The 57671-nt window shown below is 42.0% G+C and carries 45 protein-coding genes and 2 pseudogenes (2 of these 47 running past the window's edge); 18 read left to right on the top strand and 29 right to left on the bottom strand.

Annotated elements, in window-relative coordinates; translation table 11 throughout:
- From metH to hxlB, 4 genes are all read left to right on the top strand, one after another.
- Window positions 1-3364 carry the 3' portion of a methionine synthase gene (gene metH, locus HNR31_RS08075; RefSeq protein WP_181555742.1) on the top strand. The gene continues 47 nt to the left of window position 1, outside the view, so only the last 3364 of its 3411 coding nucleotides appear in the window; its start codon lies off the left edge, out of view; the stop codon is at window positions 3362-3364.
- 188 nt (window positions 3365-3552) lie between these two features.
- Entirely contained in the window at window positions 3553-4416 is an 864-nt protein-coding gene (locus HNR31_RS08070; protein WP_181555741.1) for an SDR family oxidoreductase, read from the top strand.
- A gap of 1033 nt (window positions 4417-5449) precedes the next feature.
- Window positions 5450-6082 carry a 3-hexulose-6-phosphate synthase gene (gene hxlA, locus HNR31_RS08065; RefSeq protein WP_181555740.1) on the top strand — a complete coding sequence of 211 codons (633 nt, stop codon included), beginning with the start codon at window positions 5450-5452 and terminating at the stop codon, window positions 6080-6082.
- Window positions 6083-6091: 9 nt separating this feature from the next.
- A complete protein-coding gene (gene hxlB, locus HNR31_RS08060; RefSeq protein WP_181555739.1) occupies window positions 6092-6649 on the top strand; it encodes a 6-phospho-3-hexuloisomerase in 558 nt (185 codons plus the stop codon).
- Between the two features lie 475 nt (window positions 6650-7124).
- Here hxlB and HNR31_RS08055 read toward each other — a convergent pair whose 3' ends face one another.
- From HNR31_RS08055 to HNR31_RS08035, 5 genes are all read right to left on the bottom strand, one after another.
- Window positions 7125-7676 (bottom strand): DJ-1/PfpI family protein, encoded by a 552-nt coding sequence (locus tag HNR31_RS08055; protein ID WP_181555738.1) that lies wholly within the window; start codon window positions 7674-7676, stop codon window positions 7125-7127.
- A gap of 137 nt (window positions 7677-7813) precedes the next feature.
- Window positions 7814-8485 (bottom strand): GNAT family N-acetyltransferase, encoded by a 672-nt coding sequence (locus tag HNR31_RS08050; RefSeq protein ID WP_181555737.1) that lies wholly within the window; start codon window positions 8483-8485, stop codon window positions 7814-7816.
- Window positions 8486-8502: 17 nt separating this feature from the next.
- On the bottom strand, window positions 8503-9177 hold the full coding sequence (locus tag HNR31_RS08045) for a GNAT family N-acetyltransferase (RefSeq protein WP_181555736.1): 675 nt from the start codon (window positions 9175-9177) through the stop codon (window positions 8503-8505).
- 34 nt (window positions 9178-9211) lie between these two features.
- Entirely contained in the window at window positions 9212-10069 is an 858-nt protein-coding gene (locus HNR31_RS08040; protein ID WP_181555735.1) for a carbon-nitrogen hydrolase family protein, read from the bottom strand.
- 461 nt (window positions 10070-10530) lie between these two features.
- Window positions 10531-10896, bottom strand: coding sequence for a winged helix-turn-helix transcriptional regulator (locus tag HNR31_RS08035; RefSeq protein ID WP_181555734.1), 366 nt, complete (start codon window positions 10894-10896; stop codon window positions 10531-10533).
- A gap of 593 nt (window positions 10897-11489) precedes the next feature.
- Here HNR31_RS08035 and zwf point away from each other — a divergent pair.
- Both zwf and gnd read left to right on the top strand, forming a co-directional pair.
- A complete protein-coding gene (gene zwf, locus HNR31_RS08030; protein ID WP_181555733.1) occupies window positions 11490-12947 on the top strand; it encodes a glucose-6-phosphate dehydrogenase in 1458 nt (485 codons plus the stop codon).
- A gap of 103 nt (window positions 12948-13050) precedes the next feature.
- Window positions 13051-13953 (top strand): phosphogluconate dehydrogenase (NAD(+)-dependent, decarboxylating), encoded by a 903-nt coding sequence (gnd, locus tag HNR31_RS08025; RefSeq protein ID WP_181555732.1) that lies wholly within the window; start codon window positions 13051-13053, stop codon window positions 13951-13953.
- A gap of 172 nt (window positions 13954-14125) precedes the next feature.
- On the opposite strand, the gene HNR31_RS08020 is transcribed toward gnd, so the two are convergent.
- The 6 genes from HNR31_RS08020 to HNR31_RS07995 form a co-directional block, all read right to left on the bottom strand.
- Complete coding sequence (locus tag HNR31_RS08020; protein WP_181555731.1) at window positions 14126-15151, bottom strand: LacI family DNA-binding transcriptional regulator; 1026 nt, start codon at window positions 15149-15151, stop codon at window positions 14126-14128.
- Window positions 15152-15173: 22 nt separating this feature from the next.
- Window positions 15174-17537, bottom strand: coding sequence for a glycoside hydrolase family 31 protein (locus tag HNR31_RS08015; RefSeq protein WP_181555730.1), 2364 nt, complete (start codon window positions 17535-17537; stop codon window positions 15174-15176).
- Window positions 17538-17549: 12 nt separating this feature from the next.
- The gene (locus HNR31_RS08010) at window positions 17550-19082 is read right to left on the bottom strand and encodes an alpha-amylase family glycosyl hydrolase (RefSeq protein WP_181555729.1); all 1533 of its coding nucleotides are present in this window, start codon (window positions 19080-19082) and stop codon (window positions 17550-17552) included.
- A gap of 76 nt (window positions 19083-19158) precedes the next feature.
- Window positions 19159-20001 carry a sugar ABC transporter permease gene (locus HNR31_RS08005; RefSeq protein ID WP_181555728.1) on the bottom strand — a complete coding sequence of 281 codons (843 nt, stop codon included), beginning with the start codon at window positions 19999-20001 and terminating at the stop codon, window positions 19159-19161.
- Window positions 20001-21281 (bottom strand): carbohydrate ABC transporter permease, encoded by a 1281-nt coding sequence (locus HNR31_RS08000; RefSeq protein WP_181555727.1) that lies wholly within the window; start codon window positions 21279-21281, stop codon window positions 20001-20003. Before HNR31_RS08000 ends, HNR31_RS08005 begins: the two co-directional genes overlap by 1 nt.
- 64 nt (window positions 21282-21345) lie before the next feature.
- Complete coding sequence (locus HNR31_RS07995) at window positions 21346-22620, bottom strand: sugar ABC transporter substrate-binding protein (protein WP_181555726.1); 1275 nt, start codon at window positions 22618-22620, stop codon at window positions 21346-21348.
- A gap of 260 nt (window positions 22621-22880) precedes the next feature.
- Between HNR31_RS07995 and HNR31_RS07990 the strand changes: the two genes are divergently transcribed.
- Window positions 22881-24653: an alpha-glycosidase gene (locus tag HNR31_RS07990; protein WP_181555725.1), complete on the top strand. Its 1773-nt coding sequence runs from the start codon at window positions 22881-22883 to the stop codon at window positions 24651-24653.
- Between the two features lie 25 nt (window positions 24654-24678).
- Here HNR31_RS07990 and HNR31_RS19085 read toward each other — a convergent pair whose 3' ends face one another.
- Window positions 24679-24891 (bottom strand): helix-turn-helix domain-containing protein, encoded by a 213-nt coding sequence (locus HNR31_RS19085; protein WP_306465171.1) that lies wholly within the window; start codon window positions 24889-24891, stop codon window positions 24679-24681.
- A 913-nt stretch (window positions 24892-25804) separates the two neighbouring features.
- Between HNR31_RS19085 and HNR31_RS07980 the strand changes: the two are divergent.
- A pseudogene (locus HNR31_RS07980) lies at window positions 25805-26181 on the top strand (MATE family efflux transporter); the annotation flags it as partial.
- Window positions 26182-26223: 42 nt separating this feature from the next.
- Here the strand turns inward: HNR31_RS07980 and asnB are convergent.
- Entirely contained in the window at window positions 26224-28071 is a 1848-nt protein-coding gene (gene asnB, locus HNR31_RS07975) for an asparagine synthase (glutamine-hydrolyzing) (protein WP_181555724.1), read from the bottom strand.
- Between the two features lie 315 nt (window positions 28072-28386).
- Here asnB and HNR31_RS07970 point away from each other — a divergent pair, with 315 nt between their 5' ends.
- Window positions 28387-28935, top strand: coding sequence for a DUF2777 domain-containing protein (locus HNR31_RS07970; RefSeq protein ID WP_181555723.1), 549 nt, complete (start codon window positions 28387-28389; stop codon window positions 28933-28935).
- Between the two features lie 48 nt (window positions 28936-28983).
- Here the strand turns inward: HNR31_RS07970 and HNR31_RS07965 are convergent, their stop codons facing one another.
- Window positions 28984-31854 (bottom strand): EAL domain-containing protein, encoded by a 2871-nt coding sequence (locus tag HNR31_RS07965; RefSeq protein WP_181555722.1) that lies wholly within the window; start codon window positions 31852-31854, stop codon window positions 28984-28986.
- Window positions 31855-31996: 142 nt separating this feature from the next.
- Complete coding sequence (locus tag HNR31_RS07960) at window positions 31997-32350, bottom strand: YisL family protein (RefSeq protein WP_181555721.1); 354 nt, start codon at window positions 32348-32350, stop codon at window positions 31997-31999.
- 220 nt (window positions 32351-32570) lie between these two features.
- Here HNR31_RS07960 and HNR31_RS07955 point away from each other — a divergent pair, with 220 nt between their 5' ends.
- Complete coding sequence (locus HNR31_RS07955; RefSeq protein WP_181555720.1) at window positions 32571-33767, top strand: ornithine--oxo-acid transaminase; 1197 nt, start codon at window positions 32571-32573, stop codon at window positions 33765-33767.
- A 392-nt stretch (window positions 33768-34159) separates the two neighbouring features.
- Here HNR31_RS07955 and HNR31_RS07950 read toward each other — a convergent pair whose 3' ends face one another.
- On the bottom strand, window positions 34160-35062 hold the full coding sequence (locus HNR31_RS07950) for a fumarylacetoacetate hydrolase family protein (RefSeq protein ID WP_181555719.1): 903 nt from the start codon (window positions 35060-35062) through the stop codon (window positions 34160-34162).
- A gap of 218 nt (window positions 35063-35280) precedes the next feature.
- Here HNR31_RS07950 and HNR31_RS07945 point away from each other — a divergent pair, with 218 nt between their 5' ends.
- Entirely contained in the window at window positions 35281-35460 is a 180-nt protein-coding gene (locus HNR31_RS07945) for an aspartyl-phosphate phosphatase Spo0E family protein (RefSeq protein WP_373367387.1), read from the top strand.
- Window positions 35461-35467: 7 nt separating this feature from the next.
- On the opposite strand, the gene HNR31_RS07940 is transcribed toward HNR31_RS07945, so the two are convergent.
- The 3 genes from HNR31_RS07940 to HNR31_RS07930 form a co-directional block, all read right to left on the bottom strand.
- Entirely contained in the window at window positions 35468-36667 is a 1200-nt protein-coding gene (locus HNR31_RS07940) for a DUF418 domain-containing protein (protein WP_181555717.1), read from the bottom strand.
- 102 nt (window positions 36668-36769) lie between these two features.
- Window positions 36770-38362: a long-chain-fatty-acid--CoA ligase gene (locus HNR31_RS07935; RefSeq protein ID WP_181555716.1), complete on the bottom strand. Its 1593-nt coding sequence runs from the start codon at window positions 38360-38362 to the stop codon at window positions 36770-36772.
- A 94-nt stretch (window positions 38363-38456) separates the two neighbouring features.
- A complete protein-coding gene (locus HNR31_RS07930; RefSeq protein ID WP_181555854.1) occupies window positions 38457-38681 on the bottom strand; it encodes a spore germination protein in 225 nt (74 codons plus the stop codon).
- A gap of 157 nt (window positions 38682-38838) precedes the next feature.
- Here HNR31_RS07930 and HNR31_RS07925 point away from each other — a divergent pair, with 157 nt between their 5' ends.
- The 7 genes from HNR31_RS07925 (at window position 38839) to HNR31_RS07895 (ending at window position 41143) form a co-directional block, all read left to right on the top strand.
- On the top strand, window positions 38839-39063 hold the full coding sequence (locus HNR31_RS07925; protein ID WP_181555715.1) for a spore germination protein: 225 nt from the start codon (window positions 38839-38841) through the stop codon (window positions 39061-39063).
- Between the two features lie 66 nt (window positions 39064-39129).
- Window positions 39130-39351 carry a spore germination protein gene (locus HNR31_RS07920; RefSeq protein ID WP_181555853.1) on the top strand — a complete coding sequence of 74 codons (222 nt, stop codon included), beginning with the start codon at window positions 39130-39132 and terminating at the stop codon, window positions 39349-39351.
- Between the two features lie 12 nt (window positions 39352-39363).
- Window positions 39364-39576 carry a spore germination protein GerPB gene (locus HNR31_RS07915; RefSeq protein WP_181555714.1) on the top strand — a complete coding sequence of 71 codons (213 nt, stop codon included), beginning with the start codon at window positions 39364-39366 and terminating at the stop codon, window positions 39574-39576.
- Between the two features lie 83 nt (window positions 39577-39659).
- Window positions 39660-40268 (top strand): spore germination protein GerPC, encoded by a 609-nt coding sequence (gene gerPC, locus HNR31_RS07910; RefSeq protein ID WP_181555713.1) that lies wholly within the window; start codon window positions 39660-39662, stop codon window positions 40266-40268.
- A complete protein-coding gene (locus HNR31_RS07905) occupies window positions 40265-40441 on the top strand; it encodes a spore gernimation protein GerPD (RefSeq protein ID WP_181555712.1) in 177 nt (58 codons plus the stop codon). Before gerPC ends, HNR31_RS07905 begins: the two co-directional genes overlap by 4 nt.
- Window positions 40442-40490: 49 nt before the next feature.
- Window positions 40491-40919 carry a spore germination protein GerPE gene (locus tag HNR31_RS07900; RefSeq protein ID WP_181555711.1) on the top strand — a complete coding sequence of 143 codons (429 nt, stop codon included), beginning with the start codon at window positions 40491-40493 and terminating at the stop codon, window positions 40917-40919.
- A gap of 2 nt (window positions 40920-40921) precedes the next feature.
- Window positions 40922-41143 carry a spore germination protein gene (locus HNR31_RS07895; protein ID WP_181555710.1) on the top strand — a complete coding sequence of 74 codons (222 nt, stop codon included), beginning with the start codon at window positions 40922-40924 and terminating at the stop codon, window positions 41141-41143.
- Window positions 41144-41193: 50 nt separating this feature from the next.
- Here the strand turns inward: HNR31_RS07895 and HNR31_RS07890 are convergent, their stop codons facing one another.
- From HNR31_RS07890 to HNR31_RS07845, 10 genes and pseudogenes are all read right to left on the bottom strand, one after another.
- The gene (locus HNR31_RS07890; protein WP_181555709.1) at window positions 41194-44556 is read right to left on the bottom strand and encodes an AAA family ATPase; all 3363 of its coding nucleotides are present in this window, start codon (window positions 44554-44556) and stop codon (window positions 41194-41196) included.
- Complete coding sequence (locus HNR31_RS07885; protein ID WP_181555708.1) at window positions 44556-45731, bottom strand: exonuclease SbcCD subunit D; 1176 nt, start codon at window positions 45729-45731, stop codon at window positions 44556-44558. Before HNR31_RS07885 ends, HNR31_RS07890 begins: the two co-directional genes overlap by 1 nt.
- A 38-nt stretch (window positions 45732-45769) precedes the next feature.
- Window positions 45770-49522 (bottom strand): helicase-exonuclease AddAB subunit AddA, encoded by a 3753-nt coding sequence (gene addA, locus HNR31_RS07880; RefSeq protein WP_181555707.1) that lies wholly within the window; start codon window positions 49520-49522, stop codon window positions 45770-45772.
- Complete coding sequence (gene addB / locus HNR31_RS07875; protein WP_181555706.1) at window positions 49515-53024, bottom strand: helicase-exonuclease AddAB subunit AddB; 3510 nt, start codon at window positions 53022-53024, stop codon at window positions 49515-49517. Before addB ends, addA begins: the two co-directional genes overlap by 8 nt.
- A 211-nt stretch (window positions 53025-53235) precedes the next feature.
- The gene (lepB, locus tag HNR31_RS07870) at window positions 53236-53784 is read right to left on the bottom strand and encodes a signal peptidase I (RefSeq protein WP_181555705.1); all 549 of its coding nucleotides are present in this window, start codon (window positions 53782-53784) and stop codon (window positions 53236-53238) included.
- 18 nt (window positions 53785-53802) lie between these two features.
- Window positions 53803-54423, bottom strand: coding sequence for a TVP38/TMEM64 family protein (locus HNR31_RS07865; RefSeq protein WP_181555704.1), 621 nt, complete (start codon window positions 54421-54423; stop codon window positions 53803-53805).
- Between the two features lie 90 nt (window positions 54424-54513).
- On the bottom strand, window positions 54514-55056 hold the full coding sequence (locus HNR31_RS07860; RefSeq protein WP_181555703.1) for a competence protein ComK: 543 nt from the start codon (window positions 55054-55056) through the stop codon (window positions 54514-54516).
- A gap of 108 nt (window positions 55057-55164) precedes the next feature.
- Entirely contained in the window at window positions 55165-55371 is a 207-nt protein-coding gene (locus HNR31_RS07855; protein WP_181555702.1) for a hypothetical protein, read from the bottom strand.
- 506 nt (window positions 55372-55877) lie between these two features.
- Window positions 55878-57161, bottom strand: coding sequence for an isocitrate lyase (aceA, locus tag HNR31_RS07850; protein WP_181555701.1), 1284 nt, complete (start codon window positions 57159-57161; stop codon window positions 55878-55880).
- 148 nt (window positions 57162-57309) lie between these two features.
- Window positions 57310-57671 (bottom strand): annotated as a pseudogene (locus HNR31_RS07845) (malate synthase A) (its annotated part continues 324 nt past the right edge of the window); the annotation flags it as partial.

Raw genomic sequence — 57671 nt, 5'->3', positions numbered from 1 at the left:
TATCGACGGCGCGATGGGAACGATGATTCAAAGCGCCCAATTAACGGCGGAGGATTTCGGCGGAGAACAATACGAAGGATGTAACGAATATTTGTCGCTGACCGCCCCTCACGTCATCGAACACATTCATGAAGCGTATTTGCAGGCGGGAGCAGACATTATCGAAACAAACACGTTCGGTGCTACAAGCATCGTATTAGACGAATACGGACTAAGTCATCTGGCATTAGAACTCAACATTCAATCAGCCAAACTCGCTAAAAAAGCGGCCGAAGCCTATTCCACTTCCGAATGGCCTCGCTTTGTCGCTGGTTCGATGGGACCGACGACAAAAACGTTGTCGGTCACCGGAGGAATTACGTTTGACGAATTAGTTGCAGCCTATGAAGAACAAGCGCGCGGACTGCTCATCGGCGGCGTCGATCTTCTTCTTTTAGAGACATGTCAAGATACGCTTAATGTAAAAGCAGGATTTATCGGCATTTCACAAGCATTTGAAAAACTAGGAAAAAAAGTGCCCTTAATGATTTCCGGAACAATTGAACCGATGGGAACGACGTTGGCTGGGCAAAACATCGAATCATTTTTTATCTCGATTCAACATATGAAACCATTTGCTGTGGGACTAAACTGCGCGACCGGTCCAGAATTTATGACCGACCATTTACGCTCACTTGCCTCCCTTGCGAACACAGCGGTTAGCTGTTATCCGAACGCCGGTCTTCCTGACGAAGAAGGTCATTACCACGAAACGCCGGAAATGCTAGCGAAAAAAATTCAACGTTTCGCTGAAAAAGGATGGATTAACATTGTTGGTGGTTGTTGTGGTACAACACCGGATCATATTCGCGCCGTCGCTGAAGCGGTAAAGCATATTCCACCGCGTCCGATTCCGTCATCATTTGAAGCCCATGCGGTATCCGGCATTGAACCGCTCATTTATGAAGAAACGATGCGTCCTCTCTTTGTCGGGGAGCGAACGAACGTGATCGGCTCCCGAAAATTTAAGCGGCTCATTGCTGAAGGAAAATACGAAGAAGCTGCGGAAATTGCACGTGCCCAAGTCAAAAATGGAGCGCATGTCATCGACATTTGTTTAGCCGACCCGGATCGAGACGAAAAAGAGGATATGGAGCGCTTTATCCAACATGTCGTGAAAAAAGTAAAAGTGCCGCTCGTCATCGATTCAACCGACGAAAATGTCATCGAACGCGCCCTTTCCTATTCCCAAGGAAAAGCGATTATTAACTCGATTAACTTAGAAGACGGCGAAGAACGATTTGAAAAAATTGTTCCTCTTATTCACAAATACGGTGCAGCTGTCGTTGTCGGAACGATCGATGAACAGGGAATGGCAATTCATGCAGAGCGAAAGCTGGAGATTGCCTTGCGCTCCTATGATTTACTCGTCAACAAATACGGGATTTCCCCGCACGATATTATTTTTGATCCGCTTGTCTTTCCGGTCGGTACCGGCGATGAACAATATATTGGCGCCGCCAAAGAAACCATTGAAGGCATTCGCCTTATTAAAGAACGATTGCCGCACTGTTTGACGATTCTCGGCATCAGCAATGTTTCGTTCGGCTTACCGCCGGTTGGCCGTGAAATTTTAAATTCTGTCTTTCTTTACCATTGCACACAAGCGGGATTAGATTATGCGATTGTCAATACAGAAAAGCTCGAACGGTTTGCCTCCATTCCGGAAGAGGAAGTAAAATTAGCGGAAGCGTTGTTGTTTGACACAAACGATGAAACATTGAACGCCTTTATTCAATTTTATCGTGACAAAACGAAAGAAACGAAAAAACCGAATACAACGCTCACCTTGGAAGAACGGCTGGCAAACTATGTTGTCGAAGGAACGAAAGAAGGATTATTCGCCGATCTGGAACTTGCCTTGCAAACGTATTCCGACCCGCTGCAAATTATTAACGGACCGTTAATGGCGGGCATGGATGAAGTCGGTCGATTGTTCAATGACAACCAGCTCATTGTCGCTGAAGTATTGCAAAGCGCAGAAGTGATGAAAGCAGCCGTCGCCTTTTTAGAACCGTATATGGAAAAAACAGAAAGCAGCACAAAAGGAAAAGTGTTGCTCGCCACAGTCAAAGGCGACGTTCATGATATCGGAAAAAACTTAGTGGACATCATTTTAAGCAATAACGGCTTTCATGTTGTCGATTTAGGAATTAAAGTGACGCCGCAACAGCTCATTGAAGCGGTTTATGCAGAGAAGCCTGACATTATCGGCCTTTCCGGGCTGCTTGTCAAATCGGCGCAGCAAATGGTCCTCACCGCCCAAGATTTGCAGCAAGCGGGAATTTCGATCCCGATTTTAGTAGGCGGCGCGGCATTATCACGAAAATTTACGGAAAATAAAATTGCCCCGGAATACGATGGCATTGTATTATACGCCAAAGACGCGATGGACGGGCTGGCGCTTGCGAACCGCTTACAACAAGACGAGATTTCTTATACAAAAACGGAAAAGCACTTCGTTACATCCAACACGACTGCACCAACCGTGACAGTTACAAAATCAAATGTAGCTACTGATGTGCCTGTCTTTGAACCAACCGATTTAGAACGTCACGTACTGAAGGAATTTTCTCTTTCGCATATTGAACCTTACATTAACTGGCAAATGCTTTTAGGTCATCATCTTGGATTAAAAGGAAAAGTGAAAAAGCTTTTGGCTGAACAAGATGAAAAGGCACTTATGCTGAAACAGCTTATCGATGAACTGCTCGATAAAGCAAAACAACAACAATGGATTGTGCCAGCGGCTGTGTATCAATTTTTTCCAGCGCAAAGTGAAGGAAATAAAATCTATATTTACTCTCCAGAAGATCAAAAAACTGTTATCGAAACGTTTGAGTTTCCGCGGCAAGCGAAAGCTCCTTATCTCTGTTTAGCCGATTACGTCAAATCAGTCGAAAGCGGACAAATTGATTATGTAGGCTTTTTTGCCGTCACCGCCGGAAAAGGCATTCGCGAATTAGCACAACAATGGAAAGAAAGCGGCGAATTTTTGCGCAGCCATGCAATTCAAGCATTGGCGCTAGAAGTCGCTGAAGGGCTGGCGGAGCGCATTCACCAAGTGATGCGCGACCGTTGGGGTTTCCCAGACGACCCTGATTTCACGATGGAAGAGCGATTTGCCGCTAAATATCAAGGCCAGCGGTTCTCATTTGGCTATCCAGCTTGCCCGAACCTTGAAGACCAAGAAAAACTATTCCGCTTACTGCATCCCGAAGAAATCGGCATTCAATTGACCGATGGGTTTATGATGGAACCGGAAGCCTCCGTTTCCGCCATCGTCTTCGCCCATCCGGAAGCGAAATATTTTAACGTATTATAAAAGGAAAAACAAAGGCGACCTACCCGCGCTTGAAGGCCTGCCGAAGCGTCGTGGGGGATGGTCGCCGCAGCTAGACAAAGCCGAGGTCCTTACCTAACTTCGGCTTTCCTTTTTCCAGACAGATCAAATATTTTTCTGCCATTGTCCCATACTAACGATAAAACAATGATTCATGAGGAGGAATGACAATGGCAACAAAACAGCAGACAACGCTGCCCCCGCAACATCAAAACCGCCAACCTGGATTGCAGACGGACATGAACCCCCAACCAATTTCGATAGGCAATCATTATCACGGAAATGGAAAACTAAACAATAAAGTCGCCATCATTAGCGGCGGTGACAGCGGGATTGGAAGAGCGGTCGCCATCCATTTTGCGAAAGAAGGAGCTGATGTGGCGATCATTTATTTAAACGAACATAAGGATGCCGAAGAAACAAAGCGCCAAGTCGAACAGGAAGGACGAAAATGCTTACTGTTTGCCGGTGATATTGGCGATGAACAGTTTTGTAAAGAAGCGGTGAAACAAACGATCAATCAATTCGGCAAACTCGACATTATTGTCAACAACGCAGCAGAACAACACCCGCAAAACAGTCTGCTTAATATTACATCACATCAACTTGAAAAAACGTTTCGCACGAACGTCTTTGGCTATTTTTATTTAACGAAAGCCGCGCTCCCGTACTTGCAACAAGGAAGCGTAATTATTAACACCGCCTCGATTACAGCGTATGAAGGAAATGAACAATTGCTTGACTACTCGGCCACAAAAGGAGCAATTGTCGCTTTTACACGTTCGTTAGCAAAATCGCTCGTACAACAAGGCATACGCGTCAACGGGGTCGCTCCCGGACCGATTTGGACACCGCTCATCCCATCGACATTTCCAAGCGACCAAGTGGCGACATTCGGAGGAAACACCCCGATGAAACGACCGGGACAACCGGGCGAAGTCGCTCCAAGCTACGTCTTTTTAGCCAGCGACGATTCTTCCTATATCACCGGGCAAATGATTCATGTCAACGGCGGGAAAATTGTGAATGGATAAAAAAGCAGAAATGCAGTGATTAAGCAAATGTTCTTCCCTCACAGAAGTGCGAGCACTTCTGTGAGGGAAAATTTATCCTAAAAGAGCTATACACCATTTGTCTTTCAGAAAAAGAGCTCATATATCATAAAAACTGTTCCGTATCAGTGGGACAGTTTTCTCTTTATTTGGTCATATACGCAGGGACAAGAAGAAAACCTTGAAAGAAACGGCTACATGTCACATCCTTTCCGCCACGAATGGCTGAAAAAGGAAGAATTTTTAACAAAAATCCCAGTTAGATATTTTTTATGTAATATTTTCTAACATCTTTATTGATTTTCTCTTAACATGCCAGCTACTATAAAGATGTGTACTGTTATAGGCTACGTTTCATCGACCTTTTGGACGTACAACAAAAGGTACCCCTCTCTTCTCTTGGCTTGCAACGATATGTTGCAAGTTTTTTCTTTTACCATGCCTATTCTCCCTTATTCCTAATGAAGGGTGCATTTCTACTGTGCTATCCACCATTGCCTCTTTTTCCCCGTCTTTCGTCGATTCTTCTCACTGGATACTTACTATTAGCGCAATGACAGACACTCAATTAACGATTTTTTCTGAGAAGCAGCGCAGTTTGTCACATTGGCTTCACTTCCTCGCTTAGTATAGGTATCTATCAGCCCTATTTTCACTTCTCCTATACTCAAAATCCCTCAACTGATACTCAATGAATTCATTCTAATACACCATAATAAGAAAAATTTGTAACCAAGTATTTTTCCTTCTCTCATATCATCTAGCTACTCATGCTTTATTCCCAGCTTTTAATGTTCTTTCACCGCTCACAGTTTGAATTCCCTTGAATGGTTTCCCCGTTCCATGTATTCCCCCATTATCTGAGCACTACAATGATAATTTACAGCTATATAACCAATAGTATATTTTTTAGCACTATGTAAAAATAAAGTGCGTACTTTTTAAAAAAAATCGTACATAGTATACTCATCGTTGTGTAACACACAATAAACTTTTATGAGGGGTGAAGAATTTTATGGAATTACAATTAGCATTGGATCTTGTAAACATTCCAGAAGCGAAGAAGCTGGTGAAAGAAGTTGCGGAGTATGTTGATATCGTAGAAATTGGCACACCAGTTATTATTAATGAAGGCCTTAAAGCAGTGAAGGAGATCAAACAAGAATTCCCTCACTTAAAAGTATTGGCAGACTTAAAAATCATGGATGCGGCCGCATATGAAGTGATGAAAGCATCCGAAGCTGGCGCTGATATTATCACTATACTTGGAGTTGCTGAAGATCTGTCCATCAAGGGTGCCATTGAAGAAGCTAAAAAACAAGGAAAAAAAATCTTGGTTGACATGATCGGGGTTAAAAATTTAGAAGAACGAGCTAAAGAAGTTGATGAATTTGGAGCAGACTATATTTGTGTGCACACGGGTTACGATCTTCAAGCAGTCGGAAAAAACTCTCTTGAAGACCTTCTGACAATTAAACGTGTCGTGAAAAATGCGAAAACTGCCATCGCAGGCGGCATTAAATTAAACACGTTGCCGGAAGTCATTAAAGCAAAACCGGATCTTATCATTGTAGGTGGCGGTATTACCGGACAAGAAGATAAAAAAGCTGTAGCTGCTGAAATGAAAAAATTGATCAATCAAGGGTGAATAACACTCATGCAGACTACGCAATATTTAGTTGAAATCATAAAAGAGCTAAATCATACTGTTAATTTAATAGCTGATGAAGAAGCTGAAAAACTGGTAAATGGGATTCTGGAATCAAAGAAAATCTTTGTAGCTGGCGCAGGTAGATCTGGATTGATGTCCAAATCCTTTGCGATGAGAATGATGCACATGGGTTTAGATGCCTACGTAGTAGGCGAAACCATAACGCCTAACTTAGAAAAAGATGACATCTTGATCATCGGATCCGGTTCAGGAGAAACGAAAAGTCTGGTTTCCATGGCTGAGAAAGCCAAAAGCTTAGGTGCAACCGTAGCGCTTGTTACGCTTTTCCCTGAATCGACTATTGGACAATTAGCAGATATCAAGGTTAAATTACATGGCTCACCTAAAGACAAATCGGACAGCGGATACAAGACTATACAGCCAATGGGGTCACTGTTTGAGCAAACCCTCTTATTATTCTATGATGCGATCATATTGAGGTGTATGGAGAAAAAGGGGTTGGACTCCAATACTATGTTCAAAAGACATGCCAATCTTGAGTAGAGTAAGGAGTCCTGGTTAGAATTTTAAACTAATTCAAGTAATTGATCAAACTAAATTTTTATCTACGAAAACAAGAGATAAAAAAGGCCGCAAAGCTTTCTTTAAGAAGCGCTTTGCGGTCTTTTTTTCATTAGAGTCGTGCCTATCACGCTCAAGGAGTATGGGATTTCTTTTCTTTTTAGTGAGAATACACCACCAATAAGGTATGGTGGTTTTTCAATCAATTCTAGAAGTAAAAACTGCTCATGAATATTTTAGGTTTTGGGCATGTTGCCGTTCGGTATGCGAAAGCGACAGGTCTTCACGTTCGTTGTCGCTATTAATTTAGAGAACTAAAGAGCTTGCTGCTAATCTTGTTGTAAATTTTCTAAAAAAGGATGCAGCACAATTTATGAAAGAAAAAGCAGGCAATGCACCATATTATTTGAATCATAGAAAAGGCGTTCCCTATAGGAGAACGCCTCAATAAATCATTTTACTTGGTTAATAACTTAATAAATTCGCGCATAAACGCTGGTAAATCTGGCCATGCATGAGCAGATACGAAATTGTTGTCAACATGAGTTGGCTCAGATACATAGTTTGCACCAATTGCTTCTACACCCGGCTTGCAGGCAATGTATGCGGTCATGCTGCGTCCTTTCATAACATCAGGAAGAGTTTCCAATACAAGCGAAGCATGGCAAATCGCCGCTACTGGTTTGTTAGCTTCAAAGAAGTGACGTACGATTTTTGGCAAGTTTTCATCAAGACGGATATATTCTGGTGCACGTCCTCCTGGAATAATGAGCGCATCGTACTGTGTTGGATCGATTTCTGCAAATGATGCGTGCGCATCAATGAGATAGCCTGGTTTTTCTACAAAAGTATCCCAATCAGCGAAATCGTGAACAACTGTATGCAGTTTCTTTTTCTTTGGTGCAGCGATTGTAACATCAAAACCTTCCTCTAACAAACGATAATACGGATAATAAATCTCTAACGCTTCCACTGCATCTCCAGTAACAATTAATACTTTTTTGCTCATATTGAATAACCTCCTCCACTATTATGATAAAAGAATTTCACACATCACTTTTTATTGGCAAAGTGTACTTTCACTGCTTGAAATGGATAAAGGATTTTTTAGTTTTTTGGCTTAAATAAAAGGCAACGCTAGTACAATTAAATATTTAAAAGCAATACAGTATTCTTAGCTTCGAGATTTTCAATCATTTCATACCAAGACTTCGGTTTGTTCGATAAGACAGAATAATAACGTTTCAAAAACTTCACCACAAGCTCCGCCGGAAGTTCATTCACGCTATCGTCCATCGGAAGGAAACAAAGATCAAGCCCGGTTACCGCTTCTCCATCGTTGTTCCAAGATGGATGGACATAAGGGAAGTCAAGCCGCTTATAACCAAGATGAGACAATACCTCACGACGAACATATGGGTCCATCGGCTTAACTCCGCCAAATTCATAATGCTCTACCCGATAAGGATCATAAATTTCAGCAAACATGCCATATAACTGCTTTCCATTTGCTGAAGCCCAGTTGTTTAAATCCTCCAACCTCTTTTGGGCTAAAAATCGACCAATCCCTAGTCCTGCTTGGCCGATGATCGTGAAATCCGTCATCGCGACATTTAAATCTTCATAATAGCGGTACTCGGTCGCACCTACTACCTCCCCTTCATGAACCGCAACGCACACGCGAATTCCCGGATCTTCCAAAGGCTCTTTCCAAAGCTCGAATGCTAATACTTCTTCGGGAGGAAATACGTTTTGCATCAACTGATGCATTTTTTTAAACAACGGGTCTTCAATACTCGTAATTCTCCGATATTCCACCTTCATCATTCTCCTTGTCAAGATTTTGATGTATAAAAAGGATTTCTCCATTCCATCAGTGCTGCATAATTACAAGATTCTTCATCCTCTAAATAGTTAGCTATCACTTTCACAGGGGTACGGCCGCAACGAAGCAGGAAGGTAATCACAGGATCCTTCAATTCCCCTTTTACAACAGCTTCGAGGTATTGCTCCGCTGTCATCTCATCAGCTTTTTTATGATATCCAGGCATTCTTCCTCCGCCTAACAGCCGTTCTAATCCCAATTGAATGACGACTTCATACATGGATAACATCAGCCATTTTCCTAATCCTAATTTGCGATAAGCAGGGCGCACGCCAATATCGACTACATAGAGCGTATTTCCATTTGGATTATGATTGCGAATATATCCATTATCCGTGATCTCTTCCCATGTATGTTCCGGATGGTTGGGGTCAAAGTCAACAATCAATCCTGTCATCGATCCCGCGATTTCACCATCCACCTCAACACATAAGGCGCCCTCTGGAAATAGCGTAACATGGTTTTTCAGCTGTTCCGTGTTCCACCATAATTCAGACGGGAATGGCGGGGGAAAACTTTCCTGTTGAATGCGGATTAAGCCGGGAAAGTCCTTTTCTTCATAATTTCGGATTACCGCTGGTACAGGCCGGTCCTGGTCAAAGACATAAAACTCCTTTCTATACATTCTTCTCCCTCCTCATAGAGCAGTTAGCCTCACCTTATTTCCAATCCGGATAAAGATCTGTGCGTCGATCACGCCACGTGGTGACGGAACCGCTTTCTCGAACTTGATATAACAGTTCTAAATCAAGATCAGCGGTGACAATCATATCATGGTTGATTTCCCCTTCTACCAAGATGCCGCGCGGAGGAAATGGAATATCGTTTGGCGTAATCACTGCTGCTTGCCCAAAGTTCGCCCGCATAAAGTCAACTGTCGGAAGGGAACCTACTGTACCAGTCGTGACGACATAGACTTGATTTTCAATGGCTCTTGCATGGCTTGTGTAACGAACACGATGGAATCCATGACGATCATCAGTGCAAGAAGGACAGAAAATGACATCAGCGCCTTTCGCTTTAGCTATGCGAACAATTTCAGGAAACTCAATGTCATAGCATGTCAACATCGCAATAGTTCCTTTTTCAGTTTCGAACACTTGAAGATCATCGCCAGGTGACATGTTCCATTCTTTTACTTCCGTAGGTGTAATATGAAGTTTTGCCTGTTCGGCGACTCTTCCATCTGGATAGAATAAATGAGCAACGTTGTATAATTTGTCGCCTTTGCGGATGACATGAGTTCCACCAATAATATGCATCTTTGTTTTCTTAGCCAAATTGATAAATAAATCCCGATACTGTTCTGTAAAATCAGGGAGATCTTGAATCGTTAAAGGTTGTCCTTGTTCATTGCCAATGGACATGAGCTGAGTAGTAAAAAATTCTGGGAATAAGACAAAATCTGTATCAAACTCTTGAGCTGTTTTAATGTAATGCTCCACTTGTTGAGCAAATTCTTCGAATGATTGTATCGTATGGAGATGATATTGAACGGCTGAAACTCTTAGTTTCATCAGTCTCCTCCTTTCTTGTCATCAATCCAGAAAAATTTCACCCCATTCATGTTATGATGGCGATGATACTGATATTATTAGGCACATAAATAGTTTTAACAAGTACACACTTTCATGTTACATAGTGTAAAAAAGTATACTACAGGGAATAAACGAAAAAGGATGAATCTGTAGAAGCCACGTTAAAGGGAAATGATGATGGGGGCGGGATATATAGTAAGGACCTAGAGACACTAAAAGAGTTTCTGACAGTCTACATATGGACAATCACCAACGTATATGGGGAAAAAACAAAGGGCAGCGGATCTTTGATCAAGATACTGCCCTTTAGTTTTTTTATAACTTATAATGAACTTTCGTTACTTTTTTCTCAATCGTTATCTTAGTGAGTGCGTATCTCTACATGATTTAACAAAACATAATGGATGGGGTAATTTCAAACACTAAAAAAAGAGAGTTGTTTACTTAATGGACTCGTTGATTTTTACTTGGTCTTTCACGACATTCTCCATATAATTTTTTCCCCATTCATACATAGCATCGAGAATTGGGATCAGACTTTTTCCATGCTCGGTCAGCGAATATTCCACTTTTGGTGGAACAACGGGATAGACTTTGCGTTGAACAATGAGGTCTGCTTCGAGTTCTCGCAACTGGTTCACAAGCATTCTTTGGGTAATCCCCGGCATAAGAGCCTTCAGTTCACCAAATCTCTTCGTTCCTTCTTTTCCTAGATGCCATAAAATAAGCATTTTCCACTTACCACCAATGACAGCAAGTGTCAATTCTTTTTCACAGTTATATATCTTGCCACAAACATGTCCCATTTATTCCACCTCCATCAACTTATTATAACTAGATAGTATACTTTTTACCACTATATGATAATAATGCATGTACTTACAAATAGATATTATACACATTTGAACATTTTATTCCCCCTATAACAGCCACGATTCATTCCTTTTCATAAGTAAAGGTCTTTTTATGAATATATTCCATCATCGTATCTTCATACCTACTATAACCATAAGTATACTTTTTTATACTATATTATATTTTTATCACTACGTGATAATAAAGTGCGTACTTTTAAAGATAGATTATACAGATTATACTAGCGTCTGTACAGCAAATCATAAGCACGGGAGGGAACAGCATGAATCGTTTTACTATTTTACGTGATAGGCAGCCAATGCTGTACAAAATCCATATGCAAGCATTAGTCTTTATGAAATTTCCGTAGAAAGAAGAATATATATCCGCAGTGTTTTATGCTCTAGATGTTAATTTTTAAACAATAGAAAATAATAGAAAATCTGACAAGACCTAATAGATTTAAAAACCTTTTAGTAAAAGAGAAGAAATTGAGAGTTTTTCTGTTTTGAAAATGGTTTAAAAAGATGGAGGTGAATTGAAAGTGGATTCGATGACCTTTGTCTTGTTTGGGGCAACAGGTGATTTAGCCAAAAGAAAAATTTTTCCTGCATTATATCATTTATTTCTCGATCAAAAAATGCCTCCTTCGTTTTCCGTTATTGGGGTGAGCAAAAGAGAATTATCCGATGTTGAATTTCAAGCATATGTGGAAAATTCATTAAGAACATTTTCTAGACGTTTGACAAATGACCGTTCCAAAATGGAAGAGTTTCTCCATGCGTTTCGTTATACTTCTTTAGATGTAACGAATGCCCAAGGGTATAAAAAGTTGCTTGAAATGGTTCAACGACGTGAAAAAGAATTGAATATTCCTGAAAACCGCATGTTTTATTTATCTGTTGCGCCGGAATTTTTTGAGGTGATTGCAGCAAACATCAAGGAAAGTGGACTAGGATCCGCCAAAGGTTGGAAACGCCTGATTATCGAAAAACCGTTTGGTCACGATGTAAAATCAGCGCAAGATTTAAATAAAAAGTTAAGTCAAGCTTTTGAAGAAGACGAAATTTATCGAGTAGATCATTACCTTGGGAAGCCGATGGTTCAGAACTTGGAAGCTATAAAATTTGCCAACTCTGTATTTCAAGCAATCTGGAACAATCAGTATATAGCCAATGTACAAATTACAGCTAGCGAAACGGTTGGAGTTGAAGAAAGAGCAGGTTATTATGACCAGGCAGGGGCCATTCGCGATATGGTTCAAAATCATATGTTACAATTGTTGATGATGACCGCTATGCACCTTCCAAAACGGATCAGCGCAAAAGACATCCGGAATGAGAAAAGAAAAATCATGGAATCTCTTCGGCCAATACAGAAAGAAGAAGTAAGTTTACACGTTGTTCGCGGTCAATATGGTCCTGGAGAAATCGATGGAAAACCAGTTGTCGGATATAAAGAAGAACCCGGAATAACTGCTTCTTCAACAACGGATACGTTTGTTGCGGCTCGTTTGTGGATTGATGATGAGGTTTGGAGAGGGGTACCATTCTATATCCGCACAGGTAAAAGAATGAAGGAAAAGTCCACACGTATTGTGATTGAATTCAAAAATCCATTAAAGGAATGGTATTTACCGAAAAATGAGGAACCAGCTCCTAATCTTTTAGTGATTCAAATCAATCCGAACGAAGGAGTTTCATTGCAATTAAATAATAAAAATGTATTAAACGATGGAAGGATTGAACCCGTCCATATGCACTTTTCGACTAATCAGAAAGATGTACCCGAAGCCTATGAGCTCTTGATTTTCGACTCTTTATGCGGTGATTCGACTTTCTTTGCTCATTGGAACGAAGTTGAACTATCTTGGAAGTGGGTTCAACCCATTTTGGATGCATTTGAGGAGAATCTCCTTCCTCTTCACTCATATCTTGCAGGTTCGATGGGACCAGAAGCTTCTCATCAATTATTGGAGGAGGCCGGATTTCATTGGTGGTAGTTAAGCATGACTATAGGTTGTCAATATAAGAAATAGAAGCCACATTTAATAACAAATTTTCCTTACCTTATAAGATTAAAGACGTTTTTAGGAGGTCATTAACATGAAAATCGGGTTAATCGGTTTAGGAAAAATGGGATTCAACTTAGGTAAAAATCTCATCGACCATAAGCACGAAGTAGTAGCGTTCGATGTAAATGCAAATGCGGTTGAAGAAATAAAAAAATATGGAGCCAAAGGCGTATCTAATTTAGAGGAACTCGCTCTATCATTAGAAAAACCAAGAATTATTTGGATCATGGTTCCACACACAGTGGTTGATTCGGTAATTGGCGAAATTACACCATTTTTAAGCAAAGGAGACATTGTCATTGATGGCGGCAATTCTCACTATAAGGAATCGATTCGTCGTTATAACGAACTAAAGGAGATTGGAATTCACTTTATGGATGCCGGAACCTCTGGTGGAGTGGAAGGTGCTCGTAACGGAGCGTGTTACATGGTTGGAGGGGATTCTGAAGCTTGGAACGTTGTCGAGCCTCTTTTCCGAGATACCGCTGTGGAAAATGGGTATTTATATACAGGAAAAGCAGGTAGCGGCCACTTCTTAAAAATGGTCCACAATGGGATTGAATACGGGATGATGGCGGCCATTGGTGAAGGATTCGAAATATTGGAGAAAAGTGAATTCGATTATGACTACGAAAAAGTGGCAAGAGTGTGGAATCACGGTTCTGTTATTCGTTCATGGCTCATGGAATTAACAGAACGCGCCTTTTCTAAAGATGCAAAATTAGAGGAAATCAAAGGGATTATGCATTCTTCCGGTGAAGGAAAATGGACAGTCGAAACGGCTTTAGATCTACAAACCGCTACTCCTGTCATCGCTATGTCTTTATTGATGCGGTATCGTTCATTAGAAACCGATACATTTACAGGCAAAGTGGTAGCCGCTTTACGCAACGAATTTGGTGGACATGCTGTAGAAAAAAATGAGGAGGAATAAGCCGTTATAATCATTTGAAGCATCTCCAGAAAAAACTTTTAAGGAAACAGCATAAAACTCCTCTATTTTCGATCAGAGAAATACAACTATCCATTCATGATAAATGAACTTCTCAATTTGAAAAAGCTGACTCTAAACGATCACGTGTAGGGTGACCGTTTGTGCCAGCTTTTTATTTCCGATAATAATCGCACGAAAACCGTCTGACAAGCCGATGCGGGATAATAATGCGCTTAATCGGTTCGTTCGGGTTAGCGATTTTTTCGATTAAGTTTTTCGTTGCTTCGTAGCCGAGTTGGAAGATATGAATGTCGACCGAGGTTAACGGCGGGCGCGAGATTTCTGATAATAGCGTATTATTAAAACTGACGATGGAAACATCATCGGGAACACGTAAGTTCATTTCATCGAGCGTATTTAATACACCAAGCGCCATTAAATCATCAGCAACCACAAGGGCGGTAGGCGGTTCGTTGAGAGAAAGCAATTCTTTCATCGCCTCTTGACCGCCTTCTTTTAGAAACTCTTCATGCATAATATAGTCTTTCCGGTAAGGCAATCCTGCTTCTTTCAATGCCTCTTCATATCCAAGCAGCCGGTCTACTGTCACTAAATAGCTAACATTTCCGCCGACAAAGGCAATTCGCTCATGCCCAAGCTCAATTAAGTGTTGCGTTGCTTCTTTGGCAGCGCGGTAGTTGTCATTGTCGACATGGGTAATTTGTTCGGCTTTTTGATGCGGTTTTCCGATGACGACAAACGGAAACCCGTTTTGTTGCAAGTATTTCATGAGTTTGTCATTGACGCGCGAATAGAGCAAAATAACCCCGTCCACGCGCCGACCTTGCAACATTTCAATGACACCTTCATAAATTTCTTCCTCTTTCTCTCCTGTCGACATTTGCAAAGCGTATTTTTTCTCATGCGCAGCCTTGCTAATTCCGCGAATAACTTCGGGATAAAACGGATTTTGCAAAGCTTGATCGGCGGAGCTTGGCATGACTAATCCGATGACTTGTGAAGATTGATTCGCTAAGCTGCGCGCGATAAAGTTTGGATGATAGCCAAGCTCCTTCATCGCCTCGCGCACTTTTCGTTTCGTTTTTTCGCTAATTCGTGGGCTGTCCGCAATCACTCGTGAAACAGTGGAGGGAGCCACGTTTGCTCGTTTCGCTACATCTTTTATCGTAACGTTCATCATTTACTCCCCCATTCGATGTTCATTCACTTTGGATGAGTAGGATACGCTGATGAGGATCAAATATCGCATTTTGTTCGTTTCCATCGATCGTGACTTTCGTCTGTTCCGTCGCGTGATGAATTGCAAAAGAGAGCTTCCAACTTGGTTGATACGTTCCTTCGCTTTTCGTTACGATATGCACGGAATTTTCGCCATATTCGACCTCAATATACATGCGTAAATAATCTCCCTTTTCGTAAGAGAACGTTTGTCCGTCATCATCATACAGTACATACGTCGCTTTGCCACCATTGGCCTTATAAATATGAACAGTCCGATGTTCGTCCGGCATTTCTGTCGAACGCTTAACGTCACCTAAGGCAATAGCCGATCCTTGTTTAATGAAAATTGGCAATGTCTCTAAATCCGCAGAAATTAAATGGTATTGGCCGCCTTCTAGCACTTCGCCTGTCCAATAATCCACCCAGTTTCCTTTCGGGAAATAAGCGACGCGACGGGTCGTGCTCGGCGTCATGATCGGCGCAATTAATACATTGGCACCAACGAGAAATTCGTCATACAGATTATACGTGTTTTCATCATCCGGGTACTCGAAAAACAATGGTCTCATGACAGGTGCCCCTGTTTCATGTGCCTCCGCAAACAATGTATATAAATGTGGAAGCCACTGATAGCGCAATCGAATATATTTTTTTATGATGCGCTCATATTTTTCCCCAAACGCCCACGGTTCTTGACGGCGGAACCCAATCGCGCAATGATTGCGAAAATATGGCGTAAACGCCCCTACTTGCATCCATCGCGTCAACAGCTCTCCGTTCGTGTTATGGGCAAAACCGCCAACATCCGGACCGCAAAACGCAACTCCAGATAATCCTAAGTTCATACACATCGGCAGTGACATTTGCAAGTGTTCCCAGAAGCTGCGATTATCCCCCGTCCATACCGCAGCATAGCGCTGAATGCCGGAAAAGCCAGCGCGTGTTAATAAGAACGGGCGCTTTCCGTTTAATAATTTTTTCATTCCTTCATACGTTGCTTCTCCCATCATAAAGCCATACACGTTATGAAGCTCGCGATGCGTTTTCGGATCGCCGTCGTTGTCGTGTATCACTTTGACGTCCATCGTTTTCGTTTCGTTAAAAACGGATGGTTCGTTCATGTCGTTCCAAATGCCTTCAATGCCTAAATCCGTATAAAATTGGTGCTTTTCTCCCCACCATTTTCGCACCTTTTTATTTGTAAAATCCGGAAACGCGCTCTTGCCCGGCCAGACTTCTCCAAAATAAACGTTTCCTTCGATATATTTGCAAAAATAATCATGGCGAATGCCTTCTTGGTAAATGACGTATTCTGGGTCTTCTTTCACGCCGGGGTCGACAATCGGAACAACACGAATTCCTTTTTGTTTTAAATCGGCAATGAGCTGCTTCGGATTCGGAAAACGGTTACGGTCAAACGTAAACACGCGATAGCCATTCATGTAATGAATATCTAAATAAATGACATCAAGCGGAATGTCTTTTTCGATAAACGTTTGTGCGATCTCTCTTACTTCTTGTTCGGTTTCATAGCTATAGCGGGATTGATGATACCCGAGTGCCCATTTTGGCGGAAGCGGCATTCGGCCGGTAAGATCCGTATATTGTTCTAACACGTCCTTTGGCGTTGGACCAGCAAAAACGTAATAATCAATGGCCCCTCCTTCTGCGGAAAAACAATACTCATCGGTCGCTGTTTGAAAATCAAATGTTGTTTTGTACGTATTGTCAAAGAAAATGCCATGCGCACTTCCATTTCGCACCGTCATAAAATACGGATGGGATTGGTATAACGGGTCCGTTTCCGGATTGTGTGGCGCATACACATCCGTATTCCACATCGTCATTGTTTCGCCACGCTTATCGAGGAACCCTGTTTTTTCACCAAATCCGTAAAAATGGTCAGCTTCATCCATCATTTTAAAACAGCATACTTCTCCTTGGTAGGTAAACGCCATCCCCTTTTTTCCTTCCGCAACAAGCAGTCGTCCATGATTGTCGTAAATGCGGACGCGAAACGGTTGTTTTTGCAAAACAACCGTCAGTTTTGCCGATGTTAACGTCACCTCTTCCTCGGTTTCATGTACGGAGGCATCTACTTTTTCCGGCTCTTTTACAACAGCGACACTTGTGGACAAACTTGTTTCGCCAAAAGGGTCGAAGGCGATACGGACAATATCTTCACGGTAAAATCGAATTTTGACGATTCCTGTGTCGCAATGGAATGAAAATACGTGTTCCGTATGAGAAAATGTATGCATATTCCCGATGTCGATCCGGTGCGTTTCTTGCGTTTTGTCATCTTGTTCCGGCTGAATGGCGAAGCTTGTATCCTCGAGCATCTTTTTTCCCTCCTAGGTTGTCTGTTTTGACCTTTTCTTTACATAATATAAAAACAACCCAAATAGCACATAAATGGCAATTAACGTTGCAATAAATGGAATATTGAGCCCCGTCTTTTTCGCAAGCACATAAATTTCCGCTGTCTCGCGATTTAAAATGAGATCATATCCGTCGCGATCGCTTCGGACTAAATCTCCTGCCAGCAGTCCGCGTAGTTCTTTTCCCGGGGCAAGTTGATTGTTTGTCAAATGAACCTTTCGTGTTTTTCCGGTATTGTTAATGGCAATGACCGCTGTTTCGTCTTTATACGTCCGCTTAAAGACAGCCATACCGTTTTTTTCATATAACAATGTAAAATCGCCGCGCCGTAGCGATGGTAGCTGTTGGCGCAGTTCCCCTAATTTTTTAATATAATCAATGATTTCCTTGTCAGTACGGAAATTCATTAAGCGACGATTATCCGGATCGTTCCCGCCGTCCATTGCAATTTCTGTTCCATAATACATAATCGGAATGCCCGGTGCAGAGAACAAATACGTTAAACCGAGCTTAATTCTCGTTATTGGATTTTGCTTATTTTCTATCGCAAGTCTTGTAAAACGTACCGTATCATGATTGTCTAAAAATGTTCCAAGCAAATACGGGCGATCGTAAAATGTTTTGTCATACTCCCATACGTCATAAAGCGGCCGCAACGATTGATCGCGCTTGCTGAACACTTTCGTGATTTCGTTGTAAAGCGGATAATCAACAAACCCGTCGATGCCGTATTTTCCATAGTCGGCAATATAACGCGGGTCATCGTTCCATACTTCTCCAAGCAGGAAAAAGTCTTTTTTCACCGATTTCACTTCTTTGGCAAACTCTTGCCAAAACGATTTCGGGACGTGTTTGACTGTATCAAGGCGATAACCGTCAATGTCCGTTTCTTTAATCCACCATTTGGCCATATCGATTAAATAGCGCTTTACTTGTGGATTTTCTTGCGCTAAATCAGGCAGTCCGAACACCCAGCCGTTTTCCACTTGTTGTTGGTCATCCCAGTTAAAAATGTCGTTTTTCTCATGAAACCAGTCTTTTTTCTTCGGATCATTCAGCCATGGATGATGGTAACCGGTATGATTGACGACAAGGTCTAAGATGACTTTCATATCGCGTTTATGCGCTTCTTTGACTAATGTTTTTAAGTCACTCAGCGTTCCGAAATGCTTATCGACTTTGTAAAAATCAGAAATCCAGTAACCGTGATATCCGCCGGGTTCGTTTTGAAAAATCGGCGTCAGCCAAATTGCGGTAAAGCCCATGTCTTTAATGTAATCGAGCTTGTCGATCACCCCTTTTAAATCGCCGCCGTGATACGCTCTCGGATCGTTGACATTCACATCTTTGTCATTCGTCGGATCCATATTGTTAAATCTGTCGACCATCAAAAAATAAATCGCTTCATCTTGCCAAAGGCGTTCTTCTTTTTCGGCTGCCTGTACAGGTAGGGCATAAAAAAGAAGAAACGGAAGTACAAACAGAGCAAATGCTCGTTTCCCCATTTCCGCTTCCCCCCTTTATCTCTAGTATCGTTTGACTCATCGGAAAGGGGTAATACCAATTCTATCATAACGGTTATTACCCTTTTGTTCCACCTGCTGTTAAGCCGGAAATTAAATAACGCTGTAAGAACAAGAACACCACCGCAATCGGTGCGGCAATTAAAATTGAACCGGCGGCAAATCTCGTAAAGTTGTTGGCAAATTTATCGTTAATAAAGTTAAACAATCCTAACGCAAGCGTGTATTTGTCCGGATCGCGCAAAATAATGCTTGGCAGCAAGAAATCCGTAAACGGTGCCATAAAATTGAACAACGCCACAACCGCTAAAATCGGTTTCGCAAGTGGAAGCATAATTTTAAAGAAAACTCCTAAATGTCCTGCCCCATCGATGCGTGCCGCTTCATCCAGTTCTCTTGGAATCGTGTCAAAATATCCTTTCACAAGCCATGCGTTAAACGGAATTTGTCCCCCCACATAAATAAGAATGAGTCCCCACAATGAATCTAATAACCCAAGCATATTTAATAAAATATAGAGCGCGACCATCGCCATGAGGGACGGGAACATTTGTAATACTAAAAACGCATATAACCCATACTTCCGACCAGCAAATTGATAACGAGAAAACGCATACGCAATTAAAGCAGTAAAAAATACTGATAAAATCGAGTTTGCGGCTGCGACAAGTAAACTATTTTTATACCATGTTAAATAATCGCTTTGCGGGCTAGTAAAAAGCCATTTATAATGCTCAAGCGACGCATTTTCCGGAATTAATGTCGCTGAATAAAGGCTTGTGCCCGGATTTAACGACATACCAATCGTCCAAAGGAGCGGATAGGCAATCACAACAAACATAAAGGCAATAAACAAATAAATGAGTGTCACTTCGATGATCGATTTTGTTTTTCGGCTCATCAGATGTTCCCCTCCTCTTTAAAGGAACGTGTGCGGCGGAATTGATAGATCGCAAACCCACTTACGATTAAACCGATAATAATCGAAATCGCAGCTGCCATATTATAGTTATTCGTTGTAAACGTTAAGTCGTATACCCAAGAAATCAAAATGTCTGTTCCCCCTGCATTTTGTCCGCGTACCGCCGGGCCGCCGTCGTTAAATAAGTAAATAATATTAAAGTTATTAAAGTTGCCGGCATACTGCATAATCAATAGCGGAGCCGTCGCATAGAGCACATGCGGCAATGTAATCGAGCGAAACTTTTGCCAGCGAGAAGCTCCGTCGATGTCCGCCGCTTCGTACCAATCGCGGGAAATGCTTTGCAGCACGCCAGTAAATAAGGCAAATACAAACGGGAAGCCTAACCATGTTTGAATCAAAATTAAGGCGACTTTTGTCCAAAACGGGTCGTTCATCCATGGAATCATCACGCCAAATGCGCTTAAAATATCGCGGTTAATCGCTCCGAATTTATCGTTAAACATCGCTGCAAACACGAGAATCGTCACGAACGCTGGAACCGCCCACGGCAAAATTAATACAGTCCGAATGAACCGTTTAAATTTAATGCGCGGGTCATTGACTAAAAGGGCTAAAAATAATCCTAGCGCAATTTGCGAAGTGGTAGCGACAATTGTCCACACAATCGTCCAAGAAAATACGCTGAAAAATGTATCTTGCCAAATTGGAATCGATACCAAGTTTTTAAAATTCGTAAATCCGACCCAATGCAAAAGCTTGCGCGGTGGTGAATTATATAAATTGTAATCAGTAAAAGCGAGCGACACCATAAAAAGCAGCGGCAACACGACAATAAAAACAAGCATCACAAGCCCTGGTGCGACGAAAATATACGGGAATCCTTTATCCCAAGCGTTTTTGCAAGATTCGATCAGCGACGGAAACGGTTCTCCACGTTGAAGGCGAAGCGCATCTTTCCGCGCGTCCATAATATTAAAATAGTAAAGAGCGGCCGCAAATGCGATGATAATGACAGAAACTAGACCTTGAATTAACAAGAAAATCGAATGATCGACTTTCGGAATTTCCCCTAATGTAATGAGTCCCCATAATCCAATGTTTAAAAAGTTATAAAACGTCATCAAAAAAGCTGCTTCAATGATAATAAATAAAATCCCTTTGACATAGCGCCGATTGTATAATTGCCCTAAGCCAGCAAAAAGGACCGATAACACAACGGCAACAACCGGATTATGCCGCACCCTTTTTTCAGGCATGTTGTATCCCCCCTATACGTGATAAGAATGGTGGATAGAGAGCTCTATCCACCAAATTATTACGTCATTTTCCACCGCTTGCTGCGATTTTATCTTGAATCGTTTTTACTGCTTCCGTTAATACTGCTTTTGGATCATCACCTTTTGCGATGAATTGTAACGCATTGCCCATTGGATCCCATACTTGAGACATTTGTGGAACGTTCGGCATTGGTTCACCGTACTGGATTTGTTCCGCAAAGCCAGAGATTAATGGATCATTTGTAATTTTTTCATTTGTCAATGCTTTTTCGTTTGCCGGCATTTCTCCAGCTACTTCATAATAATGGAGCGAGTTTTCTTCGTTTGTAATAAATTTCATAAAATCAGTTGCCCATTCCTTATTTTTGGAATAAGCGGATAACATCCATGATTTTACACCAACAAATGATTTTGGATGTTCACCATTTTCCAAGACAGGTAGTGGTGCTGTTGCTAATTTATCTCCTAACGCATCGCGATATGTGGCAATATTCCAAGGACCAGTAATTACCGCTGCTACATTTCCTTTCGTAAATAATCCGTTCATGACATCGCCAGTAATTTCTTTTGGGATATAACCGTTTTCAAACCAAGATTGTACAAGTTGAGCCCCTTTTACTGCACCATCATTCGCCAAACCGACATCATTTGTATCATATTTTCCATCTTCGTTATGAAACACGTATCCACCGTAACCAGCAAAGAACGGATAAATAAAATAGAAGTTTGTTGCTTCCATTAAAAAGCCGTATTTATCTTGGGAAGCGTTCGTTTTTTCTTTCGCAATGTTCATAAGCTCATCCATCGTTTTTGGAGCTTGTGGAACTAAATCTTTATTATAGAAAAGTCCATACGTTTCAACGACCAATGGCGCGCCATAAATGTCGCCATCGTACGTCACAGCATCAATGGCTGTTTTACTATATTCTCCTTTGGCATCACCAAGATCAACAGGATCTGCCAATCCTTGAAGAACAATGTCACCGATGCGGTCATGCGGTTGATAAAACACGTCAGGACCTTTTCCAGCTGGACCGTCTAATGCTAATTTTTTTGCTTGGTCTAACATGCTAACAGCGACCATTTCAATTTTAATGCCTGTTTTTTCTGTATACTTTTTAAAAATGTCGCTTAACGCTTGCTTTTGCTTTTCCTCATCGTTCACCCAAACAACTAATTTTTCCGGTTTTTTGACATTTTCTGTTGCCGTGCCGCTGTTCTTTTCTTTTACTTGCTCGGCATCGCGCTTCGGTCCGCAAGCAGCTAACACACCAATAACAAGCATCATCACCATAAACACTGAAAAAAACTTCTTCATCATATCCCCCTCCTAATGTATAAACTAGCTCTCTGCACAATCGCTCATATAGGAAATCGTTTGCACAAATCTATAAAAAAAGAATCTTTATTCATCTATGAAAGCGATTGCACTTTTATTTTCATTATAGCTCCTATTTTTGATTTTACAAGTATTTTTCCCATAAAAGTTTGACTTTTTTCTTAACTTATCCTACTCTTTAAATAAGTATGACGCTTCATGCAAACGATTGCGTTTATGTAAAGGAGTGAAGCAATGAAATGTTAAAGGAAGCGATCTACCACCGTCCGAAAGATAACTTTGCTTATGCGTATGATGAAAAAACCCTACATATTCGATTACGTACGAAAAAAAATGATGTGGAAAGCGTTCAGCTTATTTACGGTGATCCTTATGAATGGGCAGACGGACGATGGCAAATGAACCGCTCTCCCATGAAAAAAAGCGGGTCTGACGAACTGTTTGATTATTGGTTTATCTCCATCGTTCCACCTCATCGCCGCCTTCGTTACGGATTTGAACTAACGGCAGGAGACGAACGAATCATTTACACAGAAAAAGGATTTTATCGTGAAGCACCTGATGATGATACTGCCTATTATTTTTGTTTTCCGTTTTTAAATAAAATCGACGTATTTCAAGCACCGGAATGGGTGAAAGACACGGTTTGGTATCAAATCTTTCCGGAACGGTTTGCCAATGGCAATGAATCCTTAAATCCAGAAGGAACTTTGCCATGGGGAAGCGAAGATCCAACGCCAATCAGCTTTTTTGGCGGCGATTTTGAAGGGATCATTCAACATATTGATCATCTCGTTGAACTAGGGATTAATGGAATTTATCTTACCCCGATTTTTAAAGCTCCATCCAACCATAAATATGATACAATTGACTATTTTGAAATCGACCCGCAGTTTGGGGACAAACAAACGTTTAAACGCCTTGTTGATCTTTGTCATGAAAAAGGAATCCGCGTCATGCTGGATGCGGTGTTCAATCACTGCGGTTATTACTTCCCGCCATTTCAAGATGTGCTGAAAAATGGCGAGAACTCTAAATATAAAGATTGGTTCCATATTCGAAAGTTTCCAATTCGAACAAAACCTCGTCCAAACTATGATACATTTGCTTTTACTGAACTGATGCCAAAGCTCAATACCGAAAACCCAGAAGTGAAACAATATTTATTAGATGTAGCAACCTATTGGATTCGCGAGTTTGATATTGACGGCTGGCGTTTAGATGTCGCCAATGAAGTCGATCACCAATTTTGGCGCGAATTCCGTCAAGCAGTGAAAGCGGTTAAACCGGATGTGTATATTCTCGGTGAAATTTGGCACGATTCGATGCCATGGTTGCGCGGTGACCAATTCGATGCAGTGATGAATTACCCATTCACCAATGGAGCGCTCCGCTTTTTTGCGAAGAATGAAGTACGTGCATCGCAGTTCGCTAACATCATCACGAATGTTCTCCATTCATACCCGATTAATGTGAACGAAGTATCCTTTAACTTGCTGGGCAGCCACGATACACCAAGAATGTTAACCGTTTGCGAGGGAAATAAACAAAAAGCGAAACTATTATTTTTGTTCCAGCTTTCATTCACGGGCACTCCGTGCATTTATTACGGAGATGAAATCGGCATGACTGGGGGACAAGATCCCGGTTGTCGAAAATGTATGATTTGGGACGAAAAACAACAAGACCGAAACTTATTTGAACATGTACAAAAACTCATTTTACTTCGGAAAACATATCGATCATTCGGAAGCCACGGTGAGCTAAAATTTATCGAAACAAATGATGACACGAATCATCTCGTTTATACGAAAACGTATGGTGATGAAACTATTTTATTTATCATCAACAACAGCGAGCGCGAAATCAACGTTACATTGCCGTTTTCATGCAAAGGAAAACGGTTGACCAACTTATGGACGAACGAACAATTTGCCGCCGAAGCCGATGAGCTCAACGCCAAACTCCCACCGTACGGCTTTCTTATTTATCGCGTTGAGCAATGGCAATAAAGCGAGGCTCTTATAACCTCGCTTTTCACATCCGATGAACCATACGGCGATACTCGGCCGATGTCACCCCTTCTACCTTTTTAAGCAGTCGGGAAAAATACGCCCCGTCTTCAATTCCTATCCGTTTGGCAATCGCCTCCACCGTTTCCTTTGTTTCGGCCAGCCATTTTTTGCTTTCGATAGACGATAGTGATTCAAATATTGAACGAAACTCATTCCCATCGTCTTTTGCATACAACGCGTAATGTAATCAGGATGGAAACGCAATGATCGTGCCAGCTGTTTCATATCGAGTGGCTTGCGATAATGTTCGTGGATATATTTGATCGCTTCGGCACACACTTTTCCGAAGCAATTGGAATGTGTAATGCCTGTTTTTGCAGCTGCAAGAGAAATTACGTGAAATATATCTGCTGTTTCAGCGGGCTATCGGGAGCCCCACCTTCATTTACATCTACTAATTGCTGCAATAGTTGTTCGACCCGCTCTCTTTGTCTTACTTTTGCATATTGCGGCAACTAAAGTTGATATTGCGCCGCTTCGACATACGTCGCTTCTCGTTCAACGACATCATGTCAATTGAGTTCCGTTTTCTTGACAATCTCATAGCTTCCTTCCACCGTAAAATACAACCATATAAAATGCATATCTTCTGGGCAGGATTGATGTCCTTAATGTTCACGGTGAGGTGTATTCACCGTCTCCTATTGTAAATGTATGTTCTTCTTCGGTCATGTACAAACGCCTGCGTTTTACATACACCAAATCAAAAACGGAAAATATTCTCTTAAAATACTGTTTTCCCTTGACGAATACCGCTTCTCCCCCCTTAATAAGTGTCGGGAACGGCGGCAAGTAAAACGGAATGTTCTCATATAAAAATTCGTCTTTATGTCGGAAATATACAAATTGAATCGTGTTCCTCCCTTTTTATTATGAAATGAAATCGATCAACTGAATATAGCTTTTAAGTCGGAATGTTTAAAGGGGGAGTCTTGATGAAAAAGGAACGAACACTTTTTTATTCGCGCTGACATGATCACTCTTTATTGAAACGCTACTGGTATATGCTTATGGGCAATGCCGATACGCTCATGTTAAGCTAATATCCCGATGATTCCGTCGCCGTCGTGGGTATTGCGAACCAAATCGTTTTTATTTCGATCATAATGGCCTCTATTTGTTTTGCTTTCTCAGAACGGCTTCTTTCAACTTTTACAACAAATGAACAAATTATTAAACTTGACGGAACATTATTGTTGTTAACGATCATCTTAGAACCGGGACGATCGTTTCATCTCGTCATTATCAGCTCACTCCGAGATGCCAGAGATGTCAAATGCCCTGTTTACTTGGACATTTTACCAATGTAGGAGTAACCATTTTTCAAGCTGATCTTGGGCTCGTTGGCGTATGGATTTCCTTTATTGCTGATGAATGGCTGCGCAGGTTGCTCATGTTATGGCGGTGGCGCTCAAAAGTGTGGCAGAAAAAATTATTTGTTCAACAAAGTGTAGAAACTGCCTGATGCTAATAAAAAATGAGAGGCTACACGAATGTAGCCTCTCACTTATTCTTTTATATGAATCCCATAGTTTTTAAACCAAACGTGAACTTGCCCGAGATAAGCTAAAAGCTGCGGCCCCGTCATTAACTGTCCGAACCAAGGTGCTTGGAATGATTTCCCCCCGGTTTCAACCATTTCTTCTAACTTTTGCGCATCAAAAAATTCGTATAACACCGATGTGCGGTCACTCAATATTTCTTTTAACCATTTTTTCACCAGCTCGGTATAAAGAGGGTGATGCGTTTTCGGGTATGGACTTTTTTTACGGTACAACACTTCCTCTGGCAAAATTCCTTCGAGCGCCCGACGCAAAATTCCTTTTTCGCGATTGCCATACATTTTCATCTCCCACGGAATATTCCATACATACTCGACTAAGCGATGATCAGCAAACGGCACGCGCACCTCAAGACTCGCTCCCATGCTCATTCGGTCTTTTCGGTCAAGAAGCGTCGTCATAAACCAAATCATATTGAGATAAAACAGCTCTCGCCGTTTTGCTTCTATGGCACTTTCTCCTTCCAATCTGGGAACCTCGGAAATCGTTTCTCGGAATCGTGTCTGTACATATTCATCTAACTGCAGATTGTTCCGCCAATGTTCTTTCAATAAACCGATACGCGCTTCGGTTGAACGCATCCATGGAAATCCGTCTCGTGCTAAATCATCAGGCCGATGAAACCATGGATACCCTCCAAAAATTTCATCCGCACATTCCCCGGATAAACTGACAACGAAGTCTTTTTTAATTTGCTGACAAAACCAAAGCAGTGAAGAATCAACATCAGCCATTCCCGGAAGATCGCGAACAATTACCGCTTCTGTTAAGTAGTCTGCCAAATCTTGCTGGGTAATGACACATCGATGATGGACTGTGCCAAACGTTTTCGACATTTTTTGAATCCATGGGCCATCTGCGTTCGGTTGAAAATCATTCGCTGTAAAATATTTCTCATTCTCCTCATAATCAATGGAATACGTATGAAGCGGGGCCTTTCCTTCTTTTTCAAACGCTGCTGCGGCGATCGCTGTAATTGCACTTGAATCAACACCACCGGATAAAAACGTGCAAATCGGCACATCAGAAACGAGTTGACGCGTGACAGCGTCGATAAGAAGAAACCGTAATTTTTCAGCCGTTTCTTCCAACGAATCACGGTGAATATCGCTTTCCACATTCCAATAACGCCATATTTTAAGCCGTTCACGCGAATACGTTAAGGCATGGGCCGGGCGCAATTCGCAAATGCTTGAAAACACCCCGTGTCCGGGAGTGCGTGATGGGCCTAATCCGAAAATTTCTGCTAACCCTTCACGGTCGACTTCTGCCCTTACTTCCGGATGGGCTAAAATCGCTTTAATTTCCGAGCCGAATAGAAAACTTCCGCTAACATGACGATAAAATAGCGGCTTTACCCCTAAACGGTCGCGCGCTAAAAACAGCTGCTGACGCCTTTCATCCCAAATCGCAAACGCAAAAATCCCATTTAAGTAGTCGACACATTGCTCCTGCCATTCGATATACGCTGTTAACAACACTTCCGTATCCGAATGACCTTGAAACGTGTATCCTCGTCTCAGCAGCTCTTTGCGAATATCCTCTGTATTATATAACTCTCCGTTATAACAAATCGTGTACGGATATCCGTGTTTCTCTCTTGTCATTGGCTGAACCCCTCCCGCTGGGTCAACAACAACAAGGCGCTTATGCCCGAACGCAACATGTTCACTAAACCAGTGATTCGTATCGTCAGGACCTCGTTTCGCCAATGTTTCAGTCATTTTGTCGATGATATCTTTGTCTATTTGTACATTCCGTCGAAAATCAACCCAACCGGTGATGCCACACATATGAATCAATCCTTTCTTTATTATCAGGGATAAAATTTTATCCCGTTGTCCGATGTTATACGTTCGCCTCTGCTTTTCTTTTTGTCTAGCTTCAGTAGCTAACTCTCCTGTACCGATCTCTTAAGGTATCAAACACTTCTGCAAGCAAAGAACATTTGACTTCGAGAGCGATTCGTGCCGCTTTCGCTTTTCTTTTTGGCATGCTTCCATTTTATGCAGCGGTGATGATTTCGATGAATTGTCCAATGGCAAGAAACGAGAGAATAAATCAGCAACAATTTGGCAAAAAAGAAAACAGAGAAAGGAGGAAATGGATTGAATCTCGAACAGCGACTCACCTATATCAATGAACAAAAACGTTCCTATATACATGGAATGGTGGAACATGTCAATAATGAATGGGTATTTTTTGACAAGGAAGATGAAGAAGCAATACCAATTGAGGAGATGACAGAAGATGTGATCGAAATTTTCCGCTTTGATCAATGGATTCGTGGACAGTTCCAAGAAAATGGAACCGTATATGTAGGCAGAGACCCCATTCTGCTACAACATGGAGAAATGGTTCGCTTCCGGAAACAGCTTCCTTACGCCTATCAGCAATGGCTTGAGGCACTTTCTGATAAAACATTCTTTCATTTTGTTGAATGGTTGAATGACCTTGACTTTTCTTTATACGATTGTCTTTATTGTTATAACGGACTTTTATTCGAAAAACATACGGGCGTGAATTTTATCATTTATGACAATACGGAAATGATTAGTAACGTTCAGCATTATTATGAGCGCGGCTCTCTATGCAAAGATCGCTTTGAAATGACGTTTCATACCGGAAAACGATTTGTCTGTGCACAAATTGGCTAACAAAGGGTGGAAGGAAAGAGCCCGGTTGCTCTCCTTCTGCCCATTTGATTAATGACTAACAGCAATATATTTAGTGAACTCTTCAGCAGTTACTGGTTGATAAAATACATACCCTTGTGCATAATGGCAACGAAGCGCTTTCAATAATTCAACTTGTTCCTCTGTTTCCACTCCTTCAGCGACAATTTTGATTCCTAATCCATATCCCATTGTGACAATGGCCTTGACAATGGCGATATCAGAAGCGTTTTTATGCAATTGTTCAATAAAAGAACGGTCAATTTTGAGCACATTAATCGGTAAATTCTTTAAATAACTAAACGACGAATACCCTGTTCCAAAATCGTCAATCGAAATACCGACCCCGAGTTGTTGTAGCTCTTTCATCACTTGCGTACTATAGTGAACGTTTCGCAACATGGAACTTTCCGTTAATTCTAAATTCAAATAGTGTGGTTCTAGCCCTGATTGAGATAACGCTCGCTTCACATCGTCAACAAAGTCGGGCTGTTGAAATTGACTAGCGGACACATTCACAGAAATGGTGAGCGGATGCAAACCGAATTGTTGCCATTGTTTCGTCTGCTTGCATGCGGTAACTAACACCCAACGCCCTACTTCATGGATAATTCCTGTTTCTTCGGCAAGAGGAATAAATTCATCTGGTTTTACAAGCCCGAGTTTCGGATGGCGCCAACGAAGAAGTGCTTCATTGCCAATGATGGTTCCCGTTTGGACATCAACAAGCGGCTGATAACATAAGAAAAATTCTCTTTTCTCCAACGCTTTTCGCAAATAGCCTTCAAGCTCTAAGCGATAGAGCGTCTGCTCATTCATTTCTGTGGAATAAAATTCAATCCGGTTTCCTCCTCCTTGTTTTGCACGATTCACAGCGGCATCAGCATTTTTTAATAATGAATGTTTATCGACGCCATTAGTAGGATACAGACTAATGCCGATGCTTGCTGTGATAAACAATTCTTTGTTTTCATATACAATTGGCTTGGCAATGGCTTGCAAAATTCTCCGTGCTGTTTCCACCACTTTCTCCGGTTCGGCTTGTTTGGTGAGCAACATGCTGAACTTATCGCCGTGAAACCTTCCTAAATAAGCACCTGTCGGCAAGACAGTTTGGATTCGCTGCGCTAGCTGTTTTAAAATTTCATCTCCCGCATAATGTCCGATGCTGTCATTAATCATTTTAAATCGGTCCATATCAATAAACAGGACAGCAATCGGTTGTTTCTTCCGCTTTGCCCGCTCGATGTGCTCATCGATGAATTCCATAAACTTAACGCGGTTCGGCAAATTCGTATCTATGTCATAGTAAGCTAAATATGCGATTTTTTCTTCAGCCCTTTTTTGTTCGGTAATATCCCGGCCAATGCTGTAAACACCGATTTTTTCGCCGTTCACAATAATCGGGACATTTTTAATTTGAAACAATAACGTTTCTCCTGATTTCGTAGGAATCTCTAAATTATAGTATTGTACTTTGCCGCGAAGCGCTCGATAAAAGTGCATGCTCACGCGACGGACATCTTTAGGGTGAATATACTTTAACAAATTTGTATATAAAATCTCATCTTTTGTATAGCCGAGAATGGTTTCAAACGCTGGATTCACGCTTGTAAAATTCCCATGTAAGTCTGTCGAATACACAATATCTGTATTATGTTCAAAAAGTGATTGATAGCGTTGTTTTGCCATTTCGACACTCAAGTGAAGACGTTCGACATCACGAGATGAAGAATCCATTAAATCCGCTAATGTGATGAGACCTTGAAATACAGTTGGAATATGAAAATGAATTGGAACGATGGGGTTCTTCTCCGTTCGTTTTCCTTCAGATAACGTAAATAAGGCAAAAGCGGTCGAACTCGTATTGGCTCGTCCATATTTCACAGCGATCTCTTGAAATGGAAACAAAGTGAAAGTAGGGGCTATTTGTTCCATTGCTTGAACGGCTTGTTTCATTAGCGGTGATAAATACCCTTCTGCAACCGTACCGCTATATAAAAAAATGGATTCTGTTGGCTGCTTGGAGATCTTTCGTAAATCATGCGTTATTCTTTCTAACACTTCTTTTATATGAACATAGCTAAACTGGATATGTTCTCCCCCATGAAGATGACGATTCACTTGAATTGACCCATCTTCATACACATTGATGACTTGTAAACATTCTTTATAGCCATGGCGCTTTATAATAAATGGAAATTCCATAGCGGAATGAGGTATCCTCTCCATAAATTCTTTTCCCAAATATCGTTCAAGCACTGTGAGCGCTCTTTTTCCATTCAATTCGTATAGCCGGTCACCATTGCACTTCGTTACTGAAAACGAAATCCCAACTTCTTTCCAAGGAAAAGAGCTATATGTATGGACACGCAAATAAGAGCTATTGAAACCGACCGCGATGACTCCACGTGTAACAATACCTTGTTCGGAAAATAACGTTTCTCCTTCGTGTATCCCCCCACCAATTATTACCGTTTTTTCACTAACGGATTGTACCCCGCTCATCACGCTAGGAAGATCGTGCAAATGCTGGGCAAAAAGAAGAAGAAGTTTCGTTTCTTCCGTCACAAGCGTTTCAGCAATGTATTTTCCAAGCTCATACCCATTATCAAATTCCTCTTCATTTAATACTAGAGATTGGCATGTTGTTCTTTCAAAAACAGTAAACGAAATCATCCACTCTCTATGCGAATCCGCCCGTTCGTCCGTTGCCAGTCCGATTATCGTTGCTTGTGGCAGCTTTTTGTGAAGCTGCTGGAGCACGTCATGTATATAAAATGGAGGTGCCATGCTGATTGACAGTTGGACAAAAATATGGTCGTATTGTGAAAGATAGTGATGCTCTATAAAATGGGTAAGTTCGTGTGCATCATTGCATACAAGACGATATGCCTTCATTAGTTTCACCACGCTCTACAAAACCTTTTAAAAATTAAGAAATATCCTACTATTAACATATCATACTTTTTCCCGCTAAGAAAAGTAGGAAAATCATAGAAAAAGTGGCAATCCCATAGTAATAATAGGACTGCCACTTCTATTAAAACAAATGAAAACCTAAAGGGAGCTTTAACCCTAAGTAAAGAACTAGAATAAATGCAATGACAAGCTGAATCCAAGCAGGCTGTGTACGTGTTCCTTTTCGCGTACGAACCACGACCATCTCCATCGCTCCGATGACCCACAAGCCAACAAGTACTTTTACGATATACAATGGCGGAATTGACGCAAGCATATATAGTAAAATTGCGCCCGTGATAATGATTAGAACATAAAACAGACGTAACACCATATGCATCATTTTGGCCTTTGGGGAATTTGTCTTTTGTAACGAAAGAGTGACAAAAAACAAAATGAGCGCGATTACCCACGTAGTAATATGTGCATGTGTCATGATATTTCCTGATTACGCCAACCTGCCTTTGAAAACGTTATTCTCTTATATGACGTTTGGGCGAATCTTTCTCGTAACCAGGAATTGCACCTCCTCTCAACTACACTTCATTCCCATCATAGCATGTTCGTTTACAAAAAGACAAACATTCTAACAAGCCCATTCTCTTTTTGTTATAATGTAAATTAGGGCGAGAATACAAATATTAGGAGGAACTGGCATGAACAAAACAACGGAAATTATCGATTTAACCGAACAATACGGGGCAAATAACTATCACCCGCTTCCAGTTGTTCTTTCTAAAGGGGAAGGAGTATGGGTAGAAGATCCGGAAGGTAATCGTTACATGGACATGTTAAGCGCTTACTCCGCCGTTAACCAAGGTCACCGCCATCCAAAAATTATTCAGGCACTGAAAGAACAAGCCGACCGGATTACGTTAACATCAAGAGCATTCCACAATGATCAATTAGGTGCGTGGTATGAAAAAGTAGCGAAATTAACTGGAAAAGACATGATTTTACCGATGAATACAGGAGCTGAGGCGGTAGAAACAGCCGTCAAAGCTGCTCGACGCTGGGCATATGACGTCAAAGGGGTCGAAAAAGACAAAGCAGAAATCATTGTTTGCGAAGATAACTTCCACGGTCGAACAATGACAGCAGTATCGATGTCCTCTAACGATGAATATAAACGCGGTTTTGGTCCGATGCTTCCAGGGATTAAAGTCATTCCATTTGGTGATGTCGAAGCATTAAAGAAAGCGATTACAAAAAATACAGCGGCGTTTATTTTTGAACCGATTCAAGGCGAAGCAGGTATCAACATTCCTCCTGAAGGCTTCTTAAAAGAAGCGTACGACGTATGTAAAGAAAACAACGTTCTATACATTGCTGATGAAATTCAAGCCGGCTTAGGTCGTTCCGGTAAAATGTTTGCTTGTGATTGGGAAGACGTTGTTCCGGATATGTACATTCTTGGTAAAGCATTAGGCGGCGGAGTATTTCCTATTTCTTGTGTGGCAGCCAATCGCGACATTCTTGGCGTATTTAATCCGGGTTCACACGGCTCCACATTTGGTGGAAATCCGCTTGCTTGCGCCGTTTCCATCGCTGCAATTGACGTGCTTGTGGAAGAAAAACTAGCAGAACGTTCCTTAGAACTAGGTAACTACTTCCAAGAAAAATTGCGTGAAATTCAACATCCTGATATTAAAGAAGTTCGCGGAAGAGGACTGTTCATCGGTGTTGAATTACACGGTCCAGCCCGTCCATATTGTGAAAAACTACAACAAGAAGGGCTGTTATGTAAAGAGACACACGATACAGTCATTCGTTTTGCGCCGCCGCTCATCATTACGAAAGAACAGCTTGACTGGGCGATTGAAAAAGTGAAAAAAGTGTTTAACGAACAATGAGAAAAGCACAAGCGGCTCAATTTCTCTATTCCGGATCCCGTGATGGGAGAATGTTCTTCGCTCACTAGACGGCTTGTCCCCCTTCCCGGAAAAAAAGATTATTTGACTCCGGAGCTGCTTAAAATATCCTTTTTTAAGTCATGTTTTAAGCAGGTTTTGCATAGATGCCCATTCAGGACTGGTCGCCGAGCTAGACAAAAGGAAAAAACGGAGGCGGCTCGATCAGATCTCAAATCCAATCGTTCTTCGCCCACAAAAGTACTTGTAATTCGAGAGAAAAGATTATTTGGCACAAGAGAGCTAACCGCTGAGCTAGACAGAGATTCAAATTTTATACTTTCTTATCCAATAAAAGGGATGGGGCTGTCTCCATAAAAAGACAGCCCTCCTTTTTATTCTCCAATATAGTTCCGCAGCGTTCCGATCCTTTCAATTGTCACTTCGACAACATCGCCCGCTTGCAAAAAGCGAGGTGGTTTCATGCCTTTTCCAACTCCTGCTGGCGTTCCAGTTGCAATGATATCGCCCGGCTCTAATGTCATTCCTTGAGAAATCGTTGCAATGATGGTTTCGACATTAAAAATAAATTGCTCTGTGCTCGCTTTTTGACGCGTTTCTCCATTTACTTTTGTCTCAATTTGTAAGCGGTTTGAATTTGGAATGAACGAGCGATGAACAATCCACGGTCCCATCGGACAGAACGTATCTAGACTTTTTCCAAGTAAATATTGCTGATGGCGCTCCTGTAAATCGCGCGCTGTCACATCGTTAATAATCGTATATCCGAACACATAATCAAGCGCTTCATCCTTTTTAATTGCTTTTCCCCTTTTACCGATAACAACCGCTAATTCTCCTTCATAATCGAGTTCGTTCGTCACTTGCTCATGACGCAAAATTGTCGCTTCATGTCCAATCACAGTCGTCGGTACTTTTGAAAATAGGATAAGATGCTTAGGAATATCATCGGCACTTCCTAGTTCAATCGCATGATCGACATAGTTTTTCCCGACACAAAAAATATTTTTCACCGGACGCGGAATCGGTGCTAACAGGCGCACATCCTGAAGCGGATACACGTATGGTTCAGATGGATTTTGTTCAATCCACTTCACGATATCCCTCACTTTGTCTGTGAATGCTTCTCCTAATGCAATACACTCTAATAAAGAGGAAGGAAGCGTGATATCACCATACATCACTTGTTCGGCTAACCGTACATCTATGACTTCCCTCTCTTGATGAATAACGCCAACGAATATTTCGCCGTTTCGCTCCGCTGTGACAAACTTCATCTGATTTTCCCTTCCTTTCTTATCTCGTCTCAAGGTTGTATATTCTTTCTTTTTTTCAAAAAACCCTACTCATTGTAGAATTTTGTTTAAATATGTAGAGTTATAACTTATTTTAGCGAACACCTTTCTTTTTTCGTCGTTCCATGTATAATAGTTTTTAGCTTCTCCTCGTTTTTAAACGACAAAGTATTGTTAATAAAAAAATGTTGGTGAACGCTATGATGATTTTAATTGAAGAAAAACGACAACAGATGATTGAGTTAGCGTTAACATATGGATTTACCGCCAAAGAAACGATCCAATGTAGCCAGGAGTTAGATGAACTCATCAACCTCTATTTTCAAGAAACTCTTCCCATGTCTAAAAATCACGAGAGAACCCCGTCACTTGTCCCTTGATATGGCGTTAAGAGTGGCTTTTTTGTTTTGAAACACGATGCTTTAGCGGCTGCTTCTTTCCGTACGTTATCGTTCTCCACACCCATTCAAACGGCCCCATTCGGAACGACTGTAACCATCGTTGGCTTGCGATCACTTGAACAACATAGATAACGATCGCTATTAGTTCTCCGTAAAACGGGCGAACACTTCCATATAGTGCGAACCCATAGTGATAAAACAACATTGTACAAACTACGGACTGAAACAAATAGTTGGTTAAGGACATGCGGCCGACTGCAGCAAATGGCAATAACACCTTACGCCATCGTTCACGTTGAAAAAGAAGAACAATTGCTGCAGCATAAAATAAAGCAAGGGCTGTCCCGCCAAATATATCTTGTACATACTCAGTCAATAGATTTTTTTCTGTGAAATACGGCAACAGTTTCAGTAATATTCCCGTAATAAAAGCTATTAAACAGAGCCGCCGAATCGTGCCAACATGCTGTTCGATGCAAGTAAACCATTGCTTTTGCGCAACGTATCCTCCAAATAAACCAATTCCTAAAAGAGTAAGAATTGTAAACAATAATCCCCCTGCTCCGTTAATGTACATCCAATCGTGCCAACGCTGCCAAAAAATCTCCACGACGGTTCCGTCGCGATAGTGTTGGATCGCTTCATCGGCTAATCTTGCATGATTGCTAGAGAGCTCCCCATTTTCTCCTGAAAGTAGAGCAAGCCCTAAAAAGAGGCTAACAATAAGATGGGGAACAAAGAAACAAAGGATAGCCCCGATAAACCATACACGTGTGTGCACCCGGTAAAAAAGGAGCAACAAACATCCTGTCAACGCATACGCTATTAAAATATCACCATACCAAATGAAAAAAGCGTGAAAGGCGCCAATCATGAATAAAGCAAGCAAACGGCGGGAAAAAATGCGTGGAAATGAGACCCCTTTTTCACTCATTCGCTCGCGAAATAGAATCATGCTGAAACCAAATAGAAAAGCAAATAGTGGATAAAAACTTGCTTGGGCGATGAGGTCAACAACAGTTTCTGTCCAACGGTCTATCGCATGGGGCCACCACTGTTCCGTCTCTATGTACATCGCCGGTGAATGAAAATTGGGCATATTCACCACCAAAATCCCAAATATCGCAAAACCTCGCATCACATCGATCACGGTCAAGCGGCTATTCGATGTTGTTCGTTCATTCATCTGCTTCCCTCCATTCATATTGTGCATCCTCCTATTAAGGAAAAAGGCTCCGCTTGCTTGCGGAGACCTATGCTTATATCGAAATCGTCTGTGCTCTTTGCCTTAGTTCACATAGCGTCCGGCTTTTCCGAGAGTATTCCAATATTCTTTGCGCAAATGAACTTTTTGAATTTTACCTGAAGCGGTTTTTGGCAATTCATCAACAAACGTTACCCCGGTAATCGCTTTAAAATGCGCTAATTTCTCCCTAGAAAACGCAATTAACTCTTGCTCGGTGACATGGTGTCCCGGTCGTGTCACGACAAAGGCATGAGGCGTTTCTCCCCACTTCTTGTGCGGCACAGCAATCACAGCGGCTTCTAATACCGCTGGATGATCGTAAAGAACTCCTTCCACTTCAATCGAAGAAATGTTTTCTCCGCCGCTAATAATAATATCTTTTTTCCGATCAACGATGTCAATGTTTCCATACTGATCGACCGTTGCCATGTCCCCTGTATACAACCAACCGTTCCGAATCGTTTCCATTGTTGCCTCTGGATTTTTCCAATATCCTTTCATGACGCCGTTGCTTCTAACAATGAGTTCGCCAATCGTTTTTCCGTCATGCGGCACTTCCTCTCCCTGTTCATTGACAACTTTTACTTCACAGCCGATCATCGCATGTCCTGCTTTGGCTTTCATGCGGTATTGTTCATGTAACGGCAAATCACCTAAATGAGAGCGAATCGTGGAAACAGTGCTAAGCGGAGAAGATTCTGTCATTCCATACACTTGAATGAACTCCCACCCAAGCTCTTTTTCTACGCGCGTCACAAATGCCGGCGGTGGTGCAGATCCAGCAATGACCACACGAACTGGATGACTAATCGACGGTTTATATTGCTCATAATACTGCAAAAGCAAGTTAAGCACGGTCGGAGCCATATGCATGACACTTACTTTATACTTTTCAATACAGTTAAAAATCCATTCAGGAACCGCTTTTCGCAAACAAATTTGTGTGGCACCATTGGCGGTGTAATAAAACGGTGCCCCCCATCCATTGACGTGAAACATTGGCAACACGTGCAAATAGTTATCGCGGTCCGAAACGCGAAGATGGTGCATCGCCACTAACGCATGCAAGTAGTTATTTCGATGTGTTAACATCACCCCTTTTGGTTTTCCCGTTGTTCCGCTTGTATAAAGAAGACTGCATATATCGTTTTCGTCAATGTCCGGCCGTTCAAATGCTGTCGTCGGATACTGAGCCAACCACTCATCGTAAGCGATTTCATTTGTATCTTCATCTTTATAATGAACGATAATGGTTTCCACCGTTTGCAGCTGATTTTTAATAGGGACAATGAGATGATACAATTCCTGATCGACAAACAGCACTTTGCTTTCACTATGATTTAAAATAAACAAGTAATCATCCGGTTTTAGGCGGATATTGAGCGGTACCATGACAGCTCCAAGTTGAAATATACCGTAAAATCCCTCTAACATTTCGAGCGTATTCGGCGCTAAATAAGCGACGCGATCTCCTTTTGTTACCCCCAAGTCTTTCAAACCGTGCGAAAGTTGATTGGCTCGTTCATAGAGCTGCTTATATGTAATTTCCTTGCCGTCACAAATGACACCCGTTTTGTCTCCGTATAACGACACCGCTCGATCTAAAAAATGCGTCACCACTAATGGTACATTCATGCCTCCATCCCCTTTGTTTATAATTCAGAAAATTCTTTCATTAATAAAATTATATCATATTATTTATAAAAAAAGCGCTACAAAACTGTAACGCTTACCTATTAGCGACATTGCTAGAATCTTTCAAATCAGAGTCAAGGGTATTTGTTACACTGCAGAATGTGTTCGTTAGCAAAAAATCTCCCGTGTTTCCGCCGCCTGCCCCAGAATATGCTTTAGTCGTACTTTTAGGAGCAATTTGTAAAACATCTCCCATATTGACCGTACCATTTCCCGCTACGCTTGTCACTTTTACTCCTCCAACAATCACTGCCGGCATGCGCATCATCCTTTTAACCTTTTATTAACTTATTGTATGAAATGAAAAAAGAACCGTATAGACGCACACCCCCCGTTCAACACTTTCTTCACCCTTACATACACTAAATTAAACATTCCCTTCATCATTTAACCTATTCAGAAAGGATGTGGAGCATATGCCATCATTTATTGGCGGTCCAGTAAAAATTACACATGTCAGTGGCGATGGAACGGTGAACTTTGGAGACGTGCTGCAAATTGCGCCAAAAAGTACAACGAAATCACACTCAGGTTCGGGCGGAACAAATAATGGCGACTTTATGCAAACGAATACATTTGTTAGTTTCACGAATACGTCCGATCCGGATGCAGTGGATTCAAACACTGCAGCGAACAACTAAAACAATCACACTTTCCTGCATATGCCCATAAGATAAAAAGTAAGAATGAAGGAAAGGTGTATGAACATGCCAGCATTCGTTGGAGTAGTAAAGCTTAACAGCATCTCAAGCAGTGGAGTGTTTCATATCGGGGATGTTTTCGCGATCTCGCCATACAGTGTCGCAAAAACGTTTGCCGGTGCTGGCTCTTTTAATACAGGTGACGGTTTACACATTTATAACTATTACAGCAACACAAATACAAATGACGCAGACGTAGTGGATGAAAATATCGTGGGCAATGCATAAAGGAGTGGAAAAATGAATTTTTATATTAACCAAAGCATATGGATTTATCAGTTCAAAATTGGCTCTGTCACAAATTCATCTGTTTTACAAATCGGTAGCGCTGGTAGTATTCAAGCCCTTTCAACTTTAAGTAATACGGGGGGCTTTGCCCAACCTGCCCCTGAAGCAAAAGTCACTGCACCTCCCATCACTCCATTGGTGCCCCTTCACGGTCCGACTCGCTAAAAAATCCTCAAAAAAAGTGATGACAACTATTCGCAGCCAATATATTTGAAAGAGAAGGGACCTTTGAGAGGATGATCGATCATATGAGCACTTCGTTTCCACACGACTATTTCATCAAGTTACAGCAGTATTTATTATGGCAGACAAACAAAATCAAAAAGCTTGAGCAACAACTGACGCTTCTTGAAAAGGAGCTAAAAGAAATAAAACAGCGTCCACAAACGACGATTGAAAGAATTGAATATAAATTTGACCAATTAAAAGTCGAAACGCTTGAAGGAACATTAAATATCGGTCTGACTCCAAACGGCACAGGCGCGATCGAAGACTTTGCCGTCAGTCCAGAAAAAATGATTGTTCCCCAGCCAGAACCTATCTTATTCCGCAACATTCAAACAAAAGTGAATAACTATTTAACGAATGAATGTCAAAAAACACTAGAGCAATTGGAAGAAAAGTATGCATATCAGCTTGATGAAACATATCGCCAGTTTATTCTTCAAGACATTAGCCGCCAAGTCGATGAACGAATTCGCTTTTACTTACAGCAAAAGATGAATAATGGGTATATCCCAGAAGCGAACTCTTCAGAAGCGGTCGAAAAAGAAATTTTTGAAAAAGTAAGAGAAGACATTGAGCAATCCCTTGAAAGCTTTATCAAACATTTACCGAAACAAGGAGGAGAAAAATGAATTATACCGTCATTAACCGCGATGTTCAAGTCGGAGACATTTATCTCACCGCTGTAACGAGTTCTTCCATTCTTTTAATTGGTGATGCTGACATTATTAATCTCGCCTCAGCCTTCGATACTCCGCCTGAATCATTATTCGTTGGCCCATTTGTTCCACTCACTCCAAAATGACCAATAGCATGAATAATCATCATAAACGTATGAAAGGTTGTTCTTATTTATGAAACGATTATCCATTGTGCAACAATTGAATAGCAAAACGGTGATTATCAGTTCTGTTCTTCAAATCGGTGACTCTCGCGAAATCATTTCCCGCTCTAAGGTTTTAGCTGTACAACGACAATATGAACTTTTTTTAGGAAGCGAAGGAGAAGGGACATTCCCCATATTCACTAAACCTATTCAAAAGTTAGATATCAATGCAGAAGCTATACGAATTAATAGACTTAATGAATCACCAATTATTTCCGTTCGATCCATTTATGTGATAGCTGCCTCTACTTCAGCTGTTATTCATATTGGCTCGACATCAACCATTAACGGCGAAACGAGAATTAAGCATATTCGCCAATTAGCGGAAAACTATTCGCCCCCTTCTCCAGCACTTTCCGCTCCACAACCCACTATTCGTATCACAAAGGATGAGTAAGTATGCCTGCCGTTGTAGGTCCGATTAAAATTACTAATGTTAGTAGTGGTGCAGTGGTTCAAGTGGGCGATTCTCTATACATCTCTCCTAAAGTAGCGACAAAAACACAGATGGGTTCAGGTGGTTTTAATACGGGAGATTTTATTATGACGAATAACGGGATCAGCTTTACAAACACTTTTGATCCGGATGTGTTTGACAGTAATGTAGCGGCCAATAACTAACGGCTAGTGAAAAAGGTTGAGAGAAATCACTATCTCTCAACCTTTTGCTGTTACATGATTTCTAATTTCACGCGAGTGCCTCGCCCAGAAGGTTCAGCCGGTTCCACAATAAGACGCTTCGGTAAGCGTTCACGAATTTCTTGAACATGACTAATGACACCGATGGAGAGACGTTTTGAATGAAGCTTTTCCAAGGCAGAAATGACCGTATCCAACAATTCGGAATCAAGCGTTCCGAATCCTTCATCGAGGAAGAAAAACTGCAATGGATATTCGCCGCGCAGTTGAATTTGTGCAGATAGTGCCAAGGCAAGCGACAATGATGTTAAAAAGGTCTCTCCTCCTGATAACGTTGTGACAGGCCTTCTGATACCTCCATTGGCATCATCACGAATGACAAATCCTCCTTGTGAATCCACTTCGATAGCATAACGCTGGCGGGTCAAGGATCCAAGCCGCTCGGAAGCCATGCGCGTCACTTGGATGAGCTGCTCCTCTGCCATAAATTCAACGAAACTATTTCCTTTTAAAATAGATTGTAAATGCTTATAACGTTCAACAAGAAGCGCTAATGTTTTTCGCTTTTCTTCTAATTCGACAAAACGTTTATGCTTTTTCATGAGCTCTTCTAGTTTGCTTTGGGCAGCTCCAAGCTGTTGAATCATCTCATCTACCCCTTGTTTCATTTCACGATAAAGGGATTGCGCTTCTTCCCATTTGTGTTTCTCAATCGTTTGTCCGTTCATAGCCTCTGTTACTTTTTTCAGCTGGGCTTGCACGTGTTGCACTTGTTGCCAGTAACCGGAAAGGTGCTCCTCCCACGCTGCACGTACTTCTTGTACGGTAAATGCTGCTTTGACTTCTTGCTCATGCTGAAACGGTGTTTTCCTCAGCTCTCTAAACCATTGTTCCTTTGCTGCCTCATATCGTTTTTTTCCGTCTTCTGCTGATTGCCGTGCTGCTTTCGCTTCACTGTCTAGCATCTGATAGTGTTTTTGCGCTTGTTGCCATTGTTCATAGGCGGATTCTTCCTGTTTTTTCAAGCGGACAAGTTGTTGTTCGGTATAGGCAAGCTGCTGTTCAATATGTTCAATGCCGACTTGTTCCGATAATTTTGCTTTATATTCATTGATTAGCTCTTGTTTGGCTTGCTGTAAAGAAATGAGACGAATTTTTTCTTTTTCTAATTCCCGCTGTTGCTGCTGCAACTGTTCTTTTTCTTGTAATTTATTTTCTAAAAACGGAATGCTGTCATCGATTCGTTTTTGCAGTTGTTGAACAATTTTTTCTCGCTGCCGAATTTGTTCACGAAGTTGATCTACCTTCATAAAATCAAGGTCGTTGTACGTTTTACGCCATTTATTTTTAGCCTCGACATATTCCTCAGTTCTCTCTTTTTCCTGTTGCTGCAATTCTTTGACATCAGCTTCTAGCAATCTCATTTCATGTTCTAATTGTTGCTTTGCTTTTTCAACAAGGCGAAACTGTTGGATCGTGTTTTGTATCGCCTCTTTGAGCGCTAAATAGTCCTGTTGGAGCGCTTTCGTTTCCACAATGATATTTGTTTCTTCTACGACAAGCTGACTTACATCCAATGGTTGGAACACCCACTCATTTCCTGTCTCATCAATGATAGAATGGGCGAGGTGCTCCAATTGGGCTTTTAATGTATGTATTAATGGCATTTGTGATTGTTCTTGTTTTAAGCGCTGTTCTATGACGCGAACCGCTTCATGGTCATCTTGGTCACCTTCGACATGCTGGCGTGGATTTGGATGCTCTAACGACCCGCAAACCGGGCATGGCTCTCCTTGACGTAATTGTTCAGCGAGCAACGCGGCAAGTCTCTCGGTCTTTGCTTTTTCCAGCTTCTCTTGCACCGCTTGTAGCTGCCGTTCGTGCTTTTCCATGTTTTTGATCAGCTGCCACTCTCGCTCACATACGTAATGATATGTTTTTTCGATTTGTGCAAAAAGACGATGGAGTTTTTCTTGAATGATCTCGGCTTGTTGTTGTTTCTTTTCCTTTTCTGTCTGTTTTGTTCCCCATGCTTGCTCTTTTTTCACAAGCCGTTCCTTTATTTCTCGAATGGATTCCTCGATTCTTTTTATCTGTTGTGCTTCTTCATAGGCTCGGTCTAGCCGTTCTCTTTCTTCCATCGGAATGATCTGTTTTTGCAGCTCATGTTTGAGCATTTGTTGCTTTTCAAGTCCGCGGGCGTACAGTTGCTCAACGGCATGCAACTGTTTGTCATTGTTTTGTTCCTCTTCTTCGATCATTTTCAGCTGTTGAATAATGCGGTGCAGTTCCGCTTCAAATCCTTTCATTTCCACAATAAGGCGCTTTGCTTGCCCAAGCTGTTCCTTTTTTGACAACAATTGAGGTTCATTCGTCGCTTTTTCTTGACGTGCTCGCTCGTAATGGTTCAGCGCCTCTTTATACCGTTTTTCCGCTTCCATTCGTTTTTGTTCTAGCTCAGTTAGTTTTTCTTGTGCAGCAGTCAACAAATGAATGGAAGTTTCATACTGTTCAAGATACGGACGAAGGCGTTCGGCTTGTTCTGCTTTTTCTTTTTTCCTTTCTAGAGCGCGAATTTGTTCTTCTTCATCGGCAAGTTTAGCCAGTTCAGCCTCTAATGCTTCCTTTTCATTTTGCCAAGCCCATAACTGTTTTTGCTTTTCTAGTTCCGCTTCCATTTCCTGCAGCTCAATCTTTCGTTTTTCCAGTAGCTGCCGGCATGCATGGAAGTCTTGCTCCGCCTGTTCAAGCGCCTCTTTTGAAGCATCTCCTAGCCCTGTTTGTTCTGCTATCACTTCGTTTAATTCATTGGAAACGAGAGCGAGTTTTTCTTTTAATTTTTTATTAAGGCGATCACCATACGGCTCGAGATGAAACAGTCGCTGTAGCATTTGACGACGCTCGGCCCCTTTTAACGATAAAAATTCAGCAAACTTTCCCTGTGGTAAAACGACGGCGCGCGTAAAATCTTTCATCTCAAGCCCGAGCAGCTGCTCAATTTTTTTATTGACATCCGTCAATTTATCGGCTAGAACAATTTTTTCTTCTCCGATCTCCATCAAACGGCTTGTTCCGCTTTTCAGCCGCCACTCATCTCCGCGCTTAAAACTTCGTTCAACGGTATAACGCTTCGTACCAGCAGCGTTTTCCAATTCAAAAGTAAATGAAACAAACAATTCGTTCTCAGCATGGTTCATAATGCCGTGTGTATGGTTCGTCGCTCGTTCAACACTGCCAAACAGCGCCAGCGTCATCGCGTCTAAAATCGTCGACTTCCCGCTTCCCGTCGGACCGAAAATCCCAAACACACCACCTTCGCATAGCGCTTGAAAATCAATGATTTGTTTTTCACGAAAGCTATGTAATCCAGCAATGGCTAAAGAAATTGGTTTCATCACTCCATCTCCCCATCATCGTCTTCGGCAACTAATTCCAAAAATAGCTTGACCAGCTCGTCGTCCGCTTTTGCTCCACCTGTTTGCCGCTCGTAAAAGCGACGAAACATATCTTCAAGCGACACATGTTCTTGTGTTGCTTGTTCTATATCATTCTCTTGTTGCAGAAACACCGGACGAATATGGATAAGGCCGGAATGAAGTTTACGCAAATGATGAATCTCTTCCATCGATAACGATTGCTGAAGATGAATTTCAAGGTCAATCCAAGCTGTTTTGTCCCTTCCTTCCTCAATCCATTGATACACTTGGGCAAGTCCCTCTGTCGCTTTCCATCTCACCAGCGGTCTCCCGCTTGATAGCGGAATTTCTGAGACGAACGCTGGCTCGTTCGGTTTCACATCAATAATGGTTACCGATTTGGCATACCCCGCTTCGGAAAAACTATAGGCAAGCGGCGAACCGGAATAGCGCGCCACCGTTTCAGCCCGCTTGACGTATTGCGGGCGATGTAAATGCCCAAGCGCCACATACTGCGCTGCTTTTGGCAAGCTCTCGGCCGCTACCGTATAAGCACCACCAACTTCGATCGGCCGTTCTGAATCAGACGTGCTCCCTCCGGCAACATAAATGTGGCTCATTGCTATATTAACCGTATTCGGAGAAAACGAGCGGCTCATCGCTTCAAATAGTCCGCGAATTCTCTCATCATACTTGTCCCTTATGAGCAGCTGTTCATGGCTTTCCGAAAGCAATTCCGAAAGCCGAGACTCCGACGGATACGGAAGCGCTGCTAACATCATCGTTTCACCGCTCGTTGGCACATCTAGACGATAAACCGTCGAACTCGGCCGACCAAGCAAAAGAATGCCGTAATCCACCACTAAATTCGAAGCAGCGGCAATTCGCTCCGGCTGATCATGATTTCCGGCAATAACGGCGACACGTCGCTTTCCTTTATCCGAAAGGCGCGCCAAACTTTCGTAAAATAACTGTTCCGCTGCCGCCGGTGGATTGACGGAGTCAAATACATCACCAGCCATTAAAACAACGTCGATGTTTTCTTTTTCTACGATCTCTACTAATTCATCGATAAACTGCTCTTGTTCCGGCAAGCGGTTTCGCCCTTCTAGAGTTCTTCCTAAATGCCAATCGGCCGTGTGTAACACACGCATTCGTTTTCAACGCTCCTTTTTTCAACATTCTCTTAGAATCACATTGGAAGAAGATGTGAACCATCAAATACATATAAATAACATTCATGGACGTTCGTTTTCCAAATTTGTTCAACGGCGCGACGATATAGGTTCACTTGCGCTTCGTAGCGAGATTTCATCACCTGTTTTGCCTCTTCCCAACCGCCTTGAAAGCGCCCTGTCACCGTATCCGTTTTAAAATCGATTAATACAAGTCCGTCGTCGTCCTCGAATAAACAATCGATAACCCCTTGAACAAGGACGTACCCGTCTTCACTTGCGTATGATTGCCCGTACACGTCCTGCGCCGACATTGCTAAGCTAAACGGAACTTCGCGATAAATATTCCGAGCTTGGCATAAACGTTTTCCAACATCGGTAGTAAAAAAGGCAACCACACTCGAAACATCAATGGCATTTGCCTGTTCATGCGTTAACAATTCGATATGGACCATTTTTGCGACTTGCTCCCGAATCGTCTCTTCCGTAATCGGTTGGGTAACATCCACATGCTGCATGACCATATGCATGGCTGTACCGCGCTCCGCTGGTGTTAGCTTTTTCGCCTGCATAAACCGTGGCCGTTCAAAAATCGGATTGGAAAGTGAGCGAAGAAGCGTACGATCGGCATGTTCCGCAAAAATGTCTCGTTGCCGCTTTAATTCAGATACCGTCTGTTTCGCACGAACAATCGTTTCCTGTTTGTACTCGTACTCCCATGTAAGTTGACGATTCACTTGCTGCTTATAGTCACTCGTTTGTGAAACAGGCTTCATATTTTGAATCGCTCTCATGATTTCCGCATCAATCTGTTCTTTCGCTACATCAATTTCATATAATTGCTCTGCACCGACAATCTCGATATTCCATTTTGATGGATGATTCTTAATTTCTTCCGATACGACAAAGGAATGTTCCCATAAATGTTGAGCATCACGATGGCGAATGAGCGCACGGCCTATCCAATCTAAATAGCAGCTTGCCGAGGCGCGAACATCATCGGAAAGAAGCCATTGTTCCGCCGTAATGTCGTTTTTCCATTTCGCCATTTCTTTCTCAGCATTTTTTACCACGGCAACTAAGTATAACTTTTCTTTCGCACGCGTTAAGGCGACATAAAGGATTCTCATTTCTTCCGCCAATAAATCGAGACGCAATTTTTTCTTTAGGGCAATTTGCGGCAACGTCGGATAACTAATGCGCAACTTCGGATCAACAAATCGCGTCGCAAATCCTAGTTCTTTGTCCAGCAAATATGGCTTGTTCACATCTTGCATATTAAACGAACGCGCCAATCCGGCAACAAAGACAATCGGAAATTCGAGACCTTTGCTGCTGTGAATCGTCATCAACCGAACGACATCTTCTTGTTCACCGAGCGCACGCGCCGCTCCTAAATCGTCGCCGCGGTTTTGCATCCGTTCAATAAAGCGCAAGAATCGAAATAAGCCGCGAAAAGAGGTCGCTTCGTATTGCCGCGCCCGGTCATAAAGAGCGCGTAAATTCGCTTGGCGTTGTTTTCCGCCGGGCATACCGCCGACAAAATCGTAAAAATGGGTATCTCGATACAGCTGCCAAATTAAATCGGCTAACGAACCTTGTCGCGCTCTCGTTCGCCATTGTTGCAGGTGTTCGTAAAATTGCCGCAACGTCTTTTGCAGCGCTTTTTCCTCTTCATTATCAGCTGCTTTGTTAATAAACGAGAGAAGTGCTTCGTAATACGTTCCTTTTCTTTCATGAAGGCGGATGAGCGCCAATTCATTTTCATTCAAACCGACAATCGGCGAGCGCAGCACCGCTGCAAGCGGAATGTCTTGGTAAGGATTGTCAATAATTTTCAACAATGATAGCATCACCGATACTTCAGTCGCTTGAAAATATCCTGATGAAAGATCCGCATATACAGGAATTCCTTGAGCTCGAAACTCTTCAATCATCTGCGGTGCTGACGACATTGAGCGCAGTAAGATGACGATATCGCGATACATGACACGGCGCATTCGTTTTGCCTTGCGATCATAGACTTCAAATGATCCGGCAATGAGCTCTTTAATTTTGTTGGCCATCATCCGTGCCTCTAGCTGTGCTGCAGCAAGTTCATTTCTGTTAAATCCCTCTTCTTCCGTTTCCGCTTCTTCGATTCCACCGCTGTTGCGATCAATGATAATGAGTTCTGTTGCAACATGTTCACTCTCTGGATAATCACTTGCACCTAATTTCAGTTCTGCCTCTTCGTCATAAACAATTTCGCCAACGGTTTCTCCCATAATTTGTTTAAAAATAAAGTTCGTTCCGTCAAGAATCCCGGCGCGACTTCGGAAGTTACGCGATAAATCAATTTTCATTCCCGCCGTTTCGCCATCAGCTGTAAACCGTTTATATTTGCTTAAAAATAAAAACGGCTCAGCTAAACGGAAACGGTAAATCGACTGTTTGACGTCACCGACCATAAATAAATTCCCGAACTGCTCATTCCCTTTAGTGACAAGCTGTAAAATTGCTTCTTGCACCATGTTCACATCTTGATACTCGTCAATAAGCACCTCGGCAAATTGCGCACGATAATCAAGCGCCGCCTCTGAAGGAATAAGTTGTTCTTCCGTAGAGTCAGGATGTCGTAAAATTTGTAAACAGTAGTGTTCTAAGTCAGAAAAATCCACCAATCCTCTTTCTCGCTTCGCCTGTTGAAATCGTTCCGTAAATTGCTTCACAAGTTGAACAACCGTTTCGACGATCGGCTTCATTTCGCATATGTGCCGAAGCCATGTATCTGGGCGAAGTGAAAAGATGTCATCACGAATATTTTCCAATTTTTTCTTCGCCTGTTCGCGCAAAGCAGCTGCTTCATCAATCAGTTCCTGTTTATACTCGTCGCCGCGACACGGCTTTGCACGCGAGAACGAAAACGCGTGCATTTGCTCATATAATTCATTCCAAGAGCGAGCCTTCGCTTCCTCTAATCTTGCAATAATTTGTAAATCGTCGCGGAAGTTTTCCACACGCGGCAGCGGTCCCCCTGGCAGCTGCGCCACCTCAAGCGCCCTTGTCAGCAACCGTTTTACCGCTGCCAGCTCCATATCGATATACCGTTGTAAATGCGCGATATATGGCAGCTGCTCAAGCTTCATTTCCGTACCAATATCATACATATCAACAAGCCGATCGAGCCAACGGAACGGATCGGGGTGAGAGCGAGAAAACTCGTAAATCGTTAAGATCATCTCCTGTAAATCCTCATCGCTCCGATCGCCTGTATAGCGGTCAACGACCTGAAAAAACTGTTCATTTTCCTCTTTTCCGTACTGTTCCTCTAACAGTTCTTCCATCACTTCATCTTTTAACAGTTCCACTTCCGTATCATCGGCAATGCGAAACACAGGATCAATGTCAATGAGGTAGTAATATTTGCGAATGACGTCCAAGCAAAATGCATGGATCGTCGAAATGGATGCACGATTTAACAGGCTGAGTTGTCGTCTTAAATGTAGAGAACTCGGATGTTTTTCGATTTCTCTTTCAATTGCCTCAGCAATTCGTGTCTTCATTTCCGCTGCTGAAGCGTTGGTAAACGTCACAACAAGCAGACGATCAACATCAATAGGGTCGTCTTCGGCAACAATTTTTTCGATAATCCGTTCGACTAGCACTGCCGTTTTTCCAGACCCAGCCGCAGCAGCAACTAAAATATGCCGTCCATCCTCTACGATCGCTTTCCATTGTTCATCGGTCCACTGGCTTCCTTCCGGTTTCGGACGGATTTGTCTATTCATCCTTCTCCTTCCCTTCCACTAGTTTTCTCACAATCTCACTTTTTGCTTGCGGTATTAACACGCGATATTGGTTGCTTGGAAATGATTCATCAAATTGACAAACGGATTTGAACGAACAAAACTCGCACGGTGTTTGCTCGCTTAGTTTGTAAGGTGATATATCAATGACCCCTTCAACAATACGGAGCCCAATCGTTTTGAACAAGTGGCGAACGTGCCGGCGAAGATGGTGGAAGTCATCTTCGCTTACGACAGAAGAGCTTGAATGAATTGCTCCCTTTTTCGTAATTTGTGCAGGAACAATGAGAGACCATTTTCCGTCTTCGAGCCGCTTGTCCATCAATCGAACGACTTCTTCATCTCCTAGCAATAAGCCGCGCATTTTAAATTGCTCTAACAGCTTTCGCTCGACTTCTTTTTCATCATTGAATAACTGATCGCTTTTAATGATCGGATTATGGATATGGAAATATAAAATTCCTGCCGGCCATGCTGCGCTTCCGACTAATTGTTCCGCGTAAGTAATGACAATGTCTAAATACGTCAACATTTGCAATGCGAGCCCATAATACACTTCTGTTAAATTTAATGATTTAGCACTTGATTTATAGTCAATGACGCGCAATAACACCCCTTTAGAGCTATCTGCTTTATCGACTCGGTCAATGCGTCCGACTAACTCCATTAATGTACCATCTTGAAGGCGAAACGTGAGCGGTGGCAACACGCCGTTCGGACCAAATTCTAGTTCAAGTCCAACCGGAACGAATCCGCTTGCTTTTGCATGTTCGCTTAATACCGCTGTCGTCCGTGAAATGATTTGTTGTAACTTTCGCTTCATATAGTGATAACGGTTCGAGCTTAACAAAATTTCTTGTTGAATGGTTGGTGCAATTCGTTCCACCGCTTCTACTGACAGTTGTTCGCATTGTTGTTTTGACAGTTGACCCCATTCTAGTTTCGCGTCATGAAGACGGTCGGAAATAAACTTTAACGCAGAATGAAACAGTTGCCCGATATCCGGTGCCTCTAGCCGGAAAATGTTCCGCTCTTTTAAGCGTAAACCATGCGATAGAAAATGAGAAAACGGGCATTTTTGAAATTGCTCCATTCGTGAGACGCTCGCTTGAATTTTTTTGCCGTACAGTTGTTTCGTAATATCTTTTTTCAACGGTTGTGCTACATTTTCATAAAATAAGCTAGCCAACACGTTTCGAGCTATTGAGCGCCACTTTTCGTCATCTGCGTAAAAGTTATACACATCCCACCAAATCGGGTGAATTGGATAATTTCGCTTCCATGCTTGCAATTGAGCAACAAGGTATGTAAGTGTTGCATGTGGATGCGTAACAAATTCACATTGTTCATCGTCCGTTGCTTCAAGCGGCTCGTTTCCGCGCGAACGTGGATGCAAAGATGGAAATAATGCGCAAAGACGCTTCAATAACATCGAAGGTGCTAACGCTTTTCCTTCTTCATTGGCTAACGGATACGTAATATACAACCGCTCACTTGGACTGGTCAGTGCTAAATAAATCGAAAATGATTCGTAGAACAGCTGCTCTCTTCCACCCGGAGCCACATTTAAACCGGACTCGTGCAAAATCTCCCGTTCATTTTCCGCCAAAAGACCGTCTTCTTTCATTTTAGCAGGAATGATCCCGTCATTTGCGCCGATGATGAACGCACACTTGATATCAACAAGGCGTGAACGGTCAAAATGCGCAATTAACACTTGATCGATGGCAGGTGGCACAAGAGAAAATTCAAGGCGGTCAAGTCCCGTTTCGATAATTTTGGCAAACTCACTCAGTGAAAGCGATTCTTCTCCTAACATTTCGACGTATTGGTCAAGCAAGTCAATGACAGCTTTCCATACTTGATCATGCTGCCTTGCTTTTATTAAATTTCCCCGCGCTTCTGCCTCTATCTGCAGCCGTTCTAGCTTTTTTGGAATCTCTAATTCTTCTAAATATCGATAAATCGCTTCACAGAAAGCGCGCCCATCCTTTGCCCGCTGCAAGCGGCGTTGCAATGTCACAAGCGGCGTCGCCACCAACTCCCGCCACTTGTTGATTTGATCTTCGCGTTGTTTTTCTTCATCCGTTTGCGGTAACGATAGCCCTTCCACCGCTTGATAACGCCGGTATGTCCAACGCTCTCCGTTCGTCCATTTCGCTCCTTTGATTCCATAGGCAAGCACGTAATTTTCCAGCTCGTCCATCGCTTCACGCATCTTCGCTATGTTCGCATCACTCGGAAACAGCAAGTCCGTTTTTACAGCGCGAAACACCGCCTCATAACGCCAATGCGATGTAACAACTTCTAAACTGGAACGAAGCAATTCGATGAGCGGATGATGAAGCATCGGTTCCTTTTCATCCATAAAATACGGAATGTGAAAATCTTGAAAAATCGTTTTCAATATATCGCGATAATCATTGGTGTTTCGAACTAAGACAGCAATATCTTTATAACGATACCCTTGATCGCGAACAAGACGAACGATTTCGCGTGCGACTGCTTCAATTTCCGCACGGCGATTTGAAGCTTCATAGATTTGAATCGCTTCCGTTTCTTCTAAAAAAGAAACAGCCGGTCGAGAATCATAGTGCGCTTCTAAATGAGCAAGCGCAGCTTCACGATGACGAACGTTTTGCTGTAACAATTCTACATCGTCGATAGCGACATTGTTTAGCAACGCCATTTCACGAATGTCATGGTACGTTTGGCCTGTCAGGCGAAATAAATGAAGTTCATTTGGGAGGTGATCGTTGTAAGGAGCATCCACTGTTAACGCAATTGTTACGCGCTTACAATGAAGCAATAACTGTTCAAGTACCATATATTCTTGTGGAGTAAAATGATGGAACCCATCTACATAAATTTCAGCATTGGCAAGATAGCGCGATTGTGGAATTTTCTCAGCTAATAGACGCAAATAATCTTCTGAATCAATATAATGATGCATCAATTGCTTTTCTAATTGTTCATAAATGAGGTGTAAATCGCTTAATTTATCGGCTAATACTTTTGCCGTTGCCTTTGCCTGTTGTTCGCGCAGTACGTTAGCTTTTTCTAAAAGCTGTTCAGGTGTAATACAATAGCGCTTGCATTCGACAATCATGTCCCCAAGCTGTGTCATGAATCCCGCTTTATCGGCAGCGCGACCAAACAGCTTAAATTCCGGCTTGTGCCGCTCAATAATTTTTCGTAACAACATTTGAATCCCAACATCGTTCAAGTGGTATCGGCTCATGCCTCCTGTCTCCTGCAAAACACGCCAAGCCAGCCGGGTAAAGCTGAATACTTGAGCGCGAATCATCCCCCCTAATCCCGGTGTATGTATAAGCTTATATTCCGATTGAAACGTCATTTGTTCAGGAACAAGATAAACAATGGAAGGCCCATTTGGTTCTTCTCTCAATATTTCGCGAATTTCATTTAAACATTTTGTCGTTTTCCCGCTTCCGGATCGTCCTAAAATAAAGCGAAGCGACATGACATCATCACCTTCATTTTCCAGCATTTCTTTTATTATAGCACATATGTTCGATACTTAAAAGGAATGTGTAGCAGTTTTTTGTCGCGAAATAAGTATATCTGTTTTTTCTTGTTAGTTCTATATAAGTTTTTGATACAATTTTTCCATATATTCCTCATAAAAAAACAAGATATTCATCAAGCATACAAGCTATGATGAACATCTTGTTCTAAAATCTCACTGCCATCTTATTAAACGGCCAATACCGAAGATTTACTTTGCCAACAACCCGACTTATTTTCACAAATCCAAAATGCCGGCTATCCCAACTACTTAATCGGTTATCGCCGAGCACAAAAATATATCCTTTCGGCACCGTTTTTTGCCCAGTCAACTCTTCAAGTGTAAAATCGCCAGTTAATTTACCGTCAATTAACTTCTGTTTATACGGTTGCAAATACGGTTCTTCGATTCGCTTCCCGTTAATATACAATACATCATTTTTATATTCTACTCGGTCTCCCGGCAAACCAATGACCCGCTTTACATAGTCTTCTTTCGCATTCGCATGAAACACAACGATATCAAAACGACGAATGTTTCCCATTTGATAGCTTAACTTGTTAACAATAAGCAAATTTCCTTCTTGTAGCGTCGGCATCATCGACTTACCTTCCACCATATAATTGGTGAAACAAAGAAAGCGAACCGTGAAAAGAAGGGATAATCCAAGTCCCCAGACAATCGGCTTTCGAAAACGCTGTTGTTTTTCCGTCATACAATCGCCACCTGTCATTTATGAATCTTCCTTGCTTGGCTCTTTGTCCGTCAAAGAAAATCGCGCTTCCACTCGTTTTCCTGCATACCATAACAAAATAATCACAATCGCCACTGCCACAGTACGAAGCGGCTGTTTCACAAGCGCAGCAAGATCATAGCCAATAAAGCTAATCATAAAAATCATCACCATCTTACCAAATAAAACGGCAAGAATAAATTGCTGCCTGCTAATACGCGATAAGCCTGCGACCACATTAATAATCGCCGATGGGGTAAACGGAAAACAATATAACAAAAATAAAGGCCCAAATCCATGCCGCTCTACCCAATTCATTAATCGTCTCACTTTTTGATGGCGGCTTAAAAAGCGGAAAAACTGTTTTTGTCCTACTTTTCGCGCTATCCAAAATACAAAAATCGAACCAAGACAAGTACCAATCCAAGAAATGAGAAATCCTTCCCATAACCCGAAAGCAGCGGCGTTCGCCATCACAAATATAAAGAGCGGCAACACCGGGAAAAATGACTCCAGCACCGTAAACACAATACCTGGTATCATTCCAAACGAGCGATAATGTTCCAGTAAGTCTAATACATTTTTTAGTGTAAACCATTGTTTTAATGTTTCTAAGTCCATGAATACTCCCCATTCACATCGAAGTAACATTTATATTTTACACGCTTCTATGGGGAATATAAATAGAGAGAATTTCGACTGTTATAAATTTTATTGCTGCAGCCATTCTTTTGAGCGATCCATACGAAATAAATATTGCATTTTTCGCTCGCGCGCTTCTATTCGCTCTGATAATTTCGTTCGCAGCTGTGCCGTTCGATATAATTGGTTAACAAACGAATGATAGGAAACTTCAAGGAGAATACTTTTTTCATTTTTAAAATAAACGACCGTTTGTTCTTCTTTCGAAGGTTCATATTGAAACACGTGAATATGTGATAGCCATACACAGCGAGGAGCATTAGGAGAAGTAGTTGGGAATACATAAATTTCATTGAGTGGCTCAACGGCAATCGGGGCTTTATGGGTAATTCCTATGATGGCCCTTGTTCCTTCTTTCCTTCCTTTAAAACTTGAGCCATAATAACAACAACTTCGTTCAATAATATCAATCGGCCTCATTTTTACGATATATTCCCCGTCTTCCTCGATAACCTTCGAATAGCGCTGCTCATGAAAACGGTAGGGTAAAATAACCATTGTGTAGCGGCTGATAATAAATTCGTCCAGCACAATAAATTCATTAACTTTCATGACGCATTCTCTCCCTTTATTAAACTTATACGTTTCCATCATATCATTAATAGTTATTTTTTTCTATATTTTCAAAAAATAATAAGTGATTTTCGGAATGAAAATCACTTATGAATTGTGAAACGCTTGACCAATTTCTTCTTCTGCTAAATATTCATTCGCCTGTTCAACCGCCGTATGCTCTCCGACCGAATCGCCGGCATATGCTTCTTCGTTCAAAAAGATTTGATGAAAATGGAAATCCGTACTCATTCTCATCTCAGGATTTAAGACGGAATCAAGCGGCAATTCTCTTTCTTCTTTTCCTTTTTCCATATCGGCACCTCCTGTTCTTATGATGTGCCGGATTTTCCAAAACATGCAAATAAATTAGGACATTTTTATATCTCCTAAGAAATAATTTAAAAAAGAAGAAATATTTTTAACCAAAATCTACGGGGACGAAGCGATACGTAAAAAATTCTGTGAGGACAAGTCACTTTTGGAGAAGCTGTGCGTCAGAAAATCCAAGAAAAAACAGGATTACACGTAACATTGCACGTCGCTGTGAGATGGAAGAAGGAGCGCTTTCATTTCAACGTACTAAAATCCAATAACTGAAGATAATATTAATCAATTCATCACTTATCCTCATTTCAAAAATCGAGTGCTTGATGCGCTGAACCCTCAATTACTTCCACATGAAGCCTTTCGCCTGCAACCTTATGAAATGCTGACAAGATTTGAAGTAAAGTAAAAGGGCTCGCTTGTTTCACGAGCCCTTTTTGCCAGTCTATATCAAATCCCCCATGTTCCCCTTAAAACTGTTGTCTGTTTATGAATTATGCCGTTGTAAATTGCGCTTCTTCCGTAGAACCTTTTAAAGCAACAGTTGACGATTGTCCGCCGGAAATGACTTGTGCCACTTCATCAAAATAACCTGTACCGACTTCGCGTTGATGCCTTGTTGCAGTGTAGCCGTATTTTTCCGCAGCAAATTCGGCTTGTTGCAGCTCAGCGTAAGCGGCCATGCCGCGCTCTTTATATCCGCGTGCCAACTCAAACATGCTGTAGTTCAACGTATGGAATCCAGCTAATGTGATAAATTGGAATTTATAACCCATTTTCCCAAGTTCGATTTGGAATTTCGCAATTGTTTCGTCATCTAATTTTTTCTTCCAGTTAAATGACGGCGAGCAGTTGTAGGCAAGAAGTTTGCCAGGAAATTTCTCATGAATCGCTTCAGCAAATCGGCGCGCATCTTCTAAGTTCGGTTCACTTGTTTCACACCAAATCAAATCAGCATACGGCGCATACGCTAAGCCGCGAGCAATCGCTTGGTCAAGCCCTGCTCTTGTACGATAGAATCCTTCCGGCGTACGCTCACCGGTAATAAATTTGCGGTCGCGCGGATCGATGTCGCTTGTAATTAAATCAGCGGCATCCGCATCAGTACGGGCGATTAAGACGGTCGGTACCCCCATCACGTCAGCGGCAAGCCGTGCAGCAATTAAGTTACGTATTGCTGTTTGCGTTGGCAATAACACTTTGCCACCTAAATGACCGCACTTTTTCTCTGAAGATAATTGGTCCTCAAAGTGAACGCCCGCTGCTCCTGCTTCAATCATCGCTTTCATCAGTTCGAATACGTTCAACTGTCCGCCAAATCCCGCCTCCGCATCGGCGACGATCGGCACAAAATAATCAACATCGCCACTTCCTTCTACATGCTGAATTTGGTCAGCGCGCTGCAACGCTTGATTAATTCGCTTGACGACATTCGGCACGCTGTTCGCCGGATATAAACTTTGGTCAGGATACATTTGACCAGCAAGATTCGCGTCAGCCGCCACTTGCCATCCGCTTAAGTAAATCGCCTTCAATCCTGCTTTCACTTGTTGAACGGCTTGATTGCCCGTTAATGCACCTAAGGCATTGATATAATCTTCTGTATTTAATAGCTCCCAAAGTTTCTCTGCACCTCGGCGTGCAAGCGTATATTCGATGTCAATCGAACCGCGCAGCTTAATGACATCCTCTGCTGTATAAGGGCGTACAATCCCTTTCCAACGCTCATCCCTTTGCCAGCTTTCTTCTAATTGTTTTACTCTTTCATCACGTGTCATTTTCATTTCCCCCTTTTATGATTTACAAAAATTCATCCCCCGGAATCGCTAAGCATTCGGTAAATTCACCATCTAACACAAGTTTTTCAAACAGCTTGTCGCTTCTTTAATTGCGGAGCCATGTGAGATAGCTAAAAATATAATCTCAGCGCCCGCAGTTCCCCCGGCGGAATGCTCACGAAGCTCATATAAAATTTCATCCGCTCCCAATGCAGCAAGAATCGTCTCGATTAACACGGCGCTTTCATCGTTCCAAAAGCGCGTTTCTAAATCACTTTCCATTTTTGTCAGGTAAAAACATTGATCTGAACCATTTGGGCGTTATGGTAAAAATAAAGCCCAAAATCAAATAAGCTCGCAGAAATTAGCTAATCGTCCAACGTCACATGTTTTTCTTCAAGATGCCAGCCGCGCGGACGAAATTTCAATACAGCGATGTCATCTTTCAATTCGTATTTTTTACCGTCTGGAGATTCATAGATGATGGTGCGATTGACTGTGTCTCGCAAA

It is taken from the genome of Thermaerobacillus caldiproteolyticus (genome assembly GCF_013761245.1).
Classification (GTDB): Bacteria; Bacillota; Bacilli; order Bacillales; family Anoxybacillaceae; genus Thermaerobacillus; species Thermaerobacillus caldiproteolyticus.
The sequence above is the reverse complement of the archived record's forward strand: the minus strand, read 5'-3'. Positions and strand labels throughout refer to the sequence as shown.

Excerpts from the sequence above, each read along its gene's own strand:
- HNR31_RS08070 (WP_181555741.1), top strand. The coding sequence starts at position 3,553 with ATGGCAACAAAACAGCAGACAACGCTGCCCCCGCAACATCAAAACCGC.
- hxlA (WP_181555740.1), top strand. The coding sequence starts at position 5,450 with ATGGAATTACAATTAGCATTGGATCTTGTAAACATTCCAGAAGCGAAG.
- hxlB (WP_181555739.1), top strand. The coding sequence starts at position 6,092 with ATGCAGACTACGCAATATTTAGTTGAAATCATAAAAGAGCTAAATCAT.
- HNR31_RS08055 (WP_181555738.1), bottom strand. The coding sequence starts at position 7,676 with ATGAGCAAAAAAGTATTAATTGTTACTGGAGATGCAGTGGAAGCGTTA.
- HNR31_RS08045 (WP_181555736.1), bottom strand. The coding sequence starts at position 9,177 with ATGTATAGAAAGGAGTTTTATGTCTTTGACCAGGACCGGCCTGTACCA.
- HNR31_RS08040 (WP_181555735.1), bottom strand. The coding sequence starts at position 10,069 with ATGAAACTAAGAGTTTCAGCCGTTCAATATCATCTCCATACGATACAA.
- HNR31_RS08035 (WP_181555734.1), bottom strand. The coding sequence starts at position 10,896 with ATGGGACATGTTTGTGGCAAGATATATAACTGTGAAAAAGAATTGACA.
- gnd (WP_181555732.1), top strand. The coding sequence starts at position 13,051 with ATGAAAATCGGGTTAATCGGTTTAGGAAAAATGGGATTCAACTTAGGT.
- HNR31_RS08020 (WP_181555731.1), bottom strand. The coding sequence starts at position 15,151 with ATGAACGTTACGATAAAAGATGTAGCGAAACGAGCAAACGTGGCTCCC.
- HNR31_RS08015 (WP_181555730.1), bottom strand. The coding sequence starts at position 17,537 with ATGCTCGAGGATACAAGCTTCGCCATTCAGCCGGAACAAGATGACAAA.
- HNR31_RS08010 (WP_181555729.1), bottom strand. The coding sequence starts at position 19,082 with ATGGGGAAACGAGCATTTGCTCTGTTTGTACTTCCGTTTCTTCTTTTT.
- HNR31_RS08005 (WP_181555728.1), bottom strand. The coding sequence starts at position 20,001 with ATGAGCCGAAAAACAAAATCGATCATCGAAGTGACACTCATTTATTTG.
- HNR31_RS08000 (WP_181555727.1), bottom strand. The coding sequence starts at position 21,281 with ATGCCTGAAAAAAGGGTGCGGCATAATCCGGTTGTTGCCGTTGTGTTA.
- HNR31_RS07995 (WP_181555726.1), bottom strand. The coding sequence starts at position 22,620 with ATGAAGAAGTTTTTTTCAGTGTTTATGGTGATGATGCTTGTTATTGGT.
- HNR31_RS07990 (WP_181555725.1), top strand. The coding sequence starts at position 22,881 with ATGTTAAAGGAAGCGATCTACCACCGTCCGAAAGATAACTTTGCTTAT.
- asnB (WP_181555724.1), bottom strand. The coding sequence starts at position 28,071 with ATGTGTGGCATCACCGGTTGGGTTGATTTTCGACGGAATGTACAAATA.
- HNR31_RS07965 (WP_181555722.1), bottom strand. The coding sequence starts at position 31,854 with ATGAAGGCATATCGTCTTGTATGCAATGATGCACACGAACTTACCCAT.
- HNR31_RS07960 (WP_181555721.1), bottom strand. The coding sequence starts at position 32,350 with ATGACACATGCACATATTACTACGTGGGTAATCGCGCTCATTTTGTTT.
- HNR31_RS07955 (WP_181555720.1), top strand. The coding sequence starts at position 32,571 with ATGAACAAAACAACGGAAATTATCGATTTAACCGAACAATACGGGGCA.
- HNR31_RS07950 (WP_181555719.1), bottom strand. The coding sequence starts at position 35,062 with ATGAAGTTTGTCACAGCGGAGCGAAACGGCGAAATATTCGTTGGCGTT.
- HNR31_RS07945 (WP_373367387.1), top strand. The coding sequence starts at position 35,281 with ATGATGATTTTAATTGAAGAAAAACGACAACAGATGATTGAGTTAGCG.
- HNR31_RS07940 (WP_181555717.1), bottom strand. The coding sequence starts at position 36,667 with ATGAATGAACGAACAACATCGAATAGCCGCTTGACCGTGATCGATGTG.
- HNR31_RS07935 (WP_181555716.1), bottom strand. The coding sequence starts at position 38,362 with ATGAATGTACCATTAGTGGTGACGCATTTTTTAGATCGAGCGGTGTCG.
- HNR31_RS07930 (WP_181555854.1), bottom strand. The coding sequence starts at position 38,681 with ATGCCGGCAGTGATTGTTGGAGGAGTAAAAGTGACAAGCGTAGCGGGA.
- HNR31_RS07925 (WP_181555715.1), top strand. The coding sequence starts at position 38,839 with ATGCCATCATTTATTGGCGGTCCAGTAAAAATTACACATGTCAGTGGC.
- HNR31_RS07920 (WP_181555853.1), top strand. The coding sequence starts at position 39,130 with ATGCCAGCATTCGTTGGAGTAGTAAAGCTTAACAGCATCTCAAGCAGT.
- HNR31_RS07915 (WP_181555714.1), top strand. The coding sequence starts at position 39,364 with ATGAATTTTTATATTAACCAAAGCATATGGATTTATCAGTTCAAAATT.
- gerPC (WP_181555713.1), top strand. The coding sequence starts at position 39,660 with ATGAGCACTTCGTTTCCACACGACTATTTCATCAAGTTACAGCAGTAT.
- HNR31_RS07905 (WP_181555712.1), top strand. The coding sequence starts at position 40,265 with ATGAATTATACCGTCATTAACCGCGATGTTCAAGTCGGAGACATTTAT.
- HNR31_RS07900 (WP_181555711.1), top strand. The coding sequence starts at position 40,491 with ATGAAACGATTATCCATTGTGCAACAATTGAATAGCAAAACGGTGATT.
- HNR31_RS07895 (WP_181555710.1), top strand. The coding sequence starts at position 40,922 with ATGCCTGCCGTTGTAGGTCCGATTAAAATTACTAATGTTAGTAGTGGT.
- HNR31_RS07890 (WP_181555709.1), bottom strand. The coding sequence starts at position 44,556 with ATGAAACCAATTTCTTTAGCCATTGCTGGATTACATAGCTTTCGTGAA.
- HNR31_RS07885 (WP_181555708.1), bottom strand. The coding sequence starts at position 45,731 with ATGCGTGTGTTACACACGGCCGATTGGCATTTAGGAAGAACTCTAGAA.
- addA (WP_181555707.1), bottom strand. The coding sequence starts at position 49,522 with ATGAATAGACAAATCCGTCCGAAACCGGAAGGAAGCCAGTGGACCGAT.
- addB (WP_181555706.1), bottom strand. The coding sequence starts at position 53,024 with ATGTCGCTTCGCTTTATTTTAGGACGATCCGGAAGCGGGAAAACGACA.
- lepB (WP_181555705.1), bottom strand. The coding sequence starts at position 53,784 with ATGACGGAAAAACAACAGCGTTTTCGAAAGCCGATTGTCTGGGGACTT.
- HNR31_RS07865 (WP_181555704.1), bottom strand. The coding sequence starts at position 54,423 with ATGGACTTAGAAACATTAAAACAATGGTTTACACTAAAAAATGTATTA.
- HNR31_RS07860 (WP_181555703.1), bottom strand. The coding sequence starts at position 55,056 with ATGAAAGTTAATGAATTTATTGTGCTGGACGAATTTATTATCAGCCGC.
- HNR31_RS07855 (WP_181555702.1), bottom strand. The coding sequence starts at position 55,371 with ATGGAAAAAGGAAAAGAAGAAAGAGAATTGCCGCTTGATTCCGTCTTA.
- aceA (WP_181555701.1), bottom strand. The coding sequence starts at position 57,161 with ATGACACGTGATGAAAGAGTAAAACAATTAGAAGAAAGCTGGCAAAGG.